57 protein-coding genes and 1 tRNA gene (1 of these 58 cut by a window edge) are annotated in these 55,759 nt (G+C 68.2%); 25 read left to right on the top strand and 33 right to left on the bottom strand.

All coding sequences use genetic code 11. The features are described 5' to 3' along the window. Nucleotides 1-865, bottom strand: the 5' portion of a protein-coding gene (locus H5J31_RS11865; protein ID WP_181772570.1) for a lipase family protein. 446 nt of this gene lie to the left of the window's left edge; 865 of the gene's 1,311 nt are visible here — the first part of the coding sequence; its start codon is at nt 863-865; its stop codon lies beyond the left edge, outside the window. 88 nt (nt 866-953) lie between these two features. Beyond that, nucleotides 954-2,135 (bottom strand): MFS transporter, encoded by a 1,182-nt coding sequence (locus tag H5J31_RS11860; protein WP_181772569.1) that lies wholly within the window; start codon nt 2,133-2,135, stop codon nt 954-956. Between the two features lie 54 nt (nt 2,136-2,189). Between H5J31_RS11860 and H5J31_RS11855 the strand changes: the two genes are divergently transcribed. Further along, complete coding sequence (locus tag H5J31_RS11855) at nt 2,190-2,933, top strand: AraC family transcriptional regulator (protein WP_181772568.1); 744 nt, start codon at nt 2,190-2,192, stop codon at nt 2,931-2,933. 53 nt (nt 2,934-2,986) lie between these two features. Here the strand turns inward: H5J31_RS11855 and H5J31_RS11850 are convergent, their stop codons facing one another. Continuing rightward, nucleotides 2,987-4,147 carry a thioester domain-containing protein gene (locus tag H5J31_RS11850; protein WP_181772567.1) on the bottom strand — a complete coding sequence of 387 codons (1,161 nt, stop codon included), beginning with the start codon at nt 4,145-4,147 and terminating at the stop codon, nt 2,987-2,989. 341 nt (nt 4,148-4,488) lie between these two features. Between H5J31_RS11850 and H5J31_RS11845 the strand changes: the two genes are divergently transcribed. Next, the gene (locus H5J31_RS11845; protein WP_181772566.1) at nt 4,489-5,679 is read left to right on the top strand and encodes a PQQ-dependent sugar dehydrogenase; all 1,191 of its coding nucleotides are present in this window, start codon (nt 4,489-4,491) and stop codon (nt 5,677-5,679) included. A gap of 43 nt (nt 5,680-5,722) precedes the next feature. On the opposite strand, the gene H5J31_RS11840 is transcribed toward H5J31_RS11845, so the two are convergent. Continuing rightward, nucleotides 5,723-6,859 carry a sensor histidine kinase gene (locus tag H5J31_RS11840; protein ID WP_181772565.1) on the bottom strand — a complete coding sequence of 379 codons (1,137 nt, stop codon included), beginning with the start codon at nt 6,857-6,859 and terminating at the stop codon, nt 5,723-5,725. A 122-nt stretch (nt 6,860-6,981) separates the two neighbouring features. On the opposite strand from H5J31_RS11840, the gene H5J31_RS11835 reads away from it, so the two are divergent. From H5J31_RS11835 to H5J31_RS11825, 3 genes are all read left to right on the top strand, one after another. Next, nucleotides 6,982-7,509: a DUF1453 domain-containing protein gene (locus tag H5J31_RS11835; RefSeq protein ID WP_181772564.1), complete on the top strand. Its 528-nt coding sequence runs from the start codon at nt 6,982-6,984 to the stop codon at nt 7,507-7,509. Between the two features lie 15 nt (nt 7,510-7,524). Next, nucleotides 7,525-8,187 (top strand): response regulator, encoded by a 663-nt coding sequence (locus tag H5J31_RS11830; RefSeq protein WP_181772563.1) that lies wholly within the window; start codon nt 7,525-7,527, stop codon nt 8,185-8,187. Nucleotides 8,188-8,268: 81 nt separating this feature from the next. Beyond that, nucleotides 8,269-9,561, top strand: coding sequence for an SON protein (locus H5J31_RS11825; protein WP_236004950.1), 1,293 nt, complete (start codon nt 8,269-8,271; stop codon nt 9,559-9,561). Between the two features lie 80 nt (nt 9,562-9,641). Here the strand turns inward: H5J31_RS11825 and argG are convergent, their stop codons facing one another. Further along, nucleotides 9,642-11,090, bottom strand: a complete 1,449-nt coding sequence (gene argG, locus H5J31_RS11820) for an argininosuccinate synthase (RefSeq protein ID WP_181772561.1) — start codon at nt 11,088-11,090, stop codon at nt 9,642-9,644. A 208-nt stretch (nt 11,091-11,298) separates the two neighbouring features. Between argG and H5J31_RS11815 the strand changes: the two genes are divergently transcribed. Next, nucleotides 11,299-12,864, top strand: coding sequence for a molybdopterin-dependent oxidoreductase (locus H5J31_RS11815; protein WP_181772560.1), 1,566 nt, complete (start codon nt 11,299-11,301; stop codon nt 12,862-12,864). A 114-nt stretch (nt 12,865-12,978) separates the two neighbouring features. Continuing rightward, complete coding sequence (locus tag H5J31_RS11810) at nt 12,979-13,650, top strand: fasciclin domain-containing protein (protein ID WP_181772559.1); 672 nt, start codon at nt 12,979-12,981, stop codon at nt 13,648-13,650. A 59-nt stretch (nt 13,651-13,709) separates the two neighbouring features. Here the strand turns inward: H5J31_RS11810 and H5J31_RS11805 are convergent, their stop codons facing one another. From H5J31_RS11805 to H5J31_RS11780, 6 genes are all read right to left on the bottom strand, one after another. Then, entirely contained in the window at nt 13,710-14,015 is a 306-nt protein-coding gene (locus H5J31_RS11805; RefSeq protein WP_181772558.1) for a hypothetical protein, read from the bottom strand. Beyond that, complete coding sequence (locus H5J31_RS11800; RefSeq protein WP_181772557.1) at nt 14,012-14,419, bottom strand: Asp23/Gls24 family envelope stress response protein; 408 nt, start codon at nt 14,417-14,419, stop codon at nt 14,012-14,014. Before H5J31_RS11800 ends, H5J31_RS11805 begins: the two co-directional genes overlap by 4 nt. After that, the gene (locus H5J31_RS11795) at nt 14,409-14,969 is read right to left on the bottom strand and encodes an Asp23/Gls24 family envelope stress response protein (protein WP_181772556.1); all 561 of its coding nucleotides are present in this window, start codon (nt 14,967-14,969) and stop codon (nt 14,409-14,411) included. The genes H5J31_RS11800 and H5J31_RS11795 overlap by 11 nt, the downstream gene beginning before the upstream one ends. Then, nucleotides 14,960-15,547 carry an RNA polymerase sigma factor gene (locus tag H5J31_RS11790; RefSeq protein ID WP_181772555.1) on the bottom strand — a complete coding sequence of 196 codons (588 nt, stop codon included), beginning with the start codon at nt 15,545-15,547 and terminating at the stop codon, nt 14,960-14,962. Before H5J31_RS11790 ends, H5J31_RS11795 begins: the two co-directional genes overlap by 10 nt. Before the next feature lie 178 nt (nt 15,548-15,725). Further along, nucleotides 15,726-16,904 (bottom strand): FAD-dependent monooxygenase, encoded by a 1,179-nt coding sequence (locus H5J31_RS11785; RefSeq protein WP_181772554.1) that lies wholly within the window; start codon nt 16,902-16,904, stop codon nt 15,726-15,728. A gap of 59 nt (nt 16,905-16,963) precedes the next feature. Next, entirely contained in the window at nt 16,964-18,115 is a 1,152-nt protein-coding gene (locus H5J31_RS11780; RefSeq protein WP_181772553.1) for a CaiB/BaiF CoA transferase family protein, read from the bottom strand. 153 nt (nt 18,116-18,268) lie between these two features. Between H5J31_RS11780 and H5J31_RS11775 the strand changes: the two genes are divergently transcribed. Next, nucleotides 18,269-19,096, top strand: a complete 828-nt coding sequence (locus H5J31_RS11775; protein WP_181772552.1) for an NAD(P)H-binding protein — start codon at nt 18,269-18,271, stop codon at nt 19,094-19,096. A 21-nt stretch (nt 19,097-19,117) separates the two neighbouring features. Here H5J31_RS11775 and H5J31_RS11770 read toward each other — a convergent pair whose 3' ends face one another. Next, entirely contained in the window at nt 19,118-19,564 is a 447-nt protein-coding gene (locus tag H5J31_RS11770; RefSeq protein WP_181772551.1) for a DUF5994 family protein, read from the bottom strand. A 154-nt stretch (nt 19,565-19,718) separates the two neighbouring features. Here H5J31_RS11770 and H5J31_RS11765 point away from each other — a divergent pair, with 154 nt between their 5' ends. Continuing rightward, on the top strand, nt 19,719-20,867 hold the full coding sequence (locus H5J31_RS11765) for a N(5)-(carboxyethyl)ornithine synthase (RefSeq protein WP_181772550.1): 1,149 nt from the start codon (nt 19,719-19,721) through the stop codon (nt 20,865-20,867). Nucleotides 20,868-20,875: 8 nt separating this feature from the next. On the opposite strand, the gene cutA is transcribed toward H5J31_RS11765, so the two are convergent. Next, nucleotides 20,876-21,118: a divalent cation tolerance protein CutA gene (gene cutA / locus H5J31_RS11760; protein WP_181772549.1), complete on the bottom strand. Its 243-nt coding sequence runs from the start codon at nt 21,116-21,118 to the stop codon at nt 20,876-20,878. Nucleotides 21,119-21,289: 171 nt separating this feature from the next. Then, the gene (locus tag H5J31_RS11755; RefSeq protein WP_181772548.1) at nt 21,290-22,552 is read right to left on the bottom strand and encodes an HNH endonuclease signature motif containing protein; all 1,263 of its coding nucleotides are present in this window, start codon (nt 22,550-22,552) and stop codon (nt 21,290-21,292) included. Between the two features lie 237 nt (nt 22,553-22,789). On the opposite strand from H5J31_RS11755, the gene H5J31_RS11750 reads away from it, so the two are divergent. The 6 genes from H5J31_RS11750 to H5J31_RS11725 all read left to right on the top strand — a co-directional run bounded on the left by H5J31_RS11750 (nt 22,790) and on the right by H5J31_RS11725 (nt 27,117). Beyond that, the gene (locus H5J31_RS11750) at nt 22,790-23,056 is read left to right on the top strand and encodes a hypothetical protein (protein WP_181772547.1); all 267 of its coding nucleotides are present in this window, start codon (nt 22,790-22,792) and stop codon (nt 23,054-23,056) included. Nucleotides 23,057-23,071: 15 nt separating this feature from the next. Beyond that, nucleotides 23,072-24,463 carry a sensor histidine kinase gene (locus tag H5J31_RS11745; RefSeq protein ID WP_181772546.1) on the top strand — a complete coding sequence of 464 codons (1,392 nt, stop codon included), beginning with the start codon at nt 23,072-23,074 and terminating at the stop codon, nt 24,461-24,463. Then, entirely contained in the window at nt 24,460-25,125 is a 666-nt protein-coding gene (locus H5J31_RS11740) for a response regulator transcription factor (RefSeq protein ID WP_181772545.1), read from the top strand. Before H5J31_RS11745 ends, H5J31_RS11740 begins: the two co-directional genes overlap by 4 nt. A 57-nt stretch (nt 25,126-25,182) precedes the next feature. After that, a complete protein-coding gene (locus tag H5J31_RS11735; RefSeq protein ID WP_181772544.1) occupies nt 25,183-25,767 on the top strand; it encodes a DUF4956 domain-containing protein in 585 nt (194 codons plus the stop codon). Further along, nucleotides 25,764-26,540 carry a polyphosphate polymerase domain-containing protein gene (locus H5J31_RS11730; protein WP_181772543.1) on the top strand — a complete coding sequence of 259 codons (777 nt, stop codon included), beginning with the start codon at nt 25,764-25,766 and terminating at the stop codon, nt 26,538-26,540. The genes H5J31_RS11735 and H5J31_RS11730 overlap by 4 nt, the downstream gene beginning before the upstream one ends. Before the next feature lie 64 nt (nt 26,541-26,604). Further along, nucleotides 26,605-27,117 carry a hypothetical protein gene (locus H5J31_RS11725; protein WP_181772542.1) on the top strand — a complete coding sequence of 171 codons (513 nt, stop codon included), beginning with the start codon at nt 26,605-26,607 and terminating at the stop codon, nt 27,115-27,117. A 25-nt stretch (nt 27,118-27,142) separates the two neighbouring features. Here the strand turns inward: H5J31_RS11725 and H5J31_RS11720 are convergent, their stop codons facing one another. Further along, nucleotides 27,143-27,418 (bottom strand): hypothetical protein, encoded by a 276-nt coding sequence (locus tag H5J31_RS11720; protein WP_181772644.1) that lies wholly within the window; start codon nt 27,416-27,418, stop codon nt 27,143-27,145. A gap of 247 nt (nt 27,419-27,665) precedes the next feature. Between H5J31_RS11720 and H5J31_RS11715 the strand changes: the two genes are divergently transcribed. Further along, nucleotides 27,666-27,739: transfer RNA gene (locus tag H5J31_RS11715), tRNA-Ile, on the top strand. A 966-nt stretch (nt 27,740-28,705) separates the two neighbouring features. On the opposite strand, the gene H5J31_RS11710 is transcribed toward H5J31_RS11715, so the two are convergent. Together H5J31_RS11710 and H5J31_RS11705 are read right to left on the bottom strand one after the other, a co-directional pair. After that, a complete protein-coding gene (locus H5J31_RS11710; protein WP_328701457.1) occupies nt 28,706-29,293 on the bottom strand; it encodes a GNAT family N-acetyltransferase in 588 nt (195 codons plus the stop codon). 1,307 nt (nt 29,294-30,600) lie between these two features. Beyond that, entirely contained in the window at nt 30,601-31,494 is an 894-nt protein-coding gene (locus tag H5J31_RS11705) for a LysR family transcriptional regulator (protein WP_181772541.1), read from the bottom strand. A gap of 95 nt (nt 31,495-31,589) precedes the next feature. Between H5J31_RS11705 and H5J31_RS11700 the strand changes: the two genes are divergently transcribed. Next, nucleotides 31,590-32,765, top strand: a complete 1,176-nt coding sequence (locus tag H5J31_RS11700) for an MFS transporter (RefSeq protein ID WP_181772540.1) — start codon at nt 31,590-31,592, stop codon at nt 32,763-32,765. Between the two features lie 672 nt (nt 32,766-33,437). On the opposite strand, the gene H5J31_RS11695 is transcribed toward H5J31_RS11700, so the two are convergent. Further along, nucleotides 33,438-33,716: a DUF3892 domain-containing protein gene (locus H5J31_RS11695; RefSeq protein WP_181772539.1), complete on the bottom strand. Its 279-nt coding sequence runs from the start codon at nt 33,714-33,716 to the stop codon at nt 33,438-33,440. A gap of 223 nt (nt 33,717-33,939) precedes the next feature. On the opposite strand from H5J31_RS11695, the gene H5J31_RS11690 reads away from it, so the two are divergent. After that, nucleotides 33,940-34,530, top strand: coding sequence for a hypothetical protein (locus H5J31_RS11690; RefSeq protein WP_181772538.1), 591 nt, complete (start codon nt 33,940-33,942; stop codon nt 34,528-34,530). Between the two features lie 48 nt (nt 34,531-34,578). On the opposite strand, the gene H5J31_RS11685 is transcribed toward H5J31_RS11690, so the two are convergent. Next, the gene (locus H5J31_RS11685) at nt 34,579-35,289 is read right to left on the bottom strand and encodes a DUF4190 domain-containing protein (RefSeq protein ID WP_181772537.1); all 711 of its coding nucleotides are present in this window, start codon (nt 35,287-35,289) and stop codon (nt 34,579-34,581) included. 134 nt (nt 35,290-35,423) lie between these two features. Next, nucleotides 35,424-36,596 (bottom strand): RNA polymerase sigma factor ShbA, encoded by a 1,173-nt coding sequence (gene shbA / locus H5J31_RS40410; RefSeq protein WP_328701461.1) that lies wholly within the window; start codon nt 36,594-36,596, stop codon nt 35,424-35,426. Nucleotides 36,597-36,799: 203 nt separating this feature from the next. Here shbA and H5J31_RS11675 point away from each other — a divergent pair, with 203 nt between their 5' ends. Further along, complete coding sequence (locus tag H5J31_RS11675; RefSeq protein ID WP_181772536.1) at nt 36,800-37,051, top strand: WhiB family transcriptional regulator; 252 nt, start codon at nt 36,800-36,802, stop codon at nt 37,049-37,051. 98 nt (nt 37,052-37,149) lie between these two features. Here H5J31_RS11675 and H5J31_RS11670 read toward each other — a convergent pair whose 3' ends face one another. Both H5J31_RS11670 and H5J31_RS11665 read right to left on the bottom strand, forming a co-directional pair. Continuing rightward, nucleotides 37,150-38,724, bottom strand: a complete 1,575-nt coding sequence (locus H5J31_RS11670; protein WP_181772535.1) for an MDR family MFS transporter — start codon at nt 38,722-38,724, stop codon at nt 37,150-37,152. A gap of 36 nt (nt 38,725-38,760) precedes the next feature. Further along, complete coding sequence (locus H5J31_RS11665; protein ID WP_181772534.1) at nt 38,761-39,387, bottom strand: TetR/AcrR family transcriptional regulator; 627 nt, start codon at nt 39,385-39,387, stop codon at nt 38,761-38,763. A 100-nt stretch (nt 39,388-39,487) separates the two neighbouring features. Between H5J31_RS11665 and H5J31_RS11660 the strand changes: the two genes are divergently transcribed. From H5J31_RS11660 to H5J31_RS11650, 3 genes are all read left to right on the top strand, one after another. Further along, nucleotides 39,488-40,231 (top strand): SDR family NAD(P)-dependent oxidoreductase, encoded by a 744-nt coding sequence (locus H5J31_RS11660; protein ID WP_181772533.1) that lies wholly within the window; start codon nt 39,488-39,490, stop codon nt 40,229-40,231. 174 nt (nt 40,232-40,405) lie between these two features. Continuing rightward, nucleotides 40,406-41,608: an LCP family protein gene (locus H5J31_RS11655; RefSeq protein WP_181772532.1), complete on the top strand. Its 1,203-nt coding sequence runs from the start codon at nt 40,406-40,408 to the stop codon at nt 41,606-41,608. A 584-nt stretch (nt 41,609-42,192) separates the two neighbouring features. After that, on the top strand, nt 42,193-43,527 hold the full coding sequence (locus H5J31_RS11650) for a neutral zinc metallopeptidase (protein WP_328701456.1): 1,335 nt from the start codon (nt 42,193-42,195) through the stop codon (nt 43,525-43,527). A gap of 65 nt (nt 43,528-43,592) precedes the next feature. On the opposite strand, the gene H5J31_RS11645 is transcribed toward H5J31_RS11650, so the two are convergent. The 10 genes from H5J31_RS11645 to H5J31_RS11600 all read right to left on the bottom strand — a co-directional run bounded on the left by H5J31_RS11645 (nt 43,593) and on the right by H5J31_RS11600 (nt 52,044). Continuing rightward, the gene (locus H5J31_RS11645; RefSeq protein WP_181772530.1) at nt 43,593-44,774 is read right to left on the bottom strand and encodes an acyl-CoA dehydrogenase family protein; all 1,182 of its coding nucleotides are present in this window, start codon (nt 44,772-44,774) and stop codon (nt 43,593-43,595) included. Next, entirely contained in the window at nt 44,774-45,703 is a 930-nt protein-coding gene (locus tag H5J31_RS11640; RefSeq protein ID WP_181772529.1) for a 3-hydroxyacyl-CoA dehydrogenase NAD-binding domain-containing protein, read from the bottom strand. Before H5J31_RS11640 ends, H5J31_RS11645 begins: the two co-directional genes overlap by 1 nt. Then, nucleotides 45,700-46,446, bottom strand: coding sequence for an acetoacetate decarboxylase (locus H5J31_RS11635; protein ID WP_181772528.1), 747 nt, complete (start codon nt 46,444-46,446; stop codon nt 45,700-45,702). The genes H5J31_RS11640 and H5J31_RS11635 overlap by 4 nt, the downstream gene beginning before the upstream one ends. Nucleotide 46,447: 1 nt before the next feature. Beyond that, on the bottom strand, nt 46,448-47,215 hold the full coding sequence (locus H5J31_RS11630) for a crotonase/enoyl-CoA hydratase family protein (RefSeq protein ID WP_181772527.1): 768 nt from the start codon (nt 47,213-47,215) through the stop codon (nt 46,448-46,450). Nucleotides 47,216-47,224: 9 nt separating this feature from the next. Next, nucleotides 47,225-48,382, bottom strand: a complete 1,158-nt coding sequence (locus H5J31_RS11625; protein WP_181772526.1) for a CaiB/BaiF CoA transferase family protein — start codon at nt 48,380-48,382, stop codon at nt 47,225-47,227. 129 nt (nt 48,383-48,511) lie between these two features. After that, nucleotides 48,512-49,420 carry a LysR family transcriptional regulator gene (locus tag H5J31_RS11620; RefSeq protein WP_181772525.1) on the bottom strand — a complete coding sequence of 303 codons (909 nt, stop codon included), beginning with the start codon at nt 49,418-49,420 and terminating at the stop codon, nt 48,512-48,514. A gap of 4 nt (nt 49,421-49,424) precedes the next feature. Next, entirely contained in the window at nt 49,425-50,780 is a 1,356-nt protein-coding gene (locus H5J31_RS11615) for a sensor histidine kinase (RefSeq protein ID WP_181772524.1), read from the bottom strand. Next, on the bottom strand, nt 50,777-51,466 hold the full coding sequence (locus tag H5J31_RS11610; protein ID WP_181772523.1) for a response regulator: 690 nt from the start codon (nt 51,464-51,466) through the stop codon (nt 50,777-50,779). Before H5J31_RS11610 ends, H5J31_RS11615 begins: the two co-directional genes overlap by 4 nt. 12 nt (nt 51,467-51,478) lie before the next feature. Further along, on the bottom strand, nt 51,479-51,658 hold the full coding sequence (locus H5J31_RS11605) for a hypothetical protein (RefSeq protein WP_181772522.1): 180 nt from the start codon (nt 51,656-51,658) through the stop codon (nt 51,479-51,481). Then, nucleotides 51,655-52,044 (bottom strand): hypothetical protein, encoded by a 390-nt coding sequence (locus H5J31_RS11600; protein WP_181772521.1) that lies wholly within the window; start codon nt 52,042-52,044, stop codon nt 51,655-51,657. Before H5J31_RS11600 ends, H5J31_RS11605 begins: the two co-directional genes overlap by 4 nt. 73 nt (nt 52,045-52,117) lie before the next feature. On the opposite strand from H5J31_RS11600, the gene H5J31_RS11595 reads away from it, so the two are divergent. From H5J31_RS11595 to H5J31_RS11585, 3 genes are all read left to right on the top strand, one after another. Beyond that, a complete protein-coding gene (locus tag H5J31_RS11595) occupies nt 52,118-53,908 on the top strand; it encodes a CocE/NonD family hydrolase (RefSeq protein WP_181772520.1) in 1,791 nt (596 codons plus the stop codon). A gap of 138 nt (nt 53,909-54,046) precedes the next feature. Next, nucleotides 54,047-54,628, top strand: coding sequence for a TetR/AcrR family transcriptional regulator (locus H5J31_RS11590; RefSeq protein ID WP_181772636.1), 582 nt, complete (start codon nt 54,047-54,049; stop codon nt 54,626-54,628). A gap of 35 nt (nt 54,629-54,663) precedes the next feature. Continuing rightward, nucleotides 54,664-55,026 carry a winged helix-turn-helix transcriptional regulator gene (locus H5J31_RS11585; RefSeq protein ID WP_181772519.1) on the top strand — a complete coding sequence of 121 codons (363 nt, stop codon included), beginning with the start codon at nt 54,664-54,666 and terminating at the stop codon, nt 55,024-55,026. On the opposite strand, the gene H5J31_RS11580 is transcribed toward H5J31_RS11585, so the two are convergent. After that, nucleotides 55,016-55,666, bottom strand: a complete 651-nt coding sequence (locus H5J31_RS11580) for a response regulator transcription factor (RefSeq protein WP_181772518.1) — start codon at nt 55,664-55,666, stop codon at nt 55,016-55,018. The genes H5J31_RS11585 and H5J31_RS11580 overlap by 11 nt on opposite strands. Nucleotides 55,667-55,759 lie beyond the last annotated feature (93 nt).

Genomic DNA, 55,759 nt, shown 5'->3' with positions numbered 1-55,759 from the left:
CGATGATCGACGCCTTCTCCATATCCTTGAGGACCTGGCGGCCGTAGGAATTCGCGTACGGCGTGAGATCGATGTCGAAGGACCGGGCGACACCGATGAGGGCCATCGGAATGACCCCTGTCCACGCGACACTGCCGTTGACGTACTTGAGATTGTGCGACGGCTTGACGAGCACGCCGCCTTCGGTGAAGCCGACGAGATTCTTGTTGACCTCGGGCGCGTAATCCGGCGCGAGCGCGGCCGCCCAGCCGGTCGCGATGGCACCACCCGAATACCCGAGGAGACCGAACCGGGTCTTGTCGTTCATTCCCGTTTCGGGCGCCCGCGTCGCGGCGCGGATCGAGTCGAGCGTGTTCGTCCCGTATTCCGGCCCCGCCGCGAAGTTCGCGTCCTGGCCTTCGGTGTCGGGGATGACGACGTTGTAGCCCTGTAGCAGGGAAGGCGCGATGAGAAGCGACTCCGCGTTCGCGATCAGGCCGCCGAGCGAGACGTCGCCGGCGATCGCCCGCGACGGACCGTGCTCGGGATTGAGCGAGTCGTAGAACGACTGGTAGGAAACGGCTTTGGTGTTGTCGCCGGTGAGACTGCGCAGCACGGAAGTGACGTTGGCGGACGGTTTCCCCAGCGCGTCGGTGGTCCGGTAGAGCAACTGGGTCACCTTGAGCGGCGTGGAAATACCGATGACGTGGTAATTCAGCGTCCGGGTTTTCAGCACGGTTCCGGGCGCGTACGAAGACAGCGGTTCGCTGCCGTCGTAGCTGTAGAAGGAATCGGTCGCGGGAGCGGCGGAGGCTGCGGGCGCGGCCACGAAAGTGACGAGTGCGGCGATGGCGACGGCCAGCAGACGAGCGGGTTTCCGGGTCATGACTCCCCTTTGAATCATGAAGTGGATCACGTTTGGATGCCCGGAACCTACCAGCCGGTAACCGGTGATGTACAGGGGCGTACATCATTTATTGTCGCGTCTCTGACATTTCTCCTTCGCGATGCGTTCCGGTTTGGACGGAGTACGGCTCCCGCAGGGTGCGGGTTGTGATCCAGCACAAGACCGGCAGCGCGATCAGCGGGATCAAGGCCGTCCGCAACGAGGTGTGGTCGGCGATCGTGCCGATGACGGGACTCGCGAGGCCGCCGATGCTGACGGTCAGGCCGAGGGTGACGCCACTGGCCGTGCCGACCCGGGTGGGGAGGTAGTCCTGGGAGAGCGTGATCTGCAAAGAGAACGGGATGTAGAGGCCCACCGCCGCCAGCGGGATGAACAGGAAGAGCGCCGGGCCCGGTACGAACACGACCCCGGCGACCGCGGCGACCGCGCACAAGTACGACCAGCGCATCAGGGTGATCCGGCCGAAACGCTCCGCCAGCCTGCTGCCCAGCACCGTGCCCGCCGCTCCGCCGACGTACAGCAGGAACAGCGCGGCGCTGCCCGTCGTCGTCCCGCCGCCCGTCCGTTGCTGGGCGTACAGCGAGACGAAGGTGCTCAGCCCGACGAAGACGATCGAGCGGAAGACGACGGCCAGCGACAGCTTCGCGAACGACCTCCAGTCGTCGGAGCCCGCCGGACCCGAGTCGCGACCGTTCACGCCGTCCGGCCTGGCGAGTGCGCGCAGCACGGGCAGGCAGAGTACGGCGCCCGCCAGGGCCGGGACGACGAGCAGCGGGGACGCCGGGAGGCCGCCGACGGCCATGACCGCGGTGACGAGTACGGGAGCGACCGCGAACCCGATGTTCCCGCCGAGGGAGAACCAGCCCATCGACGTATGGCTGCCGTCGCCGGCGATCCGGGCGACCCGGGCGGCTTCGGGATGGTAGGCGGCGACACCGATTCCCGACAAGGCGACGAAAATCAGCGTCAACGCGTAGGAATCGACGAGTCCGCCGAGGCCGATGCCGAGTCCTCCGAGGATCGTGCTCGACGGCAGAAGCCACGGCATCGCCCAGCGATCGGTGAGGGCGCCGAACAACGGTTGCGCCACCGACGACAGCAGGGACGCGGCGAGCACGATGCCCGACACCGCCGCGTACCCGTAGGAGCGCTCGGCGGCGAAGAACGGCACCAGCGCGGCCACGGAACCCTGATATACGTCCACGCAGGCATGTCCGGCGGACAGAAGGACGATCGCTTTCTTCGGCACTCCGCCATGCTCGTCGCGGGTGCCTGTGTCGCGCTTCCGATAAAATGACAATCAATGACGGAAATCCGCCACTTGCCGGAAGCGCCCACCCAGGTCAGGTCGCTGGTCTCCGGCGAGGCCGTCGACGCGCATCGCCACGACGATCACCAGGTCGTCTATGCCGCGCGCGGCGTACTCGCCATCACGACCGACAAGGGTTCCTGGGTCGCCCCGGCCACGCGGGCCATCTGGGTGCCCGCCGGGACCGTGCACGCGCATCAGGCGCACGGCGGACTCGAACTCCACCTGGTGGGCCTGCCCGCCACCGTGAACCCGCTGCGGCTGAACGAACCGAGCGTGCTCGCCGTCGGCCCGCTCCTGCGCGAACTGATCCGCGCGTACACCGTCCCGCCGCGCGACGACACCCCGGAACGGCGACGGCTGCGCGGTGTCCTGCTCGATCAGCTACGTGTCTCACCACAGCAACCCGTGCATCTGCCGGCGCCCACCGATCCCCGGCTGCGTGAACTGTGCGAGATCCTGCGCGCCGACCCGGCCGGCAACCGGACGCTGGCGGCCCTCGGCACCGAGGTCGGCGCGAGCGATCGCACCCTGGCCCGGCTCTTCAAGGCGGACCTCGGCATGACGTTCCCGCAGTGGCGCACCCAAATGCGGCTCTACCACGCGCTGGTCCTGCTGGCCGACGACACTCCGGTGACCGCCGTGGCGCATGCCTGCGGCTGGTCGTCCACCAGCGCGTTCATCGACGTCTTCCGCCGCGCCTTCGGACATACCCCGGGCACGCACTACGGCCGGTGAACGCGAAACGGGGCCGGTCCACAGTGGACCGGCCCCGTTTTCGTCTTCAGTCTTTACGCCGCGTTACGGCGACGACGGACCAGGAGCACCATCAGCACACCCGCGCCGAGGAGCGAGCCGCCGATGACCAGCGGCATCGTCGCGGACGCGCCGGTGTTGGCCAGGTCGTTGCCGCCACCCGATTCGGCGCCACCGGGGGTGGTGGGGGCCGGGGCCGCGGACGTCGCGGGCGCGCCGCCCTGCTTCCAGTTCGCCGTCGCGTTCGCGGCGACCGAGGTCTTCTCGGACTCCGCGACGATCAGGGACTGGGCGGGAACCTTCGAGTAGTTCTCGCCCACGAACAGACGGCCGGTGTCGAGGTGGCCGCTGACCTTCAGCGAGAAGGTGCCGGAGCCGTCCTTGGCGTCCTTGGGGACGTCGATGTAGACCTTGGTGCCGTCCTTGACGTCGGCGGCCTTGATCGCCTTGCCGTCGGCGTCGGTGACCTTGACCCCCTCGGGCAGCTTGCTGGTCAGCTCGGTGATGTCACCGCTGGTCGCGATGCTGAACGGGCCGATCCGGGTACCGGGGGCGCCGTCGGCCTTGGCCGGGCCGATGTCGAGGGTCGGCTTCGGCTGCTTGCCGAGGCCGGCGTTCTCCTTGCCGGTCAGGTAGTCGTAGAGCGCCAGGACGTCGGCGGCCTCTTCGGCGCCACCGCGCGAAATCGGCTTGGCGCGGTCCAGGTTCTTGCCGTCGCTGAAGTGCCACACCGCGGCCTGCGTCGCGGTGACGGCCTCCTCGACGGAAAGCCCGCCGTTGAGCTTGACGTCGGTCTTGCCGAGGGTGCTTTCAAGCGCCTTCGCCGAGGCCGCCGGGTAGCCGTGGTGCAGCACCCAGTTGATCTTCTCGTTGTTCTTGTTGAACGGCGAGGAGGTGTCCGGGTACTTGTTCCACGGACGCTCGATCATGTCCTGGTCGGTCCGCATGCGGACCTCGACCTGCACGCAGTACATCTTGAGCTTGCTGCCGTCGGACAGCTTCAGCGTGAACAGCACCGTGTCCGCGTGCTTGCCGCCTTCGAAGTTGACGCCGAACCCACCGGTGCCGGCGCTCTCGACGACCCGGCCGCGCGCCGCGCCGTCGTCGGCGAGGGCGGCCGGAGCGGCCACCGTCAGCGCGACGGCCGCGGAAGCGACCGCGATCCCGCCGCGAACCAGAACAGACCTGCCGTGCATGTGTCTCCCATCCGATTACGGACCACGAATGCCAGATGCCGCGTGCGACCACAGGCCCCGACCGCAACGGCTCGCCCGAACAGGGGATGAGTAATCCCATCGAGCGAGAGCGGAGCATACCGAGACCACACATGTGGCTACTCAGGGGTATGGGTCATGTCCGAATTGCCCCGACGGGTGGGTGAATGCCGAGAGAACGATCTTGGGCGAGTAGAGGACGAGCTTCGACGGAAACAAACTCACCGGAAGCTCGCGGATGGAGGTACCGCCGCTGCTCCGGCCACTGTATGAATTGGTCCAGATGAATTGGACCAGACCATTCAACGGTGATTGGAGTCCACATGACTCGACGGCACCTTCGCCGGGGGTTGTCCCTGGTGGCCGGGCTCGCCTTGGCGGGAGCCCTCCTTCCGACGGCGAGTAGCGCGGAGCCCCGGCAGAACCGGGGTGTCCCGCTCAGTGAACTGACCGCGACGGCGACGCAGGTCGCGTCCGGGCTGGTGAATCCGACGGCGATCACGGCCATGAACGACGGCAGCGGCCGGATCCTCATCGTGGAGAAGCGCGGGGTCGTCCGGGCCTTCCATCCCCAGACGGGGCTCGCCGCCAAACCGGTCCTCGACATCAGCGACAAGGTGAACGGCGCCGACGTCGAGCGTGGGCTGCTCGGGCTCGCCATCGCCAAGGACAGGCGGGCGTACATCGCGTATACGCGTAAGTCCGACAGCGCGGTGACGTTGTCGCGGGTCCGGTTCGACACCGGCGAGGTCACCGAACTGCTGAGCCAGCCGCACAGCGAGTTCCCCAACCACAACGGCGGCCAGCTCGCGTTCGGCAAGGACGGTTACCTCTACTGGGGGATCGGTGACGGCGGCGGCGCGGCCGATCCGCTGCTCACCGGGCAGCGGCTGGACACACTGCTCGGCAAGATCCTGCGGGTCGACGTCACTCGCGCGTGCCGTCCGCTGCGGTACTGCGTCCCGGCGTCCAACCCGTTCGTCGGCGTCGCGGGGGCGCGGGCGGAGATCTGGTCGTACGGGCTGCGCAACCCGTGGCGGTTCTCCTTCGACCCGGCCGACGGCTCGCTGTGGATCGGCGACGTCGGCCAGGGTCGGTTCGAGGAGGTCGACCACATCGCGGCGGGCAAGGGCGGCGCGAACTTCGGCTGGTCCTGCAAGGAGGGGCCGGTCGTCTTCGACCAGACGCGGTGCAAGGACGGCGTGACCTACACCGAACCGGTCTTCCACTACATCTCCGGCGCGGAGGGCTGCGCGGTCATCGGCGGGCACGTCTACCGCGGCAAGAAGTACGCGTCGCTGGCCGGCGGCACCTACCTCGCCACCGACTTCTGCCAGGGGACGGCCTGGGCCGTGCGCAAGAAGACCGACGGCACGTACGAAAGCGCCCGGATCGGGGAGTTCCCGCTCGACGCCACCACGTTCGGCACCGACCAGAACGGTGAGCTGTACCTGGCCGACGAGACGCCCGGCGGACTCCACCGGATTTCGTTCGCGCAGAAGCCGAAGGGCTGAGACCCGGTTCCCGGCCACGTCCGCCCGGCGTGGCCGGGGACCGTCAGTCCGTTCGCGGCAGCCGGACCTCGACCGTCCAGCCGCCGTCCGAGGTGGGGCCCGCGTGAGCCGAGCCGCCGAGCGCGCCGGCCCGTTCCCTCATCCCGACCAGTCCCATTCCGCTGCCGTCCCCGACGTCCGGCACCGGTTTCCGGTCAGCGGGACCGTTCGTGACGACGAGCGTGACCGTCTTCGGCGCGAACACGAGTTGCACCGCACGTCCGGTGCCGGGGGCGTACTTGGCGGCGTTCGTCAGCGCCTCTTGCGTGGCGCGGACCAGGGTGTGCGCGACGCCGTGCCTGGTCGGGCCCGGGATGCCTTCGACCTCGAACGGCACGGCCTCGCTCGCGCACAAGGCGGCCAGGGTTTCCTCCAGCGGCAAGGCGCCGTCGCGTAATTCGTGCACGGCCCGCCGCATCCGCCCGATCCCGTCCACCGCCAGCGAACGCGCTCGGCGTACGGCGTCACCGGCCTCGGCGTCACGGCCTTTCGTGGTGAGCGCGTCGGCCATGTCGAGTTGCAGCGCGATCCCGGTCAGCGAATGCCCGAGGACGTCGTGCAGTTCCCTGGCGATCCGCGTCCGCTCCAGCAACGCGGCTTCGCGGGCTTCGGATTCGGCGGCCCGTTCGGCGTTGTAGAGCGCGTCGCGCCTGTCTCGGCGGGCGATGCCGAGCAAGACCGGCAGGCCCACCGAAAGCGCGAGCCACCACGGCCACTCGTCGGGTGACGGCGCGACCGCGTCGACCACCGCGACCGCCACGGCACAGCCGACGGCGTCGAGGATCGCGACCCCGACAGCCAGTCTGCGCGAGGTGAGTTTGATGCCGGCGACCGCGGCGGCCAGGTAGGCGAACGCCGGCGCGAAGGTCTGCGGGGCCAAGGGGAGGAGCGTGGCCGCGCAGACCGCGTAGCCGCCCGAGAGCAGGACCTGTGCCCGCTGCGGAATCCGGTCCCACGGCAGGAACGAGGCCACGGCGAAGAGCGCGACCAGGAAGAAGAGCGCCGTCGTCAGGGGCCGGAACAGGATCTCCTGGGTGAAGATCCTGACTCCGGTCACGGCGATCACCGCCGTGATCAGGGCCGGCCGGAGCAACCGGTCGGCGAAGCGTTCGCGGCGGATCACCGCCGTGCTTCCGGTCATCGGGCGCTCCTGGAGGGTGGAGAGGGTTCTCCACCCGAAGATACGGCCGCTGCCGCACGACCGTTCGCGATCACCGCCTTAACGTCGGAGTGTCTTCGAAAACCGGCCCAGAGGGGGAAGCCATGAGCACACCTGTCGAAATCGTCCTGATCGTCGCCGCGGTCGGATACGTCCTCATCCGCCGGATGGCGGGCGAGATGGCCGAGGCCAAGCGGATGCTGTTGCTGCCCGCGATCCTCGCCGTGATCGGTCTGTCCAGTGTGGACGATAGCGTGAAGTCCACGGCGTCGGTGGTGCTCCTGGCGGGCACGATCGCGCTCAGCGTCCTGTTCGGACTCCTGCGCGGCGCGAGCATCCGGATCTACCAGCGGGACGGCGTCGCCCACATGCGCTACACCTGGCTCACGGTCCTGCTGTGGGTCCTGAACGTGGCCGCCAAATTCGGCGCGAACCTGCTGCTGGGCTCGGGCGAAGCGGGTAACAGCGTGATGTTGACCATCGGCGCCGGGATGCTCGTCGAAGGTGTCGTGGTGCTCGCCAGGGCGGTGCGCTCGGAAGGCCGTATCGTCTGGAAGAAGGGCGAGGACGGCAAGGCGCACACCACTTCGCCGTTCATCGACGACCTGCAGGCCCGGATGACCCGGCGCTGAAAACGGAGGTTCCAGGTGACCGTCTCACTCGTCGTCGTGGACGATCAGGCGTCCATCCGCGAGGCCCTCGCCGTGATGCTCGACATCGCCGACGGCATCACCGTCGTCGCGACGGCCACGAACGGCGAGGAGGCGATCGCCGCCATCTCGCGGCACACGCCGGACGTCGTGCTGATGGACCTCCACATGCCGGTGCTGAACGGCGTCGAGGCGACCGGCCGGATCAAGGCCGCGACGCCGGAGGTCCAGGTCGTGGTGCTGACCAGCCTGGACGACGACGAATCGATCCTGGCCGCGCTCGAAGCGGGTGCGAGCGGCTACCTGACCAAGGAGGCCGACCGGGCGAAGATCGAGCAGGCCGTCCTCACCGCGGCGGCGGGACAGGTCGTGCTCTCCCCGGAGGTCCAGCGGCGGCTCCTCACCCTCGCGGCGCGCCGTTCTCGGGCGGCCGACGAGGGCGACCGGTTCGGCTTCACCGCGCGGGAGAAGGAGATCCTGGCCCTGATCGGAGAAGGGCTGCGGAATCCGGAGATCGCCGAACGGCTGGTGATCAGCGAGGCCACGGTCAAGACCCACATCAACAACCTCTTCGCGAAGGCCGGGTTCCATTCCCGCGCCGACGCCGTCCGGTACGCGCTGAGCACACCCGGTCCCGCGCCCTACCGATACCCGGGCTGACCACCCGATCGGCGTTTCATCAAGTTTTCATCATTCCTCCCTAGCGTGAGGTCGTCCGGTGAAAGCAGCGATGGAGGCGACGTGGAGCAAGCATTCCCACCCGGAGGCGCGCAGTGGCCGCCGCCGCAGGGCTGGGTCCCCCAACCGGTTCCGGCGCCGCCCGTCCGGAAACCCCGGCGGTGGTTCCTGTTCGGTGGTATCGCCGGACTCGTGGTGGTGCTCCTCGCCGGACTGACGGTCTGGCTGCTGTTGCCTTCCAAAGCGGGCCGGGAGCCCTTCGAGCAGGCACTCGCCGGGCTCTCCTCGGCGCCGGCCGTCCGCAACAGCACCTCCGCGGTCGGCGGGATGATCAAGACCGACGTCAAGACCACCGCGTACGGCGAGACGTCCGGCACGATGTCCTTTCAGGGCAGGAAGTTCGAGATCCTCGTCGTCGGCGGCAAGGTCTACTTCAAGGCACCTGACGGGCTACTGCCCGGGTCGCAAGCGGACTCGTCGGCGGCCGAAGACCTCAAGGACCGCTGGATCACCGGGGAGGACGCGCTGTTCGGCCCCGTCGTGCGGCAGTTCGAGTCGCCCGAGAAGCTCGCCCAGCGTTTCCGCGAGGCGCTGGAGAAGGCCGACGAGATCGACGGCGACCAGAACGAGACGGTGCGGGACATCCCGGCGATCAAGGCGAGCACGCCGGCCGGTGACCTGTATGTCTCCAAGGACGCGCCGCACCGGCTGCTCCGCTACTCGGTGAAGGTGCCGGGCGGGATGCCGTCCGTGCCGAAGCTGCCGACGATGCCGGGTGCCGAATCGCGGCCTCAGATGCCGTCGGGAGCCGGACTCGGCGAGTCCGATGTGGACGCTTTGTCGCCGGAAGAGACCGACGCCGTCTACGAAGTGCTGATGTCGAACACGCGGAAACTGAGCGGCGCCGTCGACACCGGCGTCCGGTTCGACATGGACGGCGAGGCCACGGTCGCCTGCGGCACCTCGGGCTGCACGGTGACCGCGAACGTGACCAATTCCGCGTCGGCGAACAGCGGCGGGAAGGTCACCGGCCAGGTCAACGCCACCATGACGGCGAATGTGACCATCGAGGGACGGTCCGCGGGGAGTTGCCGGAACACGGCGACGTTGCCGCTCAACGGCTCCGGTTCGGTCAGTTGCGTCAACGGCGGGGCGGGCGGGGTCTTCGCCTCCGTCGAGGCGGAGAAGAAGGCCGACGCGGAGGCGCGGTCGCGGGCTTCCGGCGGTGTGCCGGTCCAGTACCGGATCCAGAGCATCGCGGCGGTTTCCGTGCTGGCCGAGGCGATCGGCGAGGTCGAGATCACCCGGCTCGTCGAGGAACTGGGCCGTCGACGGGCCGAGGTCGGCGGTCGCTGACGTGCGTGAAAGAACAACGCCGGGCGAACGGCTTCGATGCCGCGCGCCCGGCGCTTTCGCGTCCCGTTATCTCTTTCGGGTCAGTCTGTTCCGGATTCGATCGCGGCGTGGTCGAGCAGCTCGTCGTCGCCCGAAGCCTTGCCGCGCGAGGCGATCACCTGCGCGCCGCCGGCGTCCATCGCGCCGATCAGCCCGGTCGACGCGGCCTGCGCGGCACCGATCAGCGTCGGATGCCCGCCGCCGACCATGCCGAGCCCGGCGTACTGCTCGAGTTTGGCGCGCGAGTCGGCGATGTCGAGGTTGCGCATGGTGAGCTGGCCGATCCGGTCCACCGGGCCGAACGCCGAGTCCTCGGTGCGCTCCATCGACAGCTTGTCCGGGTGGTAGCTGAAGAACGGGCCGGTGGTGTCGAGGATCGAGTAGTCCTCGCCGCGCCGCAGCCGCAGGGTGACCTCGCCGGTGACGGCCGCGCCGACCCAGCGCTGCAGCGACTCGCGCAGCATCATGGCCTGCGGGTCCAGCCAGCGGCCTTCGTACATCAGCCTGCCGAGACGGCGGCCCTCGTTGTGGTAGCTGGCGAGGGTGTCCTCGTTGTGGATCGCGTTGACGAGCCGCTCGTACGCCGCGTGCAGCAGCGCCATCCCCGGCGCTTCGTAGATGCCGCGGCTCTTGGCCTCGATGATCCGGTTCTCGATCTGGTCGGACATGCCGAGCCCGTGCCGTCCGCCGATCGCGTTGGCCTCCAGGACCAGGTCGACCGCGGTGGCGAACTCCTTGCCGTTGATCGTCACCGGACGGCCCTGCTCGAAGCCGATCGTGACGTCCTCGGGCGCGATCTCGACGTCCGCGTCCCAGAACCGCACGCCCATGATCGGGTTGACGATCTCGATGCCGGTGTCGAGGTGCTCCAGCGACTTGGCCTCGTGGGTCGCGCCCCAGATGTTCGCGTCGGTGGAGTAGGCCTTCTCGGTGCTGTCCCGGTACGGCAGGTCGTGCGCCTGCAGCCACTCGGACATCTCCTTGCGGCCGCCGAGTTCGCTGACGAACGCCGCGTCCAGCCACGGCTTGTAGATCCGCAGGGACGGGTTCGCGAGCAGGCCGTAGCGGTAGAACCGCTCGATGTCGTTGCCCTTGAAGGTGGAGCCGTCGCCCCAGATCTGGACGTCGTCCTCGAGCATCGCGCGCACCAGCAGCGTGCCGGTGACCGCACGGCCGAGCGGGGTCGTGTTGAAGTAGGTGCGGCCGCCGTTGCGGATGTGGAAGGCGCCGCAGGACAGCGCCGCGAGCCCTTCCTCGACCAGCGCGGCCTTGCAGTCGACCGCCCGGGCGATCTCCGCGCCGTAGGCCTTCGCCCGGCCCGGGACCGAGGCGATGTCGGGTTCGTCGTATTGGCCGATGTCGGCGGTGTAGGTGCAAGGCACTGCACCCTTTTCGCGCATCCACGCGACCGCTACCGAGGTGTCGAGGCCGCCGGAGAAGGCGATCCCGACGCGTTCGCCGACAGGCAGAGAGGTGAGTACCTTGGACATGATGGAAGTATATGCATAGTTATGTATGACCATGCAAGCCGGGGTGAGCAGCGCAACTCGACCGGGTGGGCGCGGCCGTGTCCCGATCGTGACCTGTCCGTGAGGGCGTTCGCTTCGAATGGCTTGTGAGGACTCGTGCGACTGACGCTCTTTTTGTTGCGGTGAAAGAAAAACCAGTCTGCAAGCGGGTCGGCCGCGAATACCTGGCATGAAGACTTCGCGAGCCGGCCAGGATCGGCGCCTTCCGCTGTTCGGGGCGGCGGCGCTCGGCGTCGTGGCCCTCGCCGTGGCGCTGGCGGCCGGACATCTGGTGGCCGGGTTCATCAGCGCCAACGCCTCGCCGTACCTCGCTGTCGGCAACGGCGCGATCGATCTGACGCCGGTGGAACTGAAGGACTTCGCGGTCCGCACGTTCGGCGTCTACGACAAACTCGTGCTGCTCGGCGGGATGGCCGTGGTCATGGTGCTCGCCGCCGCGGTGGCGGGGGTGGCCTCGCGTCGTTCACCCGTTCCGGGCCTCGTGCTGATCGCCGCGTTCGGTCTTCTGGGCGGGTTCGCCGTGTCCCAGCGTCCCGACCTCTCCGCGGTCGCGTTGCTGGCGCCGTTGGCCAGTTTGATCGCGGGCGTCGGCGTCTTCTTCTGGCTGCACCGCCTCGCCACGACGAGGATGGCCGCCGTGGAGGAGAACGCCGAAGGCGAGTCGGCTCCTTCGCGCCGGTCGGTGCTGCTGGCCGGAGCCGGTGCGGTCGCGGCCGCGGGTGCGGCCGGGGCCGGAGGACAGCTTCTCGCCGGCACCCGGGACGCGGAATCGTCGCGGGCGGCCATCGGGCGGCTGGTGCCGGCCCAACCGGCGGCACCGATCCCGGCCGACGCGGACTTCGCCAAACTGGGCACGCCGACGTTCCTCACCTCGAACCGCGACTTCTACCGGGTGGACACCGCCCTGTCGGTGCCGCAGGTCCGGGCCGAGGACTGGAGTCTCCGCCTGCACGGCATGGTGCGCAACGAAAAGCGGTACAGCTACTCGGATATCCGGGACCGGCCGCTGATCGAGCGCACGATCACCATGACGTGCGTGTCCAACGAAGTCGGCGGGACCTACGTGTCCACGGCGAACTTCATCGGCGTCGACCTCGGGGATCTGTTGCGGGAGGCCGAAGTCCTGCCCGGTGCCGAGCAGGTCTTCTCCACCAGTGTCGACGGCTGGACCTCCGGCAGTCCGGCCGTGGCCGCGCTCGATCCGGAGCGGGGCGCGATGCTGGCGATCGGGATGAACGGTGAACCGCTGCCGGTCGAACACGGTTTTCCCGCCCGGCTGGTCATTCCCGGTCTTTACGGTTACGTGTCGGCGACGAAATGGGTCAAGGACCTCGAGATCACGACCTGGAAAGCACGTCGGGCCTATTGGCTCGACCGAGGCTGGGGCGAACAGGCCCCGATCAAAACGCAGTCCAGGATCGATAGTCCGAAAGGATTCGAAACGGTACCCGCCGGCAAGGTCCGGGTTTCGGGTGTCGCGTGGGCGCAGCACACCGGGATCGAACGGGTCGAAGTCCGGCTCGGCACCGGGGAATGGCGGCCCGCAACGCTTTCCCGCGAGGTTGGCCTCAACACCTGGCGGATGTGGTGGACCGAATTCGACGTCCCGGCCGGTAGTCACCAGGTCGTCGTCCGCGCGGTCGACAAATCCGGTTACACGCAGACCGACGCCCGTGCCGGAACCGTTCCGGACGGCGCGACGGGCTGGCACGTCATCAGTTTCACCACGCGGTGATCGGCGTCACCCTAAAGAGTGGCAATCCGTTTCCGCAGCAGTTCCGAATACCCAGTAAGTGACGGGCCCGGAGTCAGGGCTTGTTCGTCCGCAATAAAAATGGAGTGATTTTCCGTGAGCAAGCTTCGTGTCGCAGGTATCGGTTTCACCGCGGTCGCCGCGCTGGCCCTGTCCGCGTGCAGCAGCAACGACACCCCCTCGGCGGGCGGCTCCAGCAGCGCCCCGGCCCCCTCCAGCTCCATGTCCGCCCCGATGTCCAGCGCCGCCTCCGGCGACGGCGTCACCACCAACGCCGACGTGTTCGGCCCGGCCTGTTCGCAGCTGCCGCAGGGTAGTTCGCCCGGCTCGCTGGACTCGATGGGCCCGCAGCCGGTCGCCAGTGCCGCGTCGACCAACCCGCTGCTGACCAAGCTGGTCGCCGCGGTCAAGGCCACGAACCTGGTCGACACCCTCAACAGCCAGCAGGCCATCACCGTGTTCGCCCCGGCGGACCCGGCCTTCGCCGCCCTGGGCGACGCCAAGTTCAACGAGCTCGCCGGCAAGCCCGCCGAGCTGGCCCCGATCCTGCAGTACCACGTCGTCGGCAAGCGTTACGACGCCAAGGGCCTCGAGTCCGCCAAGACGCTGGAGAGCCTCAACACCGCCGGCGGCCCGCTCAAGATCGAGGGCTCGGGCGAGAACATGACCGTCAACGGCGCGAAGATCCTCTGCGGCAACATCCCCACCAAGAACGCCACCGTCTTCGTCATCGACAAGGTGATGACCCCCGGCACCAACAAGAACTAGGTCCCCCCGCGGATCGCGGTGGCCTCGCCTTCGGGCGGGGCCACCGCTTTCTTCGTATCTCAGGGAACCAGCGCGGCGGCGTCCACATCGGTCACGACGAGACGCAGGCTCGCGTTCTCCCAGGCGGTTCCGGTGAGGACCGCGCGCAGCACGGCCCCGGCGGTCTCCGTGACCGGCGGGATCGGCACGGTCAGCGCGACGACCCGGATCTCGACGACGTCCTCGGTGATGTCGACGGCCATCACGTCGATATCCCACGGCAGGTTCGCCGCGGCGGCCGTGGTGGACGGCGTCGCCGGACGCAGCCCCGGCACGTCGCGGAGCGCGCTGAGCAGCGACGCGGTCAGTTCGGAACGGGCGGTCACAACAGGCCTCCACGGATTTCGATGTCCAAAATGGACACCGAGACGGCCGAGGGGGTGAGCCCCGTCGCCTCGGTGACGGCACGGGCGACCGCGCGCTGGACCGCCTGCGCGGTCGCGGCGGCCTGGTCCAGCCCGGAGAGCGAGAGATCGATCTCCACCCGCACGTCCGGCGGATCGTGCTCGATGAACGCGCGGACCCCTTCGGTCGGGGCCGGGTCGAGTCCCTTGATCCGCTGCCGCGCGATCCGGGTCAGGGAACCGGCCAGCCCGCGCAGACCGGGTTCCAGGCGCACCACGCCGGGGACCTTCGCCGCGGCATGCGCCGCGACCGCCGCGATCACCGGCGGGGTGATCACCGTTTCCACCAGCTGTGCGGCCGCCGCCCGAGGCTGCTCACGCGTCATAGATGTCCTCCACCACCAGGTCGAGCCGGGCCAGCCGGATGCCGATACGGGCACCCGCGGCCGCGGTGACCCGCTCCCGGACGACGTTCAGCGAATCGCCGTCGAAATCGTGGGCGATCACCAGATGCAGCTCCACGTCCACGGCGAGCGTGTGTTCGGTGGACCGGCCGACCCGGCAATGCCGCGCGCGGACGCCGTCGACGGTGTCCGCGGCGAACCGCAGCACGGCCGCGACGGCCTGGTCGCTCACCTGGACCTCGCCCGGTTCGGGGCTCGCCAGCGGCACCAGATCCCGGCGGCGCACCTCGGCGCGGACCGCGGACATGATCCGACTGGTGAGATCGGGCGACGGCTCGGTGTCGTCGTCCGCCAGTTCCCTGGTGAGCCCGCGCAGCACCCGGAGGCTTTCGCGGGTCGCCCGGCAATGCGGGCAGTCGAGCTCGTGCGCGTCCGCCCGGCCGGCGTCGACCTCGTCGAGCCGTTCCCAGACCTGTTCCACATCACGGCCGCACGGCAGCAGGTAGTCCTGGGTCGCGTGGTTCATCGCCATGGCGCCATCACCTCCGCCAACTCCGCTCGTGCTCTCGCGATGCGCCCGCGCACCGCCGTAGTGGTCGCCCCGATCGCCTTCGCGATCTCGTCGTAGGAGCGGCCGTGTACCTCGCGCAACAGCCAGCAGGCCCGTTGCTCGGCGGTCAGCCTGTCCAGCGCCGCGGTCAGCGCCGTCATCTGCGCGCTGGTCTCGGCCGCACGGTCCGGCCGCCCGGCCGAACCGGTGGATTCCTGCTGGTCCAGCTCGACGTCGGCCACCGGTCTCCTGCCGCGGATGACGTTCAGGCACCGGTTGGTCGTCATCCGGTAGAGCCAGCCGACGAACGCCGCGTCCTCCTGCAGCTGGTCGAGCCGGCGCCAAGCGGTGAGGAACACCTCCTGGACGGCGTCCTCGGCATCGCCCTTGTTGCCGAGCATCCGCACCGCCAGCCGGTACATCGGCCCTTGGAACCGCAGCACGAGCTGCTCGTACGCCCGGATTTCGCCGTCGCGAGCCCTCGCTACCAGCGTCGCGTCGTCCAGCACCGTCTCACCGGCGGCGGGCGCGGTCGCGTCCTCCCTCGCCGACGTCGTCATCGAGCGCACCTGTGCAGTGCCGCCATGCCGAAGCTCCCTTCACGCCACCAACAGCCGGTGGTACCCGTAAGACACCGCTTCCCCGGAAACGTCACGCAGGAAACCTTCATGTCCGATGACCAGCCGATCACGGCACGCCGTCTGGCGCACGCCGAAGTCAGGTGAACACCGTGCGTGGTCAGCTCTGACGGGTGAGCGCGGGGTAGTCGTCGAGGGTGATGTCGGTGGCGAGCTTGTCGGTCATCCACAGCATCCAGCGCAGCATGAACGGGCGGCGGAACATCTGATTGCGCAGGCTCAGCCGCAGTTTCGTCGGCGGCGCGAGGAACGGGCCCGCGTTGGCGCTGCGCGCGATCTTCGCGTAGCCGCGGAACTTCTCCTCGTACCGCCCGAAGGCCACCTCGTGGTCCCCGTTCGCCGCGGCGAGTTCGCCCGCGATGACGTACGCGGCCACGATGGCGAGCCCGGTGCCGAACCCGCCCAAGGTGTTGCCGTAGGCCGAGTCGCCGATGAGAGCGACGCGCCCGACGGAGTAGTGGTCCATCGTGACGCGGCTGATCGAGTCGAGGTAGACGTCGTCCGACCGCTTCACGGCCTCCATCAATTCGGGCAGCCGCCAGCCGCCGTCGGCGAACGCGGCGGTGAGGATTTCCTTCTGCTGCGCCATGTCGTAGCGGTCATAGGTGAGTTCAGGGGAGGCGAACACGAAGAACGCGGCCGCTTTGGGGCCGCCGGTCGCGGCCAGCCTGCCGGGCTCGTTGTACATCAGCGAGGTGCCGCCGGCGCCGCGGAAGTCGTCTTGCTCGCCGGTCTCGACCAGGGCGTAGTAGTGGCCGAGGTGCCGCACGTAGTCGGCTTCCGGTCCGAAGGCCAGCCGTCGCACGGTGGAGTGGATGCCGTCCGCGCCGAAGACGAGGTCGAACCGCCTCGGGGCACCGCGCATGAAGGTGACGTCGACACCGTCGGCGGTTTCGGTGAGCGAAGTGATGGAGTCGCCGAAGACGTACTCGCAGTCCTGCGCCGTGCGCTCGTAGAGGATTTCGGCGAGATCACCGCGCCGGATCTCGACGTCTCCGCCGGTGAATTCGCCGGGCATGACGGCGAGCGGCCGTTCCTCGGCGTCGATGATGGTCTGATCGTGCCCGCCTGTCTGGCGCCGGTACACCTCGTCGAGGACGCCCATCCGCTCCAGCACGAAGCGGTGGGTGGCGCCCTTGAAGTCGACCGCCTGGCCGCCGGAGCGCGGTTCCGCGGAGCGCTCGACGACGGTGACGGCGTAACCCTGGCGGGAGAGCCAGAAGGCGAGCGCGGGGCCGGCGATGCTGGCGCCGGAGATGAGGACGGTCCTGTTCGTCATGGCCAGGAGCTTCGCGGCCGTCGTTGACGAAGTGCTGACGGTCCGCTGACGGTCGTCCGTCAGCTCCAGCCGGGCAGCGGGAGGGTGAGCTGCCCAGGGTCGTCCGGTGGCGCGGTCCGGTACCGCGGCGGGGTCGCCGACAAGCCGATCGGATTACGCGTGAGCCGCACGGAAGTGCCGTCCGGTCTGGGGAGCTCGACCGTCGGGTTCAGGCCCAGCCGCTGAGCCAGGGCGAACGCGCCCGCGACGTCGTTGACCTCCCCGGCTGGCACCCCGGCCGCGCCGAGGTCGGCTGCCCACTCGGCGGCGGGGCGACGCGCCAGGCGTTCTTCGAGGAGCGCGCGGAGCTCGGCACGGTGCTCGACGCGGGCTGGATTGGTCGCGAACCGGGTCTGCCCCGCCAGCTCCGGCCTGCCGATGACCTCGCAGAGCGCCGCGAACTGCCGGTCGTTGCCGACGGCCAGCGCGATCTCGTGATCCGCGCAGGGAAGCAGTTCGTACGGCGCGATGCTCGGATGCCGGTTGCCCATCCGCGCCGGGACCGTCCCGCCGGAGGTGTACGCGCTGCCCTGGTTGACCAGCGCGGCGAGCAGGCTGGAGAGCAGGTCGATCTCGACGCGCTGTCCTTCGCCGGTCCGGTCACGATGGCGGAGTGCGGCGAGGATCCCGACGCTCGCGAACAGCCCGGCCAGCACGTCGACCAGCGCGACGCCGACCTTCTGCGGCTCGCCGCCGGGGTCGCCGGTGATGCTCATCAGACCGCCGACGGCCTGGATCAGCAGGTCGTACCCGGGCAGCGCCGCGCCACCGCCGGAGCCGAAACCCGTGATGGAGCAATAGACCAGCCCGGGATCGGCCGCGCGCAGCGTGTCCGGGCCGAGACCGAGACGGTCCATCACGCCGGGCCGGAAGTTCTCGACCACGACGTCGGCCTCCAGTGCCAGCGCGCGGGCCTGGGCGAGGTCGTCCGGGTCGCCGAGGTCCAGCGCCACACTCGTCTTGTTCCGGTTCACCGACTGGAAGTAGGTCGCCTGGCCGGACGCGTCGTAGGGCGGCCCCCAGCTGCGGGTGTCGTCGCCGACGCCGGGCCGCTCCACCTTGACGACCGTCGCGCCGAAGTCGGCCAGGAGCATGGTGGCGAACGGTCCGGCCAGCACCCGGGAGAAATCGAGTACGCGAAGCGGTCCGAGCGCGGTGTCCGGTGTCGGCATGGCCCGACCCTAAGCGGGCGTCCGCGAAGGCGCCTCCGAAGTTGTGATCACGGTCACGAAAGACCGGTTTTCCCAATACTTTCCTCTAGGTACCTACTATCTCGATGAATGTAGCTTCGGTCCCGTCAACGAGACACGGACCAAGGAGCGACCATGATCGTGGTGACCGGAGCGACCGGGAATGTGGGACGACGGCTGGTGGACACCCTCGTCGCGGCGGGGGAGGGCGTGACGGCGGTGTCGCGAAAGATCTCGGCGGCGGACGTGCCCGACGGCGTGCGGACAGTGCAAGCCGATCTGGCGGTACCGGACGGACTGACGCGGGCGTTCGACGGCGCGGACCGGCTTTTCCTGCTGACGTCAGGGGATTTCCTGGCGGCGGGTGGAGATGTGGCGGAGGTCGTCTCCGCGGCGAGAGAAGCGGGTGTGCGGCGGATCGTGCTGCTGTCGTCCCAAGGTGTCGGAAGCGGACGGCACGCGCCGGCGTTCGAAGAAGCGGTCAAGGCCTCGGGTCTGGAGTGGACGGTGCTGCGGCCGGGAGGTTTCGCTTCCAACGCTTTCCAATGGGCCCGGTCGGTTCGCGCCGAGCGCATGATCGCCGTGCCGTTCGGCGATGTCGCGCTGCCCGTGATCGACCCGGCGGACATCGCCGACGTCGCGGCCGCCGTCCTGCGGGAATCCGGCCACGAAGGGCGGAGCTACGTCCTGACCGGGCCCGAGCCGATCTCTCCCCGGGGCCAGGCGGCGGCTTTCGCGGAGGCCTTGGGCGAGCCGGTGCGGTTCGCCGAACTGACCGAAGGCCAGGCGAGGACGGCGATGCTGGAGTTCATGCCGCCGGTCGTCGTCGAGGCCACACTCGCCATCCTCGGTTCTCCGACGGACGACGAGAAGCAGGTCAGCCCCGACGTCGAGCGGGTGCTCGGCCGTCCTGGGCGGACCTTCGGCGAATGGGCCGCGCGAAACGCCGCGGCGTTCGAATAGTCCGCGGGACCCGCCGCTCTGTCACTCGCGAGTGGCGAGAAGCGTCTCGATGTCGTCGACGTTGTCCCGGTGGGCCGCGGTCATCAGCAGATGGTGCGCGTGGCCCGGTTCGGTGTCCGGCGGGACGACCAGCAGCGTCAGCCGCCGCCTGCCCGAGGTGCCGATGATCGTCAAGGTGTCGGGGTGCTGCGAGCGGAAACCTTCGAGCCGGACGTTCCCGCTTTCGATCAGCAGCCGCTGAGGAGCGGGCGGCCAGTCCGTGAGGTTGTAGGTGACCCGCTCGATGCTTTCCAGCTGGACGGCCAGTACCACCAGCAGCGACGGCAGCTCGGCGGCGAGATCGCGGGAGGCGGGCCACCAGCCGCCGTCGACGTAGCCGGTGGAGGGTGCTTTGGGCTTCAAACGCAAGCGCGCGACGTGATGCGGCGGCGCGACGTGGTTCGCTTCGATGTGCGGGGTCGTCGTCATGGCGGTGCTCCGTCCCAGGCCACGGAGCGCGACCGGATCGGGCCGAGGACGACGCGGGCTCGACCGCCCACGCGCGAGATGCTCTCGGACACCATCGACCCTACGCCGTCCGGGGCCCTTGTGCTTAGACTGAGGTCTAGCTAAGGGGCCCCACGTGGACCAGCTCACTCTCGGCGTCATTTCCCGTTCGCGCAAAGAAAACGAGCGACGGCTTCCGATCCATCCGCGCCATCTCGAACGGATCGACCCCGAACTCCGCAAGTACATCTACCTCGAACACGGCTACGGCGAGCGATTCGGCATCCCGGACAAGGACCTGGTGCTGCTCGTCGCCGGCCTCCGCTCCCGTGAACAGCTCATCGCCGATTGCGATGTCATCCTCCTGGCGAAACCACTCGCGGACGACCTGGCCGACCTTCGGCCGGGACAGATCCTGTGGGGCTGGCCGCATTGCGTCCAGGACGAGAAGCTCACGCAGCTGGCCATCGACCGGAAGCTCACGCTCGTGGCGTTCGAAGCGATGAACCATTGGCGGGGCGACGGTTCGTTCGGCCTGCACGTCTTCCACAAGAACAACGAGCTGGCCGGGTATTGCTCGGTGTTGCACGCGCTGCAGCTGATCGGCTCGACAGGCGATTACGGCCGCCGTCTCCGTGCGGTCGTCATCGGCTTCGGGGCGACAGCGCGAGGATCGGTGACGGCGCTGAACGCCCACGGGATCCACGACGTGCACGTGCTGACCCACCGCGGTGTCACCGCGGTGGGTTCACCGATCCACTCGGCGAACATCGTGCACCTCGACCACGATCTGAAAGGCCCGGCCGATCTCCGCCGCAGCCACGCGATCACCGACGGAGGTCGCGTGCCGCTGGCGGATTTCCTCGCGGGACACGACATCGTCGTCAACTGCGTGCTGCAGGACACCAAGGCCCCGTTGACGTTCCTCAACGAAGAGGATCTCGCCGCGTTCAGACCGGGCAGCCTCATCGTCGACGTTTCCTGTGACGAGGCAATGGGATTCAGCTGGGCGAAGCCGACGACGTTCACTGACCCGACCTTCGAGATCGGCGGACTCACCTACTACGGCGTCGACCACAGCCCGTCCTATCTCTGGGACTCGGCCACCTGGGAGATCAGCGGCGCTCTGCTGCCGCATTTGAAGGTGATGCTCGCCGGGCCAACCGCTTGGGCCGCCGACGAAACGCTCGACCGGGCCGTCGAGATCAGCGAGGGCACGATCCGGAATCGCGACATCCTTGCGTTCCAGCATCGTTCGCCGGAGTATCCGCACGCGCAGTTGTGAGCGCCGGTCTAGTTGGGCCGGGTCGACTCTTCGAGCCATGCGAGATACTCGGCCGAGCCGCGGACCAGCTCGACAGCGGTCACCTCGGGGTTGTTCCACGGATGGTTCTCGACGATGTGCCAGAAGAACGACGTAACCGGGCCGACGACCTGCGGGGTCTCCGCGAGACGGGCGGCAACCGCCGAGCCCGCGAGTCTCTCGCCGGATTCCCGATGAGGAGTAGCCGTCGTCACGACAAGATGACCGGTCATGGCCACCGGGTAGGGCTCATGAACAGCGCGGTGGGCGCAACATCAATACACCCATTCCCATCCTGAGCCGTTCCAGAAGCCCGGCTCTGACTGTGTGAATTTCGTAGCGCTGGACTCGGGCATGCCGAAGGGCCCGTCGCCGGTCGGTGGCGGGCTCTTCGGTTCCTGCAGTCATGCGGCGGCGCGGTGGAGGGTGTTGCGCCGGGGATGTCGTAACGGGTCCCGATACTGGGGTGGGATGAACTCCGGTAACCCGTCGGAGGCCATCCGGACTTCCCACTCACCATGGTGAATCAGCCGGTGGTGGAAGCCGCAGAGCAACACGAGGTTCCGGAGGTCGGTTCGTCCGCCGTCTGCCCAGTGATGAATATGGTGGGCGTGACAATTCTTCGGCCTGCGATGGCAGCCGGGGAACGCGCAGCCGCCGTCGCGGATGTTCAACGCCCGTCGCTGGCCCGGAGTCACAAACCGTCTGAGCCGCCCCACATCGAGGGGCTCACCAGCGGCGTTGAGCACCACCGGCAACATGAGGCAGTCGCAGGCGGCCATCCGGGCTTCGCGGGCGGTCATCTCCCCGACGAAATCAAGACAGGCTTTCCCGATCCCGGTCTTGAGCTCGTCGAGACCAACGGTCACGTGCACCAAAGTCCGGTAGCCGCTGGTGCCAGGCTGATCCGGACAGGCGATCGCCAAATCCAGCAGCTCGGCCCATGCGTCACCTTGGCGTTCGGCCTTGGTGCGCCAGTCGGCTTGGCCGAACTCATCGACAGGGCGAGGCTTCGCATAAGCCTCAAGCGCGGCCGCGGTCCGGGCACCCAACTCGTCGTCGAGGAGGCCTTTGATCTTCCAAAACCCGTCTTTGCGGCGTTCCACGGTCAGTTCACGACGCGGCTCGGCGGGTTCGGGATCCTTCGGCTCCGCGCCGTCGGGATCCAGCAAGCCCAGCAGCGTGCCCCCGAGTTCGGAGACCTCCCCGGGACCGGCATTCCGAGCGAGGTCGGCGAGTCTCGTGTCGGCGAACCCTCGATCCTCGGCAGGCACCTCGGTCGGAATCTCCTTCAAGATCCCCAAGATCTGCTTGATCCGTTCCTGCCCGATCGCGCCGTCCGCCGCCGCAGCAGCCGTCGCGGGCGCGAACGCCGGAACCTCACGACCATCCAACGCACGCGTGGGATTCAGATCGATCGCCTGATTCACATACGGACGCGCCTCAGTCTGAGACAACCCGGCGACATCGGCGAACCACGCCAACGTCGTCCCATACCCATACAAATCCTTGGAACCCCGAGACTCGATCTCCGCCAAATACCGGCCCAGACCAGCAGAGGCGACCCGCATCAGCTGCAGGAACTGCTGCACGCCGTGAGCAAGCTCAAGCTTGCCTGCGCGCCACAACTCCTGCGGCAACTCGGGAAGTAACGTCGTCTCGGACACACCCCAAGAATACCAAAACCTGTCGAACACGTGTTCGTAATTTTGAGCAACAACGCAAAGATGCATTTACCACTGAAGGATGATTTCGCCACAACCAGCCGACCACGGACAGGCATCCGGCCCGGTTAGCGAGATAAAGCAAGGTGACGGGTTCTCCTGCTCGGCGCGTACGTCAGATGAGAAAGTTCTCATCGAGTCCTCATCGCCGGCTCACTCCCGCCGGGCACAGTGAACGGCATGCGAGCACGAATCCTTCTGCTGGCCGGGGCCGCCGCCGTCGTGGTGGCGGCCGCCGGCACGTTCGCCGTGATCGCGGCCACCGCGGACTCACCGCCCGACCTCGGTCCGGCGGTGGTCGCCCCGGCGGGGCAGGCCGCCATCGGACCCGGTGAGAGCGGGGCGCCGCCCGCTGTCGTCCCGCCCCGGCTGGCCGGGCACGACGACGACCCCGATGATGATCCGGATGACGTCGACGACCAGTTCGAGTTCGACCTCGACGACTGAGCGGGGCCGCCGCCGATGAGTGCGCGTGCCCGGATCCTCGCGTGGGTCCTGCTCGTCGTGCTGCTCGCGCTCGCCGGGTCGCTGCTGGCGACCCGCACCGTGCTGCACAACCAGCTCGACCAGCGGCTCGACAACGAGATCGCGCACGAGGCCGGCAAGCTGCGTGTGTTCCTGGCCTCGCCGGACGCCCGCCCGGCCGGGCAGCCCGCCACCGTCGAGGCGGTCCTCGGCCGTCACCTCGAACGGAACCTGCCGGAGAAGTACGAGACGTTCTTCTCGATCATCGACGGCGCCGCGTCTCGCCGAAGCGCCATCGAGCCGCCGGTCCGGCTCGACACCGACCCGAAGTTCGTCGCCGAACTCGGGCGCGCCACGAGCCCGGCGTACGGCACGGTCACCACCGCCGTCGGATCCGCCCGCTACGGCGTCGTCCCGGTGACCATCGAAGGTTCTCCGGGGCGCGGGGCCCTCGTGATCGTCGAGTTCGTCGACCACGCGGCGGGCGAGATCAACGACGTCATCGGCGTCATGGCCGCGATGTCCGGGGCCGCGCTGGTCCTGGCCGGGCTGATCGGCTGGCTGGTCGCCGGCCGCATCCTCGCCCCGGTCCGCGAAGTGCGGCTCGCGGCCGACCAAATAGGCGAAACCGACCTTTCGCGCCGCATCGAGGTCCGCGGCTCGGACGACGTCGCCGCGCTCGGCCGTACCTTCAACACGATGTTGGACAGGCTCGAAAGCGCCTTCGCCGGGCAGCGCGACTTCATCGACGACGCCGGGCACGAACTGCGAACCCCGATCACCATCGTCCGCGGCCATCTCGAGTTGATGGGCGACGATCCCGAGGAGAACGCGGCCACCCGGCACCTCGTCCTCGACGAACTCGGCCGGATGCAGAGGATCGTGGACGATCTGCTGGTGCTCGCGAAATCCGGCAGCCCCGACTTCGTCTCGCCCGGCGACGTCGATCTCGCCGACCTCACCGTCGAAACGCTCGCCAAGTCCAGGCCGCTGGCCGAACGTACGTGGCGGCTCGACGCCGTCGCGGAGGTGGTCGTTCGCGCGGACGGGCAGCGGCTCACGCAGGCGTTGCTGCAACTGGTCTCCAACGCCGTCCGGCACACGTCGCCCGGTCAGGAGATCGCGCTCGGTTCGGCGGTCACCGGAGGCTCGGCGCGGCTCTGGGTCCGCGACACCGGGGAAGGCGTCCCGTCCGATTCGCGAAGCCGGATCTTCGAACGGTTCAAACGCGGCAGCAATTCCAGCGGTGACGACGGCGCCGGGCTCGGCCTGCCGATCGTCGCCGCGATCGCCGAAGCGCACGGAGGCCGTGTCCTCCTCGACACCGTGCCCGGCGAGGGCGCGACGTTCACCATCGAAATCCCCGTCGAAGCAGGTGAAGACCGGTGACCAGTGTGCTGGTGGTGGAGGATTCCGCCCGGATCGGCGCGTTCGTCGAGAAAGGCCTGCGGGCGCAAGGTTTCGCGACCCGCTGGGTCAAGACCGGCTCCGAAGGGCTCACCGAGGCGTTGACGGGCGCGCACGATCTGGTCGTCCTCGATCTCGGACTGCCGGACCTCGATGGCTCGGATCTGCTGCGCGCTCTGCGGGCCGCGGGCCGGACCGTGCCGGTGATCATCCTGACCGCGCGGGACAGCGTCGTGGACCGGGTGGCCGGATTGTCCGGCGGCGCGGACGACTATCTCGCCAAACCGTTCGCGTTCGAGGAACTGCTCGCCCGGATCCGGTTGCGGCTGCGGGGAAACCCGGAATCCGAACCGGCCGTGCTCCGGGCAGGTGACCTTTCGCTCGACCTCCGTACCCGGAAGGTCTCGGTGGCGGGGGAGGAGAAGGACCTCACCGCGCGCGAGTTCGCGCTGCTGGAAACGTTGCTGCGCAACAGGGGACAGGTGCTGTCTCGTGAGCAGTTGCTCGGCGGTGTCTGGGGATTCGACTTCGATCCCGGGTCGAACGTGGTCGACGTCTACATCCGCTATCTGCGCGGGAAGATCGGGACGGAGCGGATCGAAACCGTGCGAGGGATGGGTTACCGGCTCGGTGAGTCCGGATGAGACGGTTCTCATCCGGCTCTCACGACAGTCTCTTTCCGAGACTGCACAGTGGTTTCCATGACCACGACACTTCTTCACCTCGCCGTCGACCTCGTCGTCGCCGTCATCCTCGCCTACGGGATCTATGCCCGCCGCCATCACCGCGGTGACCTCGCCTGCGCGTACCTCGCGCTGAACGTCGGCGTCTGCGTCTCGGTGGCGGTGCTGCTGTCCGTGTCGACGGCGAGCGCGCTCGGACTCGGCCTGTTCGGTGTGCTGTCGATCATCCGGTTGCGTTCGGATTCGATCAGCCAGCAGGAGGTCGCGTACTACTTCGTCGCGCTGGTCCTGGGCCTGGTGAACGGATTGCCGTCCGTGGACTGGCGGATCGTCGCCGTGTTCAACGTCCTGTTGCTCGCCGTGATGTACATCGCCGACCACCCGTCGCGTACTCGCGGACCGCAGCGGCGGACGGTCGTCCTCGACACCGTCTACCCCGACGAGCACACCATGCTCGTGGAACTGCAGGCACGGCTCGGCGGAACCGTCGTGCGGCACAGTGTGTCCGAAGTGGACTATGTCCGCGAGGTCACCGTCGTGGACGTCCGGTTCCGGCCGGGCCCGGCGCCGGTCGTCCACGGCGTGCCGGCGGGGCACCGATGAGCGCGCGCGGGACGGCCACCGTCGCGGCCGTGGCCCGGCGGCTTCCGTCGCTGTCGCTGGCCGAAGTCGTCGCCACGAGTGGCCTGATGAGCCGGACGGATCGCAAGTACGTCCTTCGGCTCAACGATTTCCTCGCCGTCACCCAGGCGCTGGAGGCTTCGTTGGTCTGCCTGGAGATCGGCGGGCAGCGGGTGTTCGGCTACTCGTCGACCTATTTCGACACACCGGATCTGGCGATCTTCCGGGCGCACCGCCAAGATCGGCGGCGCCGGTTCAAGATCCGCACGCGGACCTACACCGATTCGGCCGACACCTATTGCGAACTCAAGGTCAGCGGCCGCCGGGACGAGACGGTGAAGGTGCGCCGCCCGCACCCCGCCGAGTCCGCGCACGGCCTGACCGCGCCGTCGCTGACGTTCCTCGACGACGCCCTCACCGCCGCCTACGGCCGCCCCGCGCCCCGGCCGCTGACCCCTGCGCTCGTCACCGACTACCGGCGGACCACCCTCGTCACCGCCGACCGCCGGACCCGGATCACCTGCGATACATCGCTGGTCTGGCGATCCGGATCCAGGAGTCTCGCCGCCGGGGGCGACCTGGTGCTGCTGGAGGTGAAGTCGGCGACCGAACGCAACAGCGTCACCGAGGCGCTGGCGAAACTGCGGATCCACGAGCAGTCGGTGAGCAAGTACTGCGCGGGCCTCGTCGCGCTGGGGCTGGCGACCGGCGGGAACCGGTGGCGTCCGGCTCTGCGACGTCTCGGCGTGGCGTAACGAACGTGTCGCGGCCACCGACCCAAGCTGTCGGGCCATCGGGCCCCGGCGAGGGAGGGTGAGGATGAAGACCAGGGAAAAGGTCGCGCTCGCGGCGGGCGGACTGGCGGTCGCCGCGGCCGCGGGCACGGTGTTCGCCGGGACGTCCGGCGCCGTCGGCCCGTCGCCCGCGCCGAGCGTGCAGGCCGCGGAGACGTCGTGCGTGACCGATGGCGCCGGGATGTGCACGGTGCAGCACGCGCTGGGCGCCGTTCCGGCCGTGGTCGTCGTATCGGCGAACACGCCCGGGCAGTTCAACGCGTACATGCTGAACACGGTGCAGGGGTCGTACACGGCGACGACGTTCCAGGTGCGGGCGATGTTCAACCAGACCACGCCGAAGGCAGGCGGGGCGATCTGGTTCAGCTACGCGGCCTATGGCGGCGCGGTGTCGCCACCGACGACGCCGACCGCAACGACCCCGAAGCCGACCCCGAAGCCGACCACGCCGCTACCTACAACAACGCCTACGCCGACTCCAACGCCGAGTGATCCGCCCAGTTCTCTTCCAGGCGGTGGTTCGACCACGGGCGGCTGACCGTCCACAAGGGACGGACAATCCGTTACCGGGGCCGCGGCGACGGCCGGTCGTCCAGTTCGTCGGTGAAGATCGTGTCGATCCGCAGACTGGCCCGCCGCAGTACCCGGACGCTCGCCCTCAGTAACAAAGCGCCGCCGAGGGCGCCCACGACACCGAGCCCGATGGCGACCGAATTCGCCACGAGCGCCTCCCTGTACTGATGGGCGAGATACCCCAGGCCCATTCCGATGGTCAGCGTGTCCCCGAGTGCGAGCCACCACGTTCGCCGCACTCGTGGTGCGACCGGCAAGACCGGCATGGATTTCACCGTCCCGCCCGCGCTCGGCGTTGGTCCTTGCAACCTAGACGAGTCGGCGTCGACCCGTGGCGGAAACCAGCTGTTTGGCCTAGGCCGTGTCCTGCAAGTCCTGGACGCGAAGCCCGTCGAACAGACTTACAGGACACGGCCTAGACGATCGCGGCAGGTGAGCGCTGTGATAACTTGGAGCGAACTGGGACTTCTGTGCGTTAGCAAACCCGATGTCGGGGGTTCCGGTACACCCTTGGGGCCGGTAGCTCAGTTGGTTAGAGCAGGGGACTCATAATCCCTTGGCCGTCGGTTCGAGCCCGACCCGGCCCACAACATCGACATCGCCACCGACCTGCAGAAATGTTGGTCCTTCGGCGGCATTTTCGCCTCGGCGTTGATCGCGACTGGGCTCCGTTATGTCTCCGTTTGCTCCAGTGTGCTCATAGGTGGAGGAGTGCTCTGCAGAGCTGGTTGGTGGCGTAGCAGCGTTTCTGCTTCCTCGCCACAACCGCTGCGGTGGGGACCTGCGGTAGTGGACGCGTGCGTTGCTTGTCGATACCTGCTCACGAAGTGGTCAGCTCTGGATTGACGTCATTGCCGGAGACTCGTCTGACGCCTTCGCCTGCGACTGTGGGTAGTCGGCTTCGGCGGTGCGTGTCGTCTTGCGCGAATCTCTCAGTCACTTAAATGACAGCTTTCCGATCTGCGAGAACAGCATTCGTGACCCCCTCACTGCCAGTCAGGTCCGGCCAGGGCGCTGACCTGCGGTTATCGAGAACCCGCTGGTCGGCTGGAGCAGTTGTGGTCTGATCGATGCGGTTCGACGCAGTTGTGTGCTGTTGTAACCGACGGTGTGCTCCAGGACTGCTCCAGGAAAATTGGTGTGAGAGTCGGGCTGCCAGTGGCAGCCGTGGGTGATTGCCTTCGTCGTGGACTCAATATTTGGCCTCTTGTGGTTGCCGCTTTCGGAGTCGACGAGTCACTGCTTGCATTTGTTCAGCTTGCCTGTGCCTGCCGTTGTCGACAACGTCCGCTCATGCCGATGAGCGCGCTCATGTCGCCGACGTACGTGACGACCGTCGGTGGGACGATTTGACGATCCTGACTCGGCGACAACGGTGGCAGCAGGTTCACGATCCTGGCCCGGGCCCCGCTGGAACGGCTGCGATACCACGGCGGGTCGGCGAATTCCTGTTCGCGGACGGGGCGATCACACGGTGCGAACTGCTGGGACGACGACGGTGGCTCGCAGGACTTGACTGACAGCGCCGCGAGTTCGGGAGTTTGCCATCAGGGTCAGAGTAAGGCCGTCTGTCGCGGTGGCCAGTCGGTCCGCCGGATCTCGTACTCGACTTCGCCGTGCTCGGAGCCGGGCACTGGCTCGTCGTAGTCCTCGTGGAAGCTGCGCACATAGTGCATACCCAGCGTCTCTAGCGTGGCCCGAGAGGGTCGGTTCACCGCCATCGTCTGCGCGAAGATCCGGGTGAGTTTGAGATCGTCGAACCCGTGCCGGAGGAGTTCCCGCGCACCCTCGCTCGCATAACGCTGCCGCCACCATCGCCGCTGCAACCGGAATCCCAGGTCAGCTTCACCCGGGGTGAAGGTCTGACTCGGGCCGTGCGGCGGTTGCAGCATCCACAAACCCGCGAACTCCCGCTGAGGCCCGCAAACAGTGAACCCTACCCACAGGCCCAGCCCATCCACGCGCGTGCCGCGCTTCATTCGCTCGGCGTGGGCGGCCACCGCCTCGTCGCGCGTTCGCGCCCGTGGAGCAAGGTAGCGCAACACCAGCGGGTCGGCGTCAATCTCCACTTCGAGGTCGATGTGCTCATCCGAAAGCGGAACAAGCTCAAGGCGGTCGGTGTGCAATGTTGCCTGGGGCACGGGCTCTCCTGCCGGCTGAGACGAGAACGATCGCACGCTAGCTGTCCCGGCGGGTTCGTGTCCGCCGATTTTCGCCCCACGTTGGCTGGTTCGTCTGTGGATGAACCGCGGGCGTGTCCTGTTTTGCAAATGACCGCATGGGTTCCGACCTCGGTCCCACCTGGGTTGAGGCCGAGCGGTGCCGTCGTCGTACGACGTCCGCTCATGCTGCATACCGGTCGTTTCAGAAGCGCGGCAGCCCAACGAATCGTCCAATAACCCGTTCCACTCCGGCACTGCTGTTGCAGGGTCCCACGGCTGGCGCTTCAGCCTTGGCAGATGACAGATCGAAGCCACTCCAGACGGACGGGCCGCTCGTTACGGGCTATGGCTGCTTCTGTCGGTAGCCACGCTCCGTAACCGGGCGCACGGCCAGGTAGCTCTCCGCTAACCCGCCGTCGGCGGGGAGTTCAAACTCGCCACCAACACACGACACGCCGCCAGGTTTCGTGCCAGGCATCACCTGTCGTTCATGCCATCCATCACCTGTACTCGGCCGCGGGCTTAACCGAAATGATCGAGCGTTTCGATCTGAGCGACTGGGAGTTGGGCGTTCGAGATCCCGAGAGTGTTGCGTACTCGGGCTTTGACGTCACCGCTGCCCGGCGAGCTGGCCTTGGTGCGGAGGTCAATGTAGACCTTGATCATCTGTTGCCGGAGTGGTTGACGTGGCAACTGCTTCGAGCTTACGCCTCAAGCGCTGCGGGTTTCGTGCCCTACGTTGTCTCCGATTGGGCTCCGTTGCCCACACAGAGCCCGATACAGGCCGACACACAGCGGCACTCGGTCAGGGCTCAAACTGGTGCTGACCTGCACAGATCGGCAGAATTTAGCATCCGACGACACTGGCTGACATGCCCGAACTGCGGTCTCATAATCCCTTGGCCGTCGGTTCGAGCCCAACCCGGCCCACAACATCGACATCGCTTCCGACCTGCAGGGATTTGGTCCTTCGGCGGCCATTTCGCCTTGGTGTCAATCACGGCTGGGCTCCGTTCGCTCCGGTGTGAGCCTTTCTGCTTCCTGGTCATGACCGCCTCAGGTGGGGACTTCAGCAGGCCCGGAGTTCTTCGCTTCCACAGCTGGACAAGCTGGGTGTGGTTGCAGGCCGGCTGGGCGTGATCCGTGTTCTCGAGCAGAAGGCCAGTGACAACCACGGTTTCGCGTTGCGGACCAGATTCGTTCTTGGGAAACGCCCCGCTACGGTTTTTCGTTGATCGGCGATCCGACTGGCCGATCGCGCCTGCCGGGACGATCGCACATCGAGGTCAGCTTCGAGCCGGAACAGCGATCTCCTCTGCGAAGGCACGCGCCCGGCCGCTGTCCTCCGCATGCCAAACCACGCCGAGCACCGATTCGGGCAGCCCGGTGAGCGGCACGAAGACGACCGAATCCCGCCGTCCTTGGTGTTCGGCTGTCGAGCGGCACAGCACCATGCCGCCCTGGCCCGCCGCGGCGAGACCCATGCCTTCCTGCAGTGTGGCGACGGTCGGGCCGCGCGGTATCCGGCGGCCCCCGGGGGTGATTTCGGGGGCTTGGGTGTGGCGCCAGTAGTCCGGGGCCGGACCGTGGATCCCGATCAGAGGACATTCCGCCAGTTCCTCGACGGTGACGGACTCCCTGCGGGCGAACCGATGCCGAGGCGAGATGGCGAGCATCTGCGGCTGACGAGAGAAAACCGGGCCGAGCACGAGATCCGGTTCCTCCACCGGAAGCAGCACCACCGCGGCGTCGATCTCTCGACGGCGGAGCGAGCCGAACGGATCGGCCAGTGGGATTTCGGTGAGCTCCACCGCGCAGTCCGGGTGGTGCTTCTCAAATCCGCCGATCGCGTTCGCGAGGTGGTCGTCGATGATGCCCTGAAAGCCGATTCGCAGCACACCGCCGATCCCTCGCGCGGTGTCGCGCGTGTGATCCACGGCGGCCCGCAGCGCCTCATAGGCCGGACGCAGTTCGGCGAGGAACTTCTCTCCTAACGGAGTCAGTTCCACCCGGCGGCTCGTGCGCTCGACCAGCGTCGCGCCGATCCGTCCCTCCAATGAGCGGAGCAGCTGACTGACCCGGCTCTGAGAGACGTACAGGCGTTCGCCTGCCCGGCCGAAGTGCAGCTCCTCGGCGAGCACCAGGAACGCCTCCAGCTCACGGATCTCCAGGCCGCTCATCGGTCCTCTCCCTCCGTGGATCCAGTAGTCCCGCTCATAGAAGGATGAGACATCGGCCATTGTTCCCGGCAGCGGGCGACGGTTGCCTTGAACACGTGACGACAAGGGAAACCGAACAGAGGAAGAATGGCTGGCCGGCGGTGAGCTCGCTCGCCGGGGCGACCTTCACCGTGGTCACCTCGGAAATGCTGCCGGTGGGTTTGCTGACCCCCATCAGCCGCGACTTGCAGGTCACCGAGGGTATGGCGGGTCTGACGCTCACGGTGACCGGTCTGGTCGCGGCCGTCTCCGCGCCCCTGCTGATCCCGGCGCTCGGGAATCTCGACCGGCGGGCCGTGCTGTGCGCGTTGATGGCCCTGCTGGCGGTGGGGAATCTCCTGGCAGCGTGGTCTCCCGGCTTCGGCGTCATGCTGGTCGCCCGAGTCCTCGTCGGGATCGGTATGGGCGGAGTGTGGGCGATCGCCGCGAGCCTGGCCGTGCGGCTGGTTCCACCGCGGTCGGTCGGATCCGCGACTTCGCTGATCTTCAGCGGAATCGCCGTGGCGTCCGTGCTGGGTGTACCGGCAGGCACCTATCTCGGTGAACTGGTCGGCTGGCGGATGGCCTTCGTAGGTGCCGGCGGCCTTTCACTGGTGGTAGCGGCCGCGCTGGTGATGTCCCTGCCGTCGTTGCCGACGGAAGGGGCCGTTCGCCTGGGCGCGATGCTGCGGCTCGCGGGTGTGCCGCGGGTGCGCCTCGGGCTGATCGTGGTGGCGCTGATCGTCATCGGGCATTTCACCGCGTACACCTATGTCCGGCCGGTACTGGAAAAGGTGTCCGGGGTCAGCGCGGGGCAGATCGGAACGCTCCTCCTGGTCTACGGGCTCTTCGGGGTCGCGGGCAATTTCGCCTCGGGCGCCGGAGCCGCGCGATCACCACGGGTGACCTTGCTGGTGCTCGGCGGGACTTTGTCGGCGACGATGGCGCTGGTTCCGCTCCTGGGGCAGACCACACTGACGGCCGTGGCGCTCTTGGTGGTCTGGGGCCTGGCGTACGGCGGTGTCTCGGTGGCAGCGCAAGCATGGATGCTGGTGGCCGCCCCGGAGGCTCGTGAAGCGACGTCGGGTCTGTTCGCCGGAGTGTTCAACGCGGGGATCGCGGCGGGAGCGTTGGTCGGCGGGCTGGCCACGGACGCAGCCGGGACCACCGCGGTGATGTGGCTCGGTGCGGTATTCGCGGCCGGGGCGGTGCTGGTTCTCGCCACCGCCGGTGTCCGGGTACGCCCAGCTTGAGTTCTACCGTCTGAGTGGTCGGTGTGAGCCGGTGGTCGCTCGGCATCCCTCACCTGGCCTGTTCGCGTCACTGTCTGCGCCCTCGTCGCGGAGAGCTGGGTTCGAACCGCCGCTGGAGGTATGCGTGTGAAAGACGACGTGCCTGACTGTAGAGCCACTCGCCGGCCACACACGTCTCCGCGAACCCGATTGCTCGCCCATTGCCAGACCTGGCGTGTCCATACCCTGTGGTATCCAGGTCTGATCGCCGTGGCCGGGCACGGGAGTGTCGCGGGCGGGAGGCTCTTCCTAGCTTGGGCCGGTGTCACCGCCGCCTGGCCGGCGACCCACTACCTCGGCGACTTTCTCGACCGGGGCTCGGCGACGCACGCGCGATGTTCGAAGAGTTCCTCGCCAAGCACCTCACCGCCGAGGCAGGAGACCGAGACCGGCGGATCTCGGACTGGCTCCGCTGAGCTACTCGCCGCAGCCGTTCTCCTTGGTGAGGGAAGCTCCCCCGAAATCACCATGCGAGCGTGGAGCAGCCTTGTCGTATCGGTGTTCTGACACGGTACGGCGGGACAACCCGGACGTGATTCTCAACGATGGTGGAGTGTTGATGATCAGAAGTCTCTTGTCGTTCTTTGGCCGCCTTCGCGACATCACCTTGCCGTCCCTTGTGGATGCGCTCGTTCAGAAGCGCGGGAGAGCCAGCAGGTTGTCCTTCCAGATCCCGTCCGCCCGCGTGCGGAGGAATTTCGGGCCGAAGGTCGGTTTGATGATCTCCACGGCCACCCGGTGGATTCCCTCGTCCACGTAGGCCTTCCCGTCGTCGTCCTCGATCCAGGCCACGATCGCCGAAACGAAGCTCTCGCCGGTTTCGCCGCTGCCCGGGTTGATCCAGCGCAGTTTCGTGATGCTTTCGTGGAACTTCCCACCTTCGAGCCGCGCTGCGATGATCTTGATGGCCATGGTGTTACCTCTTCGGCTGGATGCCCTCGAAGCGAACAGGGGTAATGCTGTACTCGCCACCTGTACGCACCCTGTTACGCCGCTTGGGCGCCGTGCTTCGAACGTTACGAGTTCGAGCGCGGCTCGTCCGTTCTGAGTCAGATGACGCAGACCGCGCCCGTTCCACCGTGTCAAAGTCCTTTCGCCGGCGGGGAACACCAGCCGGAGGAGAGGGGAAACAGACATGTGCGCTGCCCACAAGACGTCGGCCGGGATCCTGGGTGCGTCGGGACTCGCCCTGGCCGTGATGGTCCTGGCCGGTTGCGCGCCGGACCCGGCACCGCAGGCCGCGCCCGCAGCACCGGCGGCGCCTTCGCCGTCCGTCGCGGATTCCGCCACCACGGTGACCTGGATGAACGGATTCTGCGGCGTCGTCCGGGAATTCATCGACGGCAACAACAAGATGACGGCTGGAGGGGGCGACTCCGTCGAGGCCATCAAGCAGAGCACCAGCGATCAGCTGGGGTACTACAAGACCCTTTTGAGTAAGACGGTCGACGGTCTCACCGCGTTGCCCGCCGGTCCGGTTCCCGCCGGGGAAACCGCGAAGAAGGATTTCCTCGGGAAATACTCCGCGGCCCGCGATAAGGCGGCGAACGCCAAGGCGGATCTGGACGCGTCCGCGAAGAGTGACACGGCGGCGCAGGGCCGTGCTGTCGAAGGGCTCATCGCCGCGCAGAAGGAAGCGCACAGCGCACTCGATCCGGTGAAGGCCGTTCTCGATTCCCCGGAATTGACCAAGGCCGCCGCGACGGCCGAACGCTGCCGCCCCTGAGCGGGGGTGGTGCAGGCCCTTCGGAACACGGAGGGCCTGCACGTTCGCTCAGTTGCCGAGCGTGCCGATGTTCTCGTTCGCGTGCGCGACACCGTATTCCTGGGCGCTGGCTTCCTTGACGAGCTTGCCGTCGACCTCGATGGTCACCTTGATCGAGCCCTTGCCGCTGCCCTGCGCCAGGATGCTCACCATCTGCAGGGCCTCGCCGCCGGACAGCTTGATCGTCTTCTCCCAGGGGAGTTTGACGTTGGCTTCCTGGTTGCTGGTGGTCATTCCATCGGTCGTGTAGGTGATGTTGCCTGCCTTCGCGCCGCCGGTCCCGGTCACCCGGTAGACCACGGTGTGCTCGGCCGCCGCCTGCTGGACGGGCTCCTGCGCGGCGGGCACCCCCGCCTCGTTGCCCAGCGGTGCGCCGGGGGCCGACATCGGTGCCGTGGGCAGCGAGTTCGCGGCATCCACGACGGCCTTGCCGAACACGGCGGTCCACAGAATGCAGATGACCAGGCCGATCGCGGACAGGATGACGCCGGTCAGCGCGAGACCCTTGTTGGTCGCGACACCGCTGCGCGCCCGGGAGAATCCGATCGCGGCCAGAATGAGCCCGACGATGACGAGCGGCCAGGCGATGACGCCGATGAACGGAATCGGGGAGAACAGCAATCCGACGAGGCCGAGAACGAACCCCGCGGTGCCCAATCCGTTACGTGGAGGCGTGCTTACGGGAGCCGCCTGATAGGGGTACGGCGAGGGAGTGGTCACGATGATCCTTTCGCATGTCTTCGCGAGGAGATCGCCGTGATGTATTCCCGTGTTACGTCTCGTCGTACGCGATTTTCGCGCGCTTTGACCCGGTTCGGTGTTACGAAAAGGCGTAACGATCAGGTATCCGCGAATCATTCACTCTCCTCGGTGAGGATTTTGCGGAGTCGCGTCAAAGCGCGGTGCTGGGCCACTCGCACCGCGCCCGCGGTCGAGCCGACGACTCCGGCGGTTTCCTCGGCCGACAAACCGACGACGATGCGCAAGACGACGATCTCGCGCTGTTTGTCGGGCAGGATTCGCAGCAGTTCGCCCATCCGGTCGCTCAATTCGTTGTGCAGGGCGTGTTGTTCCGGGCCGGCGGAATCGGAGACGCCGTCGGGGACCTCGGCGACGGGTTCGGAGCGGTTGCGGGCGGCGGCGCGGCGGGCGTCGGCGACCTTGTGCTGCGCGATGCCGTAGACGAACGCGAGGAACGGGCGTCCTCGCTCGCGATAGGAGGGCAGCGCGCGCAGGATCGCGAGGCACACCTCCTGCGCGACGTCGTCCGCCGACGCGTACGTCCGTTCCTGTCTGCCGATCCGTGAGCGGCAATAGCGGATCACGAGCGGCCGGATCGTGGTCAGCAGATGGTTCAGTGCCCGCGGATCGCCCTGGCCGGCGGCCGCGACGGGCGCGTCGAGGGAGTACCAGTGCGCCTGGCTCACCGGTTCGGGGTCGGCCGCGCCCGGCTTCACGAGGGCGAGATCGCGGATCATGGCGCGGTTCTTGATACGGGCCAGGGTGTCGTCGACGTCGAGGCCCACCCGCAGCGCGTCGACGAAGGCGTCGTTGGCGTCGTGCAGGCGGTCGACGAACTCGGGATCGCTTTCTTCCAGGCGGCTCCGAGCGTGCCGCAAGGTCGCGCTGACCGCTTCGTCCGCGATCCCGAGCACCCCGGCGATCTCGGCGGGGGTGAAGCCGTCCAGTGACCAGGCCATTCCGAGTTGCTGACGCTTCGGGAGGCGCCCCAGCATGGTCAGGACGGACGACGTCTCGTCGGCGAGGGTGGCGAGTTTGTCCTCCCTGGCGACGTCGGTGAACGCCCAGTCCGCGCGGACCGCGGTCTGTTCCTTCGCGCGCCGGTGTCCGACACGGCGGACCCAGGACTTCGGCTGGGTGATGGTCCGCCAGTCCTCGTAGGCGTTCAGCATCGCCTCCGCCGCCGCGTCCCGCGACGGGTCGAGTGCGAAGCCCGCCTTGCACAGGAACCCGGTGAGCAGCGGAAATTCGGCGTGGAAGAACTCGTCGAACTCGTCGTGGCCCATCACCCGCACTCACCGCTCTCAGCCGCCGGACGAGATTGCCCTCACAGGACAGGTGCAGTGAGCGGGCCGCTGAGTGTAACGATCCGGTAAAGGTGGGTCGGTGTCGAGCTTCGCGGTGCGTGCCCGGCCGGATACGCGCGATTCCGGTTGGGAAGTCGTTTGACGGGGAATGGACCATGAGAGGACAAGGAGGTGATAGGAAAATGGAAATGGTGATGACGGGGGACCTGAGCGAGGCCGCTTGCCGCGGTCAGGATCCCGAACTGTTCTTCCCGGTCACCGAGACCGGCCCCGGCGCACGGCAGGTGGCCAGCGCGAAGGCCGTCTGCGCGCGGTGCCCGGTCGCGTCGGCCTGCCTGGCCTACGCCTTGGACAACGGACTCGCCCATGGCGTTTTCGGCGGGCTGACGAGCAGCGAACGGCGCCGTCCGATTCGCGTTCGCGCCGCTGCCTGAAACAGACTGAATCACGCGACCGAATTTCCAGTACGGTTTTCGTGCGCGAAAAAAGAGGGGCCCGGTTCGGCTGAACCGGGCCCCTCTCGTGTGGTGGGTCAGGAGACGGCGTCCACGGCGGTCTCCTCGGCCAGTCGTTCGTTGCCCGACTGGGTCTTCAGTGGGTTGTGCTTGAGGAAGGCGACGGCGACGACCACCAGCAGCGCGATCGGCGCGCTGATCAGGAACAACTCGCTGGTCGCCTCCCCGTAGGCGTCGCGGACCACGGTCGCGACCGGTTCGGGCAGCGTGGCGATGTTCGGCACCGCGCCGCCTTCGCCGCCGCCGGGCAGCGGGCCGAGGCCGTCGGTGATCAGCGCGGTGACCCGGGTGGCGAGTACCGCGCCCAGCGCGCTCACGCCGATCGAACCGCCGAGGCTGCGGAAGAACGACAGGGTGGACGTCGCCGTGCCGAGGTCCTGCGCGTCGACGTCGTTCTGTGCCACCAGCACGAGGTTCTGCATCAGCATGCCGACGCCGACACCCAGGACCACCATGAACGCGCCGAGCACGACCAGGTTCGTCTTCGAGTCGAGCGTGCCCAGCAGGGCCAGGCCCGCGGTCATCAGCGCCGAGCCGAGCAGCAGATGGCTCTTCCACTTGCCGGTCCTGCTGATCAGCTGACCCGAGACCGTCGACGACACGAGGATGCCGAAGATCATCGGCAGGCTCAGCAGACCGGCCACCGTCGGCGACTTGCCGAGCGAGAGCTGGAAGTACTGCGACAGGAACACCGTCCCGCCGAACATCGCGACACCGACGAGGAAACTCGCGAGCGTGGTCAGCGTGATCGTGCGGCTGCGGAACAGCGTCAGCGGCAGGATCGGCTCGGTCACCTTCGACTCGACGTAGACGGCGAGGGCGAGGATCACCACGCCGGCGGTCACCAGGCCGACGGTCCACCAGGAGCCCCAGGCGAACTGGTGCCCAGCCAGCGAGGACCACACCAGCAGCGTCGAGACACCGGCCATGATCAGGAACGCGCCGAGGTAGTCGACCTTCACGTCGCGCCGGATCGTCGGCAGGTTCAGCGTGCGCTGCAGCAGCAGGATCGCGGCGATCGCGAACGGGACGCCGAGGAAGAAGCACCAGCGCCAGCCGAGCCACGAGGTGTCCACCATGACGCCGCCGATCAGCGGGCCCGCGATGGTCCCGACGGCGAAGACGGCACCGAAGATCCCCGAGTACTTACCGAGTTCACGCGGCGAGACGATGGCCGCCATGATCACCTGCGCGAGCGCGGTGAGCCCGCCGGCGCCGATGCCCTGCGCGACCCGGCTGCCGATCAGGAGCTCGATGTTGCCCGCGAAACCGGCGACCAGCGAGCCGACGACGAACAAGCCGAGTGAAAGCTGGATCAGCAGTTTCTTGTTGTACAGGTCGGAAAGCTTGCCCCAGAGCGGCACCGTCGCGGTCATCGCGAGCAGTTCGGTGGTGACCACCCAGGTGTAGGAGGCCTGCGAGCCGCCGAGTTCGGAGACGATCCGCGGCAGCGCGTTCGCGACCACCGTCGAGGCGAGGATGGCGACGAACATGCCCATCATCAGCCCCGACATCGCTTCGAGAACCTGTTTACGGCTCATCGAACCGGCCGAGGCCTCCGGTTCTCGTGGTTCGGTGGTGGATACGGACATGGTCGTCCCCCTTCGTGTTCTGTGGTGCCGGGCGCGTCAGCGCGCGCGGCCGCCGGGCTCCGGGAGCCCGGCGAGAAGCGTTTCCACGGCCTCGTCCAGCAGTTCGAGCGCCGGCGTGCGGCCGTCGTGCTGGTACCAGTGGAGGAGTGCGGCGTTGACCGCGCCGCCGATCGTGGTCAGCAGCAGGGTCGGGTACAGATCGGCCTTGGGGTCGACGCCGGCGCGGCGCGCGATCGCCTCGATCGTCGACGTGGCGGTTTCGTGGTTCATGGCCACCGCGCGCGAATGCAGGCTGGGGTGCTCGTGGATGGCCTTCATCCGGCCGAGCCATTCGTCGCGGTTCTCGTCCACGTGGGCGAGCTCCTCCTTGATCGCGTCGATGAAGGCGCGAGGAGTGCTGATCTCCTTGGGTGTGGCAAGGAATTTCTCGATGATGTGCCGCGACCGCTCGGCGTGGTCGGCATGGCTGATCACCACCGCGTCCTCTTTGGACGCGAAGTAGTTGAAGAAGGTGCGTGGCGAGACCCCCGCCGCCGCGCTGATGTCCTCGACCGTCACGTTGTCCAGACCACGATCGGCGACGAGCCGCACGGCGGTGGTCGCCAGCGCGCGGTGGGTGTCCAGCCGCTTGCGTTCGCGGAGACCTTTGACGGGTTCGGGCATGGGCACCACGATAACGCAAAAAGTGCAGAGACTGCAAAATTGCAGTTTGTGAACCGTGCCACTCGCCGGTGGCGGCGCGCGGCCTGGCAGACTGCGGCGCGTGAGCGGAACGGTGCTGGTACTGGGCGGGCGCAGCGAAATCGGCCTGGCGGTCGCGGAGCGGCTCGCCAAGGGCGGGGCGGGCAAGATCGTGCTGGCCGCGCGGCGGAGCGCGGATCTCGGCGCGGAGTCCGAGCGGCTGCTGGCCGCCGGCGCGAAGGCGGTCGACACGGTCGAGTTCGACGCCGACGACCTCGCCGGGCACGGTCCGTTCCTGGAGAAGGTCGTCGCGGACCACGGGCCGCTGGAGGTCGTCGTCACCGCTTTCGGGATCCTCGGCGACCAGGCGCGCGCCGAAGCGGACGCCGCGCACGCCGTCGCGATCGTGCACACCGACTATGTGGCTCATGTGAGTGTGCTGACCCAGGTGGCCAATGTGCTTCGTGGGCAAGGAAGCGGAAGTCTCGTCGTGTTCTCGTCGGTCGCCGGGGTGCGGGTGCGGCGCGCGAACTATGTCTACGGGTCGGCGAAAGCGGGCCTCGACGGTTTCGCGAGCGGCATGGCCGACGCCCTCCACGGCACCGGCGTGCATCTCCTGCTCGTCCGGCCCGGATTCGTGATCGGCCGGATGACCGAAGGCATGTCGCCCGCGCCGTTCTCGAGTACGCCCGATCAGGTCGCCGACGCGACGGTCTCGGCGCTTCGGAAACGCCGGGATACGGTGTGGGTGCCGGGGTTGCTGAGGCTGGTGTTCTCGGTGATGCGCGTGGTGCCACGCGCGATCTGGCGACGGATGCCCCGGTAGGGGAGCGCAGCGCGAGCGAGTCGGCACACGGTGTCGCGAACGGCTGTCTCCTTGATCACTTTCGCTGGGCCGAACGGGCTTTAAGACCCAGTCATGACAGCTTTCTCAGGTAATTCCCAGCTAACGCGGTGATCCTCGATGTCGGGGGAATCATTCGGAAGCGGGGAGAGGGTCGTGCTGCTCACGTCGCGAGGACGGCGGATCGGCGGCCGCGTCGCAGTGGGTCTGGTGTCGACGGTCGTGCTGGGGGTCACGGGTTACGCGTGGGCCCAGTTGAGCCGTTTGGACGAAGGCATCGTCACGGCCGACGTCATCGCGCCCACGGCCCAGGTCCCCGACGGCCCGGCGGGTGAACCACTGAAGGTGGCGCAGAACATCCTGCTCGTCGGAATCGACTCGCGTACCGACGCCTACGGGAACCCGTTGCCGCAGAACGTCCTCGACGCGTTGCACGCCGGAGCCGGTGACGCCGGCGGTGACACCACCGACACCATGATCGTGGTCCATATCCCGGCCGGCGGTGCGGCGGCCACGGCCATCTCCATCCCGCGCGATTCCTATGTGGACATCGCGGGCGGGCTCGGCAAGCACAAGATCAACTCGGCGTACAGCCGCGGCAAGAACGCCGCGATGAACTCGCTGCGGGCACAGGGGCTGACCGGCGCACAGCTGGAGGTCAAGGCCAACGAAGCGGGTGCCAAACTCACGATCCAGACGATCGAGCAGTTCACCGGCCTTTCCATCAACCACTACGCCGCGGTCAACCTGGCCGGGTTCGCCGCGCTGAGCGAGGCCGTCGGCGGTGTCGAGGTCTGTCTCAAGGAGCCGGTGCAGGACAAGTTCTCCGGGGCCTCGTTCCCGGCGGGCAAGCAGCTGCTCTCCGGGGCGCAGGCGCTCGCCTTCGTACGACAGCGGCACGGACTGCCCAGCGACCTCGACCGCATCGCGCGGCAGCAGGCGTTCCTTTCGAGTATGGCCAAGACGATGCTGGACGCCGGCACGTTCACCGACCCCACGAGGCTGAGCTCCCTGGTCGGCGCGATCCAGGGTTCGGTCGTACTCGACCGCGGCTGGGACGTGGTGAGCTTCGCGCAGCAACTGCGGGGGATGAGCTCGGGCGCGCTGAAGTTCCAGACCATCCCGGTCCAGAGCCTTTCCCTGCCGACGCCCTCCGACGGCGACGCCGTCAAGGTGGATCCGGCGGAGGTCCGGGCGTTCGTGAAGACCGCGCTCACTTCGACGACGGTCGCCGCGGTGGGGGAGCCGACCGGCGGCATCGGGATCAAGCCGGTCGCGGCCACCTCTTCCGTGTCCGCGCCGCCTTCCTCTTCCGCCACGCCTCCGCCGGCCGATGCGCTCCCCGGCTGCGTGAACTGAGGCCGTGAAGGTGAGCTGTCACCGCACTCGCGTGCTCAGGCCCGTATCTCGCGTGCTCAGGTCCGTATCTCGCGTGCTTGAAGACGGAACTCGCGTGCTCGGACTCCGCACACACGAGTGCGGCATCCAGACACGCGAGTCACGGGCCTGAGCACGCGAGTCACGCCTGTACTTCACGACCGGGCATCGACGTCACAGCCAGGCCGCCATCACCACCAGGAGAATGTAGGCGCAGGAGCGACCACGACCCCGACACGGTTGCCTTACCCCTCCATAACCCGAAACGCCACTCACGACCCACTCGCCCCGAGGGTTCCCTGGCCACTCGGGTGCCGGGCCCGGCGTCCGGGCACGTGAGTCCCGCAAAATCCCCAAGATTCTTTTGAACCGCATCGAGTCGCCGTCCGTGTCGGTGGCGTAAGGGAGTTCCAGAAGGCCTGGACGCCAGGGTGCAGGGGAGAAGAGTCGTGTTTCGTAAACGATTTGCGCCGCTCGTCGCCGCCGGTGCGAAGCGTCGGTCCGGCTGGGCGATCGTGGCGAGCGTGTCCCTGTTCCTCACCGGTTGTGCCGCGACAGTAGGGGGAGTGGCACAACCGGTGGACCCCACCCGGGTCGCCGGGCTCGCGATCACCGACGGGCCCAGTGGCCTCAAGCCCGGTGTGCTCGACGCGGGCCTTCCGGTCACCGGCGGGGACGACGGCGAGATCGACCAACTCGCGGCCAACGCCGTCGCCGATGTCCAGCGTTACTGGCAGGAACACCTGCCGGCGGTCTTCAAACGCGAGTTCCGGCCGCTGGCCAACCTCGTTTCCTATGATTCGGCGGGCCGCGGCCGGGTGATCTGCGGGGCGTCCACGGCCGGGCTGGTGAACGCGTTCTACTGTTCGGCGGACGACGTCGTCGCGTGGGATCGCGGCGAATTGCTGCCCATGCTCAACGACTCCATCGGTTCGGCGGCGGTGATGGCCGTGCTCGCCCACGAGATCGGCCACGCCGTCCAGTTCCGGCTGGGCCTGCCGGGGGCCACGCCCTCGATCGTCAAGGAACAACAGGCCGACTGCTACACCGGCTCGTATCTCCGGTGGGTCGCCGAGGGCAAGTCGCCGATGTTCCAGGTGTCGACCGGACGCGGGCTCAACGAAGTGCTCACCGCGTTGTTCCAGATCCGCGACTCGGCCGGCGTCGCCTTCGACGACGACGGTGCTCACGGCAACGCTTTCGACCGCGTTTCCGCGTTCCAGTTCGGCTTCACCGACGGACCGGCCCGGTGCGCGATGATCGACGAGCGGGAGGTCGAGGGCCGCAGCACCCAGGGCGGGTTCGGTTCGGCCGCGGCGAACGAGGAGGCGGCGGCGGTGAACGTCCGGCTCGACGATCGCGATGCCCTGACGGACCTCACCGCCAGTCTCCGGCAGGCTTTCCGGCTCGCGGCGACCCCGCCGACGCTGACCACCGGCGCGGCCTGTGGTGTCACGGTGGAGGACGCTCTGGCGTCCTACTGCTCGGAGTCCAACCAGATCAACCTCGACCTCGACGGTCTCGTCCGTATCGGCACGCCGCCGCGCAGGGGATCCCCGCGAGGCATCGGCGACTTCGCCGCGTTCGCCGAGGTCGCGTCGCGCTACACGCTCGCCGTCCAGCAGGAGGGCGGATTCCGGCTCGACGGCCCGGTGGCCGCGCAGCGCACGGCGTGCCTCACCGGGTTCTGGGCATCGACCATCGTGGACGGTAAACGCGGGTCGCTCACGTTGTCGCCCGGCGACCTCGACGAGGCCGTCGCCGAGATGCTGACGCAGAACAGCCTGATCGCCGCCGACGTCCGCGGCCGGACGCTCCCGGCGGGCTTCGCCAGGGTCGCCGCTTTCCGGGACGGCTTCTCCTCCGGAAACCAGGAGACCTGCGGCGAGAAGTACCGCTAGTCCGTGAAGGCCTCCTTCCCTACCCTCAAGGTAGTGAAGGAGGCCTTCACGGAAGGTCGGTCAGGTCATACGAAGGCGCTCTGGCCGGTGATGGCCTTCCCGACGATCAGGGTGTTCATCTCCCGGGTGCCTTCGAACGAGTAGATCGCCTCGGCGTCGGTGAAGAACCGCATGATGTCGTTGTCCAGCACGATCCCGTTGCCGCCGAAGATCTCGCGGCCCCAAGCGACGACCTCTCGCATCCGCGAGGTCACGAACGCCTTGGCCAGCGACGAGTGCTCGTCCTTGAAGATACCGGCGTCCTGCAACCGGGCGAGCTGCACGAGCATGCCCCACGACGCGGTGATGTTGCCGAGGCTCTTCACCAGCATGTCCTGCACCATCTGGAACCGTGCGATCGGACGGCCGAACTGCTCGCGCTCCTTGGCGTAGTCCAGCGCGAGTTCGTAGGCGCCGATCATCACGCCCAATCCCTGCCAGGCCACGCCACCGCGGGTCGCGCGCAGGATCTCGGCGACGTCGCGGAAGGAGTCGATGCCCTGGAGCCGGTTGGCCTCCGGCACCCGGACGTCGGTGAGGGTGATCTCCGCGTTCTCCACGATCCGGAACGCGAACTTGTTCTCGATCTTGACCGGGACGAATCCGGGAGAGTCCTTCTCGACCACGAAACCCTTGACGTTGTTGTCTTCCTCGTCGCGGGCCCAGACGATGACCAGGTCGGCGAAGGTCGCGTTCCCGATCCACTTCTTGGCGCCGTTCAGGATCCAGGTGTCGCCGTCCCGCTTGGCGGTGGTGCGCATGCCACCCGCGACGTCGGAACCGCCGAGCGGCTCGGTCATCGCGAACGCGCCGATCTTGTCCATCGCCGCCATCGACGGGAGCCAGCGGTCGCGCTGTTCCTGGTCGCCGCCGGAGTAGATGCTGTACATCGCGAGTCCGTTGTGGACACCGAAGAACGTGGCCACGGAAGGGTCCGTGCGGGTCATCTCCATCGCCATCATGCCGCTGAGCAGGTGGCTGGTGGCCGGCAGGTGCTCGCCGTAGCCTTCGTAGGGCAGTCCGGCGAGGCCCTGTTCGCGGAACTTGCCGACGAGCTCGTGCGGGAACTCGCCCTTCGCCCAGTACTCGTTCACGAGCGGCTTGACCTCGGTGCGCATGAAGTCGCGTGCCTTGAGCAGAAGCTTGCGCTCCTCGTCCGGCAGCAGGGCTTCGTAGTCGTAGAAGTCGGCGGTCAGCTGGTCTTCCATCAGTTCTCCTCCTTGACGGCGTTGTCCAGAGCGGACAGCACCGCGAGCTGCTTGCGGTCGCGCGCCTCGGCGAGTTCCGAGTACGTGGAGGAGCCGTAAGCGGATTCCACGGCTTCGATGAGCCGTTCTTGTTCTTCCGGGGTCTGCGAGGGCCGGCCGAGGCCGGCCCACATCTTCTTCATCGACTTGCCGATGTGCTCGGCCATATGCCGGTAGCCACCGGGGCCGCCACCCAGATGCGAGCCGAGGAACGGCCCGACGGTCGACCAGCGGATCCCGAGCGAGTTCGTCATCACGGCGTCCACCTCGGACGGTGAAACGACGCCCTGTTCCACCAGGTAGATCGCCTCGCGGCTCAGCGCGTTCTGCAGCCTGTTGCCGACGAACCCGGGGATCTCCTTGCGCTCCACCACCGGGGTGCGGCCGACGAACCGGTAGAACTCGACGGCGCGGTCCACCGACTCGGCACTCGTGCGCTCACCGGGCACGACCTCGACCAGCGGGATCAGATGCGGCGGGTTGAACGGGTGACCGATCAGGACTCGCGAGGCGTCGTCGAGGTCCGTCGCGAACGCCGTCGAGGGGATCGCCGACGACGAACTGAGCAGCAGCGCGTGCGACGGAGCCTCGCGGACCAGGGTCGCGAACAGGTCCTTCTTGAACTCGACGTCCTCGGGTCCGTTCTCCTGCACGACATCCGCGTGCCGGACGGCCTCGGCGACATCACCGGCGAGGTGGACGCGAGCGGCGAGGTCCGCGGCGTCCCGGCCGAGATGCGGGGCGAACGCCTCCAGGGCGTCGCCGACGGCGTCGGCGAGGTCCGGCCGCAGGTCCGAGACCCGGACGTCCATCCCGTGCGAGGCGAACAACGCCGTCCACGAGAGGCCGATCGTGCCCGCGCCGATCACCGCGGCGGTACGAAAAGTCATGACCGTGCTCCCTTCAGGTAGTCGAAGACCGGCTTGACCGGAGCGAGCGTCAGGTCGGTGAGGATGTGGCTCGCGGAGACGATCTCCAGCACCGGGAGATCGGCGAGCGGTGCCAGGACGTGCTGGAACAGTTGCAGCCGCGCGGGTCCGGTCCACGCCTGGATGATCACCACGTCGGTGATCTCGGTGCGGACCAGTTCGAAGACGCGGGGCGAACCGTCGTAGTCCGGGATGGTCTTGAGCATGAACGTCGGCACGGTGATCTGCGCTTCGGCCTCGCGGACGTCCAGCCGATGGTGCTTGTACCCCATGGTCGCGGTCGCGACGCGCTGGCTGCCGTAGTCGAGCGTGCCGACGAGCGCGCCGTTCTCGGCGAACAGCTTGGGCGAGCCGATGGTCTTCGGGTAGGCGCTGATCTCGCGGCCGGACGCGGTGGCCGGGAAGTTGTCGAGGTACATCGCGTGCAGGTACTCGCCGCGCTCGCCCTCGAAGCTCACCGGGATCGCCTGGCCGGACTCGGTGTAGGGCCCGTAGCCGCTGACGTCGCCCATCTTCATGACCTCGAACCGCACCAACGGCTCGTCGATTTCCAGGGGCTCCGGGACGACGGCGCGCAGGGCGTCGGCGTCGGTGCGATAGACGATGTTCAGGTACTCGCGGTCGGTGAACCGGGGCACCACCGGCGCGTACGCCGGGTTCGTGAGCGGGGTGGTCACGTGCTGGAGAACTTCTTGCTGCTTCATCTCACTCACCAGTCCACTGTGGAGTCCGGCGCTCGGCGAAGGCCTGCATGCCCTCGCGGACGTCGGCGGACTTCATCAGCGCCGGCATCTCCGAACGCTGGGTGGCAAACGCTTGCGCGTCCGGGACGCCGTCGGCGGCGCGGACGATCTTCTTGACCAGGGCCAGCGCCAGGGGAGCGTTGGCGGCGACCTGCTCGGCGAGTTGCAGTGCGACGGCCGCGGCCTCGCCCGCCGGGACGACCCGGTTCACCAGGCCCAGTCGTCCGGCGCGTTCGGCGCCGATCGGCTCGCCGGTGAGCAGGAACTCCATCGCCAGGTGGTGCGGGATCCGCTTCGGCAGCCGGATCACGCCACCGCCGGCGGCGATCAGACCGCGCTTCACCTCGGGCAGCCCGAACTTCGCGTCCTCGGCGGCGACGATCAGGTCGCAGCCCAGCGCCAGTTCGAATCCGCCGCCCATCGCCCAGCCTTCGACGGCGGCGATCAGGGGCTTGGACGACTCGGCCTCGGTCAGCCCGCCGAATCCGCGACCGGGGATCTCGGGCGATTCGCCCTTCAGCGCGGCCTTGAGGTCCATCCCGGCGCTGAACGAGCCGTCCGCGCCGGTCAGGACGCCGGCCCGCAGCGCGGGATCGGTCTCCAGCAGGTCGAGTGCTTCGGCCAGGCCGGCGGCGACGGCGGCGTTCACCGCGTTGCGCGCCCGCGGCCGGTCGATCGTGATCAGCAGCGTGGTGCCGACCCGTTCGGTCCTTACTTCGTTGGTGCTCATGGTTCTTCCTCAGTTCACGGAAGCGAGTTCGCGCAGGACGTCTTCGGTGTCCTGGCCCGGCAGGGGAGCCAGACGCCGCACGGAACCCGGCGTCGCGGAGAACCGCACCGGGATGCCGATGGTGCGGATCGAGCCCTCGCTCGGGTGCTCGACGACGTCGAGCAGGTGGCCGTCGCGGACGTATTCGTCGTCCTGCGCGGTGTCCAGTTCCAGGACCGGGGCCATCGGGATGCTGTGCTTCGCGCAGACCTCGGTCCACTCTTCGGTGGTCAGCGCCGGAGCGCAGCCGGCGATCATCTCCGCCAGTGCCTCGTGGTCGGCGCCGTCGATCGCGTCGCCGTTGACCCGCGGGTCCTCGGCCAGTTCCGGCCGTCCGGCGGCTTGGAAGAAGTCGCGGAAGTTCTGCGGGTTGTAGGGGATCACGCAGGCCATGCCGTCCTTGGTGTGCACGGCCTTGTGCCCCGGGTTCATCGACGGGCCGAAGCCGGTCGGGCTCTCCGCGGGCTCGAAGACGTGCCCGGCCAGGTGCTCGACGAGGTTGAACGCGATCAGCGTGTCGGTCATCGGGATCTCGACCCGCTGGCCCTCACCGGTCTTGTCGCGGTGCACCAGCGCCGCGAGCACCGTGTAGGCGATGGTCAGGGAGGAGACCTTGTCACCGATGATCGTCGGCAGGTAGACCGGCTTGCCCAGTGCGCGGTTCGCGACGTCGACCAGGCCGGACGCGGCCTGCACGGTCTCGTCGTAGGCGGCGTGGCCCGCGCGGTCGGAGTCGCTGCGGAAACCCTGCGCGTGGGCGTAGACCAGGCCGGGGTTGCGCGCGGCGACGTCGGCGTAGTTCATGCCGAGCCTGCTCAGCGCGCCGGGGCGCATGTTCGTGATCAGCACGTCGGCCGTGTCGATCAGTTCGAGCGCCTGCTCGCGCTGCTCCTCGTCCTTCAGGTTGAGGGCGACGCTGCGCTTGTTGCGGTTCACGTTCAGGTTGAGCGGCGTCATCCCCGGCGTCGTCCGGAACCTGCCCACCCGCACGGTGTCCGCGGGGGACTCGATCTTGATCACGTCGGCACCGAGGTCGCCCAGGATCTGCGCCGCGTACGGGCCCATGACCACCGTCGAGAGGTCGATCACGCGAACGCCGTCCAGTGGTCCGGTGGCGGTCTGAGTCATTTCGCTTCCCTTCGCCGTTGTTCGCTCTACAACCGAAGTTAGGCGCGGATACCGGGAAAGGGAATGATCAAGAAACGCGGAATGGTATGACCGCGGCGGTCATACCATTCTTGTGTCCGAATTGGGAGCTTAGGTCGAAAGTGGTTCGGCGAAGATCTCGCGGACGCCCTCGACCAGCTCGGCGAGGTCGCCGTCCTCGGCTCTGTCACGTCGCCAGACCAGGGCTGTTTCCAGCTGGGGCCGGAAATCCGCGAACGGCAGGATGGTCGCGCCGTCGACGAGGAACAGATGCATCGGACTGGCCGGATCGAGCATGGTGATCGAGAACGACGACCCGTTGGCCACCAGTTCCGAGATGCCCGAATATTCGGTTCCGCCGACTTTGAGTCGTTTCTTGATTCCCGCGTTCGACAATTTCCGGTCCATATCGTCCGAATAGGCCGGGATGCTTTCCGAAGCGGAAGCGATGTAGGACAGGTCACTCAATTCGGCGATGTCCACCGTTTCCCGTCCGGCGAACCGGTCGGCGGGCACGACCGCGCCGAGCCGCTCGACCTGCACCGGGATCATCTCCAGGGCGGGATCGGTCACCGGCATCCGCACCAGCGACAACGCGAGCTTGCCCTCGTGTACCCCGGCGACCAGATCGGGTGTCGTCCCGGGCCAGCGTTTGAGTTCGAACCGGTCGTGACAGCGTTCTTCGAGGCGTTTGACGCGTTCCCGCAAGGCGGGGTGCACCCCGGCGGGCATCCCGATGAACACGGTGCTCCGCCGTGGTTTCACTGCTTCCCGCAACCGCCAGGGAATGGCGTTGACCTGTTCGAGGACGTCCTTCGCGATCGGCAGCAGCGCGGATCCGGCCGCGGTGAGCGTGACGTGATGCGTACTGCGGTCGAACAGCCGGTGGCCGAGTTCGTGTTCGAGATCCTTGATGCGCTGGCTCAGGGGAGAGGCGGCCATATGCAGCTTCCTGGCCGCCTGGGAGAAGTTCAGCTCCTCGGCGACGGCCACGAAATACCGCAGGTGCAACATCTCCACGTGATCACCCTAACCGGAACGTGACGGTGAACGCGGCTCCGCCTTCCGGCGCCGGACCGGCGGTCAGTGTCCCGCCCATGCGGGTGACCAGGCCGTGGGCCAGTGCGAGCCCGATCCCCGAACCGACGGGACGGCTGTCGCGGTACCGCTTGTTCAGCACGCCGCGTTCGAACGCGACCGGGTAGTCCTCCGGTGCCAGGCCGGGACCGCCGTCCCGCACCGCGAGCTGCGCCTGTCCCTCGAAGGCCGCCAGGGAGAACACGATCGGCGCACCCGCCGGGGTCACCCGAAGGGCGTTCTCGGCCAGTCCGTCGATCACCTGGCGAAGCCGCCGCGGATCGGCGATGACCGGAACCTCGCCGCGAGGTCGCTCGACCAGCAGCGTCACGTTCTGCTGAGCGCAGCGCAGCCGCCAGACGTCGGCGCATTCGTCGACGAGCGCGGCCAGATCGAGCCGCGTGGGGTCGAGGCGGAATTCGTCGGCGCCGAGCCTCGCCAGCTCCAGCAGGTCGCTGACCAGGCGTTCCAGCCGGACGGCTTCGCGATGGATGGTCTCCCCGGCGCGCCGTGCGTCTTCGCCTTCGGCCACGCCGTCGCTGATCGCCTCGGCGAACCCGGTGACGGCCGTCAGGGGCGTCCGCAGCTCATGTGACACCGAAAGCAGGAACTCGCGTTGCCGTGATTCGCTGTAGTGCAGCGCGTCGGCCAGGCTGTTGACCGACTCCGCGACGTCCGCGACCTCGGACGGACCTTCGACCGGAACGCGCAGGTCACGGCGTCCGGAGCGCATCCCCTTCGCCACCGACGCCGCTCGCCGCAGCGGCCGGGACAGCATCCGGCTCAGCACCAGCCCGGCGATCGCGGCGACCGTCAGCCCCGCGCCGAGGGCGAGCAGGATGTTCCGGACCAGCGTCCGGCCCCGCGCCTCGCCGGTCTCCGTCGACTGGACCAGCGCGAACGCGGCACCGCGTTGTCCGACGGTGCGGACCTCGACGAGGTACTGCCGGCCCTCCACGAGGACGGTGTCGGACCCCGTGCGCGTGAGCCCCGCGCGGGAAGCGGCGATCGCGGCGACCGTCCCGGCGCCGTCGAGTGTGCCGTTCGGACGGCGGACGACGACGTCGATCCCTTGTCCCCGCACGACTTCGGCGACCTTGCCCACACCGAGCCGGTTCCCGATCCCGGTCTCGTCGAGCTGGCTCGCGACCACGTCGGCCTGCGCCGAGAGCGACTGCCGGAGCACGTCGGTCCCGGCGGTGCGGATCAGCCTGGCCGCGACCAGACCGGCCACCACCACCGCGACCGCGGCGATCGCGAGGCACACCACGGTGATCCGCAGCGCGAGCGAGGTCCGCCTCATCCGGCGTCCGCCGCGTACCCGATGCCGCGGACCGTCCTGATCGGACTGTGCCCGCCCAGTTTCCCGCGCAGCTGGGCGATGTGGACGTCGACGGTCCGCGTGCCCGCGGACGCCGCGTACCCCCAGACCGAACTGAGCAGCTGCTCGCGGCTGAAGACCTGGCCGGGTCGCCGCACGAGGTGGGTGAGCAGGTCGAATTCGGTCGAGGTCAGTGCTATTTCGGCGTCGGCGGCCCAAACTCGGCGCTGGGTGACGTCGATACGGACACCGCCCGCCGCGTAGGTCTCGGCGGGCGGTGCGGCGCCGGCGGCGCGACGCAGGACCGTCCGCACCCTGGCGGAGAGTTCACGCGGGCTGAACGGTTTCGTCAGGTAGTCGTCCGCGCCGATCTCCAGGCCCAGCAGGCGATCCAGTTCGTCGTCGCGCGCCGTCACGAACAGCACCGGCGTCCAGTCGCCGTCCGCGCGCAGCGTCCGGCAGATCTCGATACCGTCCATTCCGGACAGTCCGATGTCGAGGACGATCGCCACCGGGCGGAGCCGCCGGATCGTCGCCAGCGCCGCGCCGCCGTCCGCCTCGACCCGCACGCCGAACCCGTCCCGCTTCAGGTAGAGCGAAGCGAGTTCGGCGATCGCGGGGTCGTCCTCGACGACCAGTACCAGTCCGCGTCCCGGTTGCGTCGTCACCGCCCGATCCTGTCACGGGGCCGGGTCGCCGGCCATTTCCTGCTCGATCGAATCCAGGGTGCGCTGGATGTCGCTCAGATCGCCGGGCGCCGAGGCCGGATCCGGCGGCGGGCTCGACGCCTCCTCGCCGTCGCAGGCTGCCGTGCCGAACAAGGCCAGCGTGGTCAGGGCGGCGGCCACCCAGCGTTTCACTTGCCCGCCTTGCAGTGCGCGCCGGTGAACGAGTCCAGCTTCTGCTTCGCCGCGGCGAGTTCGGGGAGGTGTCCGCTGCGCTTGTCGGCGCGTTTCTGGAGCTTGTCGGCGAAGTCGTTGTGGTTCTTCTTGCGCTGGTCCTCAGCCCGGGCCTTGAGGTTCGCCACCGAACCACGGATCTCGGGGCCGCCGTTGATGCGTTCGGTGAGCTTCGCGGTGCGCTTGGTGAGCTTGGGCAGCCAGTCGGCGCACAGCAGCTGGGACTCCTCCGGGCTCAGGGTGATCGGGCCCGGTGCGGGCGGCGGGGTGCTCTGGGCCGAGGCGGCCGGGGCGAGGGCGACGAGGCCGGCCGCGGTGAGGCAGGCGGCGATGGTGTGTTTCAGCATGCGAAGAGCGTCGCGTGGGCAGATACGGGGAATGTGGGGGCGATGTTCGGGTTTTGTAAGCGATACTCGCCGGATGGGGCTGAGGACTTTGACCGCCACCGTCGTGGCGATGCTGCTGGCGGCCGCCGTGCCGGCGACCGCCGCGGAACCCGCGTTCGTCCTGACCGGCGGTGTCAGCGCGCCGGTGTTCTCCTACGAGAAGGCCATCCGGGAGACCGCCTGGGTGGAGACCGGTCAGGACCTCGACCGCGACGGACAGGTCGACCGGGTCGCCGCCGACATCATCCGCCCGGCGGAACTCGCCGCGGGCGTTCCGGTGATCATGGACGTCAGCCCGTACTTCGAGAAGATCGGGCGCGGCAACGAGCGCCAGCCGAAGACCTACCTCCCCGACGGCACGCCGTCGCGGTTCCCGCTCTTCTACGACAACTACTTCGTCCCGCGCGGCTACGCGGTCGTACTGGTCGACGTCGGGGGCACCAACCGCTCGTCCGGTTGCTTCGACGACGTCGCGTCGGGGAACGGGGTCGTGAACTGGCTCAACGGGCGCGCTCGAGCGTTCCGGACGCCGTTCGGGGGCGAGCCGATCCGCGCGGGCTGGGCCGGCGGTTCGGTGGGCGCGATCGGGAAGTCGCAGGACGGGGCGACGGCGATCGGGATGGCGGCGTCCGGGATCGACGGGCTGAAGACCATCGTGCCGATCGCCGGGGTCAGTTCCTACTACGAGGTGCACAACTCGCACGGTGCGTACTTCGGCTGGGCGGGCGGCCCGGATCTGTACAACGAACGGGCGATGAAGCTGTGCCGGCCGTTCGAAGAGGACAAGGCCCGTCAGGCGGGAACGGACGGGAACTTCAACGAGTACTGGCGCGGGCTGGACTACGTCGCGAAGACGGGCAAGGTACGCGCAAGCGTTTTCGCGTCGATGGGCTTCCACGATCTCAACGTCAACCCGATCCAGCTCGGTCCCTGGTGGGAGGCACTGAACACGAACGGCGTGCCGCGCAAGGCGTGGCTGCATCAGGCGGCGCACGTCGACCCGTTCGACCTGGACCGTTCGCTGTTCGTGAAGACGCTGCACCGCTGGTTCGACCGGTGGTTGCTCGGCGTCCGCAACGGCGTCGAGACCGAACCGGCGATCCGGATCGAGCACACCCCGGACCGCTGGACCGACGAACGCCGCTGGCCGCCGGCGGGCACGCGTCCGCACACCCTGTGGCCCGCCGGGGACGGCGGGTTGGGAAGCCGCCCTGCCTCTGGTGCGGCTTCGCTGACCGACGATCCCGCGCGCGGTGCGTCGCACTGGGTCGAGAACCCGTCGCAGGCCAGCCCGGAACGGCTCGTCTTCGCCGGTGAACCGATGCGCGCGGACACCCGGATCGCCGGGACCGCCACGGTGACGGTGACCGCCCGCTCGGACAAGCCGAGCGCGCGGCTCGGCGCGGTGCTGGTCGACTACGGTCCCGCGACCGTCCGGAACACGAAGTTCCCCGCCCTGGGCATCAAGGACCTGACGACCCGCTCCTGCTGGGGCGCGGGAACGGCCGCCGACACCGGCTGCTTCCTCGACACCGCCGTCGATCCGGCCACTGTGGACAAGCGGATCGTGGCGACCGGCTGGGCCGACCTCGGCCACCACCGGTCACTGTGGCGGGGTGAACCCTTGGTCCCCGGCAAGGCGTACACGATGACGTTCCGGCTGAGCAGCCTCGACCACGTCGTCCCGGCCGGGCACCGCCTGGCGCTCGTCCTCGGTGGCACCGACGCCGACATGTTCGACCCGGCCCTGCCCGCTCCCGGCGCCCGGGTGACCTTCGACCTGGGCCGGACTTCGCTGTCCGTGCCCGTCGCTCCCCGCGTTTAGTCCTCTGGATGCGATCGTTCGCCGTCGAACTACCGCATTCAGAGGACTGAACGCGGTGGGGAGCGCGCCTCGCGAGGCGCCCCATAAAGTAGGCACATGGCCGCACCACGACGCACGCAGGAGGAACGCAGCGCCGCGATGCGCGTCAGGCTGCTCGACGCGACGATCGACTGCCTCGTCGAATACGGCTACGCGGGCACCACGACGACCCGTGTCGCGGACCGCGCCGGGGTGACCCGGGGTGCGCAGGTGCACCATTTCCCGACCAAGACCGACCTCGTCACCTCCGCGATCCGGCATCTCGCGGCCAAACGCACCGAGGTCGCGATGGCCGAGATCGACCGGCTCAAGGCGTCGGCCGACCCGGTCGGCGACGCGTTGCAACTGATGTGGGAGATGCACCAGGGCCCGGTCTTCTCGGCGACCGTGGAGCTGTGGGTGGCCTCGCGCACGGACCCGGAACTGCGTGCGCAGATGGCGGTGGTCGAGCCGATCGCGACGAGCAGCCTGGTCGAGTTCGGCAAGGCGCTGCTGCCGGACCACGCTCCGCATCCGGAATTCCTGCACGCGGTGTACACGGCGATGGACGTCGTCCGCGGCATCCTCATCGCCAGCTGGGCGACCCGTGACCAGGCCGATCTCGAAGCGCGCTGGGAGCGCGGCCGCCGTCACCTGATCCTGCTGTTCGAAGCGCTGATGCAACCCGCTCCCTCTCGTTAGGCGTGTTACTCTCCCTGGGAGAGTGAGGAGGTCACGTGCTCGGAAACCCGTACGACCCCGACTGCCCGACCCGCGCGCTGCTCGATCGCATCGGCGACCAGTGGACCGTGCTCATCGTCGGCGTGCTCGGCGACGGCCCGCTCCGGTTCACCGAGATCGGCAAACGCGTCCGCGGCATCTCGCAGAAGGTCCTCACCCAGACGCTGCGCAGCCTCGTCCGCGACGGCATCCTGACGCGCACCGCGTACCCGGAGATCCCGCCGCACGTCGAGTACGAGCTGACCGCGCTCGGCCGCAACCTCGCCGAACCGCTGGAGATGCTGGACCGGTGGGCCCGCGTCCACATGGGCGAGGTCCTCGACTCACGCAAGGTCTACGACGGGCAGCTCAGCGCTTGACCAGCCCGGCTTCGTGCGCCAGCAGACCCGCCTGGGTCCGGTTCGCGCAGTCCAGTTTGACCAGCATCCGCGACACGTAGCTCTTCACCGTCGCCTCCGCCAGGTGCAGGCGTGCGGCGATGTCCGCATTGGACAGTCCCTCGCCGAGACAGGCCAGGACGTCCGTCTCCCGCTCGGTGAGGCCTTCGGTCTTCCGGCGCGCGTCGTCCCCGCGACGGCGTCCGTCGGACGACATCGCCACCAGCCGTTGCGCGGCTTCGGGCGAGAGCACCGTATGCCCGTCGGCCGCGACGCGGACCAGGCCGATCAGGTCCTCCGGAGGCGTCGACTTCACCAGGAATCCCGCCGCGCCCGCCCGCAGCGCGCGGATGACGTAGGTGTCGGCGTCGAACGTCGTCAGCGCGACGACCGCGGGCGGCTCCGGGAGTTTCGCGATCCGCTCGATGGCGGTCAGCCCGTCGACACCCGGCATCCGCAGGTCCATCAGCACCACCCGCGGCCGGTGCCGGACCACCGCTTCGACCGCCTCGGCGCCGTCCTGTGCCTGCGCCACGACCTCGATGTCGTCCGCGGAACCGAGGATCGTCCGCAGATGCGCGCAGACCATCGGTTCGTCGTCGACGACGACCACCCGGATCACCCGGTCTCGCCTTCCGTAGTCGGGACGTAGGCGGGAAGTATCGCATCGACCCGGTAGCCGCCGCCCGGCCGCGGGCCCGCGTCGAACCGCCCG

The sequence above is a fragment of the Amycolatopsis pittospori genome, from assembly GCF_013870525.1.
Lineage (GTDB): Bacteria > Actinomycetota > Actinomycetes > Mycobacteriales > Pseudonocardiaceae > Amycolatopsis > Amycolatopsis pittospori.
The sequence above is the reverse complement of the archived record's forward strand: the minus strand, read 5'-3'. Positions and strand labels throughout refer to the sequence as shown.

Bases quoted from the DNA above. Each gene is read 5' to 3' on its own strand.
- H5J31_RS11785 (WP_181772554.1), bottom strand. From the start codon at position 16,904: ATGACGAACAGGACCGTCCTCATCTCCGGCGCCAGCATCGCCGGCCCC.
- H5J31_RS11630 (WP_181772527.1), bottom strand. From the start codon at position 47,215: ATGAGCACCAACGAAGTAAGGACCGAACGGGTCGGCACCACGCTGCTG.
- H5J31_RS11720 (WP_181772644.1), bottom strand. From the start codon at position 27,418: ATGCCGGTCTTGCCGGTCGCACCACGAGTGCGGCGAACGTGGTGGCTC.
- H5J31_RS11850 (WP_181772567.1), bottom strand. From the start codon at position 4,147: ATGCACGGCAGGTCTGTTCTGGTTCGCGGCGGGATCGCGGTCGCTTCC.
- H5J31_RS11695 (WP_181772539.1), bottom strand. From the start codon at position 33,716: ATGGCCATCAAGATCATCGCAGCGCGGCTCGAAGGTGGGAAGTTCCAC.
- H5J31_RS11790 (WP_181772555.1), bottom strand. From the start codon at position 15,547: ATGACGACGTCGGCGAGGGAGGACGCGACCGCGCCCGCCGCCGGTGAG.
- H5J31_RS11590 (WP_181772636.1), top strand. From the start codon at position 54,047: ATGCGCGTCAGGCTGCTCGACGCGACGATCGACTGCCTCGTCGAATAC.
- H5J31_RS11625 (WP_181772526.1), bottom strand. From the start codon at position 48,382: ATGACTCAGACCGCCACCGGACCACTGGACGGCGTTCGCGTGATCGAC.
- H5J31_RS11595 (WP_181772520.1), top strand. From the start codon at position 52,118: ATGGGGCTGAGGACTTTGACCGCCACCGTCGTGGCGATGCTGCTGGCG.
- H5J31_RS11845 (WP_181772566.1), top strand. From the start codon at position 4,489: ATGACTCGACGGCACCTTCGCCGGGGGTTGTCCCTGGTGGCCGGGCTC.
- H5J31_RS11815 (WP_181772560.1), top strand. From the start codon at position 11,299: ATGAAGACTTCGCGAGCCGGCCAGGATCGGCGCCTTCCGCTGTTCGGG.
- H5J31_RS11670 (WP_181772535.1), bottom strand. From the start codon at position 38,724: ATGTCCGTATCCACCACCGAACCACGAGAACCGGAGGCCTCGGCCGGT.
- H5J31_RS11840 (WP_181772565.1), bottom strand. From the start codon at position 6,859: ATGACCGGAAGCACGGCGGTGATCCGCCGCGAACGCTTCGCCGACCGG.
- H5J31_RS11835 (WP_181772564.1), top strand. From the start codon at position 6,982: ATGAGCACACCTGTCGAAATCGTCCTGATCGTCGCCGCGGTCGGATAC.
- H5J31_RS11855 (WP_181772568.1), top strand. From the start codon at position 2,190: ATGACGGAAATCCGCCACTTGCCGGAAGCGCCCACCCAGGTCAGGTCG.
- shbA (WP_328701461.1), bottom strand. From the start codon at position 36,596: ATGGGCCACGACGAGTTCGACGAGTTCTTCCACGCCGAATTTCCGCTG.
- H5J31_RS11675 (WP_181772536.1), top strand. From the start codon at position 36,800: ATGGAAATGGTGATGACGGGGGACCTGAGCGAGGCCGCTTGCCGCGGT.
- argG (WP_181772561.1), bottom strand. From the start codon at position 11,090: ATGTCCAAGGTACTCACCTCTCTGCCTGTCGGCGAACGCGTCGGGATC.
- H5J31_RS11750 (WP_181772547.1), top strand. From the start codon at position 22,790: ATGCGAGCACGAATCCTTCTGCTGGCCGGGGCCGCCGCCGTCGTGGTG.
- H5J31_RS11665 (WP_181772534.1), bottom strand. From the start codon at position 39,387: ATGCCCGAACCCGTCAAAGGTCTCCGCGAACGCAAGCGGCTGGACACC.
- H5J31_RS11780 (WP_181772553.1), bottom strand. From the start codon at position 18,115: ATGCCGACACCGGACACCGCGCTCGGACCGCTTCGCGTACTCGATTTC.
- H5J31_RS11635 (WP_181772528.1), bottom strand. From the start codon at position 46,446: ATGAAGCAGCAAGAAGTTCTCCAGCACGTGACCACCCCGCTCACGAAC.
- H5J31_RS11725 (WP_181772542.1), top strand. From the start codon at position 26,605: ATGAAGACCAGGGAAAAGGTCGCGCTCGCGGCGGGCGGACTGGCGGTC.
- cutA (WP_181772549.1), bottom strand. From the start codon at position 21,118: ATGACCGGTCATCTTGTCGTGACGACGGCTACTCCTCATCGGGAATCC.
- H5J31_RS11600 (WP_181772521.1), bottom strand. From the start codon at position 52,044: ATGCTGAAACACACCATCGCCGCCTGCCTCACCGCGGCCGGCCTCGTC.
- H5J31_RS11800 (WP_181772557.1), bottom strand. From the start codon at position 14,419: ATGACGCGTGAGCAGCCTCGGGCGGCGGCCGCACAGCTGGTGGAAACG.
- H5J31_RS11615 (WP_181772524.1), bottom strand. From the start codon at position 50,780: ATGAGGCGGACCTCGCTCGCGCTGCGGATCACCGTGGTGTGCCTCGCG.
- H5J31_RS11690 (WP_181772538.1), top strand. From the start codon at position 33,940: ATGTGCGCTGCCCACAAGACGTCGGCCGGGATCCTGGGTGCGTCGGGA.
- H5J31_RS11770 (WP_181772551.1), bottom strand. From the start codon at position 19,564: ATGACGACGACCCCGCACATCGAAGCGAACCACGTCGCGCCGCCGCAT.
- H5J31_RS11745 (WP_181772546.1), top strand. From the start codon at position 23,072: ATGAGTGCGCGTGCCCGGATCCTCGCGTGGGTCCTGCTCGTCGTGCTG.
- H5J31_RS11735 (WP_181772544.1), top strand. From the start codon at position 25,183: ATGACCACGACACTTCTTCACCTCGCCGTCGACCTCGTCGTCGCCGTC.
- H5J31_RS11705 (WP_181772541.1), bottom strand. From the start codon at position 31,494: ATGAGCGGCCTGGAGATCCGTGAGCTGGAGGCGTTCCTGGTGCTCGCC.
- H5J31_RS11730 (WP_181772543.1), top strand. From the start codon at position 25,764: ATGAGCGCGCGCGGGACGGCCACCGTCGCGGCCGTGGCCCGGCGGCTT.
- H5J31_RS11640 (WP_181772529.1), bottom strand. From the start codon at position 45,703: ATGACTTTTCGTACCGCCGCGGTGATCGGCGCGGGCACGATCGGCCTC.
- H5J31_RS11795 (WP_181772556.1), bottom strand. From the start codon at position 14,969: ATGGCGATGAACCACGCGACCCAGGACTACCTGCTGCCGTGCGGCCGT.
- H5J31_RS11645 (WP_181772530.1), bottom strand. From the start codon at position 44,774: ATGGAAGACCAGCTGACCGCCGACTTCTACGACTACGAAGCCCTGCTG.
- H5J31_RS11775 (WP_181772552.1), top strand. From the start codon at position 18,269: ATGATCGTGGTGACCGGAGCGACCGGGAATGTGGGACGACGGCTGGTG.